This window comes from Piezobacter thermophilus (genome assembly GCF_055386745.1).
In genome coordinates this window covers 56262-111828 of sequence record NZ_AP042380.1, presented here as the reverse complement: position 1 = coordinate 111828, position 55567 = coordinate 56262, and the positions used below count along the sequence as shown (strand labels likewise).

The following is a 55567-nucleotide window of genomic DNA, read 5'->3' as shown; positions in this document are numbered from 1 at the left end:
GGACTTGTCCAGCCCGTAGAGCGCCTTGAGCCGGAGAATGTCCTCTTCCCCGGCACCGGGGGGCAGCATCATCGCGATCGGATTGCCCGGCACGACGCGGATCACCACGAACACGATGATGGCCACCCCGAACAGGGTGACGAAGGTGGTGACAAGACGCAGCAGCAGGCGTTTCAGGATCGGCATGGGCAGGGTCCTGGAAAGGAGGCCGCCGGAATGCGAACCGGTACCGGCCCGGGCGGCCGCCCCCGGCTCTGGTCGAGCGGGAGGCAGCCGCGGGCCTGGCGCACCGGCAAGGCTCAGGCCCGGGTCATCAGATGGGGCAGCAGCGCGCCCGACGCATGCGGCACCACCTTCACCCCCGGCGCGTGCAGGATCGGCTGCACATACTGGAACAGCGGCAGGACCAGTGCGTTCTCGGCGATGTAGCGGTCCACCGCCTTCCACCCGGCGATGCGTTTTTCTTCGTCGCGTTCGCCCCACAAGGGCGCGATCATGCCGATCAGGTCCTCACCATCCCAGACCGAATGCGGCGAGGGGCCGAACATGGCGAAGCCGGTCGAAGTGGTCGGGTCGCCGATCGAATTGCCCCAGTTGTAGAAGGCCGCCGGCGCCAGCTGATCGGCGGCGCGCAGTTCGAAATGCTTGGCAACCTCGTAGACCTCGATCTCGGCCTCGATCCCGACCCGGCGCCACAGACCGACGATGGCCTGGATGATCTCGTAATCCTTGGGCTTGTAGCCGCGGGTGGTCTGGACGGCGAAACGCACCGGGTTGTCCGGCCCGTATCCCGACGCGGCAAGAAGCTCCTTCGCCTTCTCCGGGTCGTGGGGCGTCCTGATCGACGGATCGTAAGCCATGTAGTCGGGCGCCTGCAACGTGTCGATGGGCACGCCATAGCCCGACAGAAGCCGGTCCACGATCGCCTGCTTGTTCACCGCCATCACCGCGGCCTTGCGCACGTTGGGATCGGTCATCGGTTCGATGTCGTTGAAAAAGATCATCGCGATGTCGGAAACCGGCCGCGCGACGCCTTCCAGCCGGCCGGCCTTCAGGCGGTCGAACTCCTCGTAGGGAACCTCCAGCGTGACGTGGGAGTTGCCCGATTCCACCTCGGCCACGCGGGCGGCGGCGTCGGTGACGAACTTGATCGTGACGGTCTTGAAGTCGGGCGCTCCGCCCCAGTAGTTTTCGTTCGCCTTCAGTCGGACATAGGCGTTGCGTTCGTATTTCTCGACCATGTAGGGGCCGGTGCCGATCGGCGCGGTCTCGAACCCGTCGGCGCCGACCTTTTCCACGTAATGCTTCGGCATCACGTAGCCGGTCAGGAACGACATCCACTTGAAGATGGTCGGTTCGAACCGCAGGACATCGCCGGTGATCCGGTTGCCGTCGATGCGGAAGTTGCCGATCGTGGACCAGATGAACTGGATCGGGTTGCCGCCGCCCTCGGAGGCGGCGCGTTCGAGCGACCAGACCACGTCCTCGGCGGTGAACGGGGCGCCGTCATGCCATGTGACCCCCTCGCGCACCGTCATGTAAACTTGGGTCTTGTCCTCGTTCCAACCCCAGTCGGTCAGAAGGCCGGGTTTCTGGCTCAGGTCGGTATCCTGGGCGATGAACTGGTCGAACACGGACTGGTAGAGCCCCTGCAGCGTGGGATTTACCGCCGAAGTGCCCACCGTTGGATCCCAGCTGGGCAGGTTGACGTTGTAGGCGATCACCAGTTCTTCGATCGGCTGGGCCAGTGTCGGCAGGCCGAATCCCGACAGCGTCAGGCTGGCGGCCGAAAGTTTCAGAAGGTTGCGGCGTGAAAGTTTCATGGATCTGTTCCCCTGTTGGTTCGGTTCTGATTGTTGTCGGTTCGTGAGTGGCGGGTTTGTCGGTTTGCCGGGTCCGGTCCTCCGTCAGTCCCCGGCCAGTTTCCGGCCGAGCATGTACCCCGGACCGGCCCCGGTTCCGGCGCCCGGCCAGACCGCGGCGCCGGTGTGATGGAGACCCCGGATCGGTGTGCTCCCGTCCGCGCGTCCCGGAACCGGGCGGAACAGGAAATGTTGCGACAGGTGGTGGCTGCCGCAGATCTGGTCGCCGCCGACAAGATTGGGGTTGTCGGCCTCAAGTTCGGCCGGCGTCACGATCCGTTGGCCGAGAATCCTGTCGCGGGTTCCCGGCGCGTATCGCTCCAGGATGTCCAGCGCCCGTTCGGCGAAGGGCGTGGCGGCCTCGTTCCAGTCGGTTGCGGAGATCTCGCCGGCCGCGTCCCCCCGGATCCTTCCGGGCACCATGCGCAGTTGCAGCCACAGCACATGGCGACCCTCGGGGGCGCGGGTCGGGTCCACCGCGGTCGGCTGGCCGCAGACGATCACCGGTTCTTCGGGCAGAAGGCCGGCGCGGGCCTGCTGGTACGTGCGCGCCATCTGGTCGAGCGAGGGCGCCAGGTGCACATAGGCGAACGCGCGCAGCTCTGCTCCCGCGGCCCAGGCGGGAAGATCCTCCATCGCAAGATGGATCATCATGGTGCCCGGGGCGTGACGGAACCCGCGCATCGCCCGGTCATAGCCGGCTTCGCCGCTGCCGCCGATCAACCGGACCAGGGCGGCGGGCGCGACATTGGCGATCACCGCCCGTTTCGCCCCGATCTGCCGCCCGTCGGCCAGTTCCACCCCCCTTGCGCGGCCCCGGTCGTGCAGGATGCGGGTAACGCGCGCGCCGCATTCGACCGTGCCGCCGCGGTCTTCGATCAGACGCCGCATGGCGGTCACGATCGTCTCGGCGCCGCCCTTGCCCAGCACCATGCCGAAGGCCTGCCCGGTCATCGCTTCGAGCCAGGGGAACACCGCCCCTCCGGCGATGTCGGGCGCAAAGTCCAGATGCATCCCCCAGGCGCCCAGCGTGGCCTTGACGTGATCCGACTCGAAGGTCCGGTCCAGCCAGTCGCGCGGCGAGCTCAGCAGGAACCCGGCCAGGTCCACGGTTTCGGCCGTTCCGTGTTTCCACGCCTGTTTCGCCATGAGTGTTGCAAATGCACGCATACCCATGGGGCTGCCCAGCACGGCGAAGACGCGTTCGGCCCGATCCGGGAACGCCGCCCGCAACGCATCCCATGCGCCGGCGTCGGCTTCGGAAAACGCCGCGATGCGGGCGCGGGTGGCCGTGGCATCGGTGCTGATGCCGCACCATTTCCCATCCGGGAAAACGCTGGCAAAGGGGTGGGAAACCGGCACGAACTCCAGGCCGAACCGACTGAGATCATTGCCGTATCTCTTGAAAAATCCAGATCCTGCGAAAAGCGAGAGATTCATCGCCCCCCAGTCGTGGCGATAGCCCGCCAGGGTCAGTTCGCAGGTCTTGACCGCGCCCCCCGGCCTGTCCGCCTGTTCCAGAACATGGACGCGCCAACCCTTGGCCGACAGGTGCACGGCGCAGGCCAGGCTGTTGTGGCCGGCCCCTATGATCACCGCGTCTGTCCGGGCGCCAGTCATGAATCTGCCTTTCGCGCCTTGCTAGATAATTGCAAATGCATTTAAATACGATCCGGAGGATTCGTCAAACACTGATTCAGGCCCCGCAAAAAGGGGGCAAACAGGGAGGAGATCACATGAGTTCCACGGATATCCTGAAGACGCTGGGCGGGATGCTTGCCTCGGGCGGTATCGAAGTGGTCGATTGCACGGGCGTTCTGGGGCCGGACACGCCGATCCTGAAGCTGCCCGAGGATTTCGCGAAGAACACGCCGAAGGTCGAGATTCACAAGATCTCCGAGTATGACGAGGACGGGCCGTTCTTCGCCTGGAACTGGATGGTTCTTGGCGAACATTCCGGCACCCATTTCGACGCTCCGCATCACTGGATCACGGGCAAGGACTATCCCGACGGCTACACCGACACGCTGGAGGTGCAGCGCCTGGTGGCGCCGGTGAATGTGATCGACTGTTCGAAGGAAACCGAGGAGAACCCGGATTTCCTGCTGACCGCGGATGGCGTCCGGGCCTGGGAGGCCGAGCATGGCGAGATCAATGCCGGAGAGTGGGTGGTCATGCGCACCGACTGGGACAAGCGCGCCCATGACGAGGACCTGTTCCTGAACGCCGACGAAAACGGCCCGCATTCGCCGGGGCCGACGCCGGACTGCATCGAATACCTGCTGTCCAAGAAGATCGTCGGCTGGGGCAGCCAGTGCATCGGCACCGATGCCGGTCAGGCCGGCGGGATGGAGCCGCCCTATCCCGCGCACAACCTTCTGCACAAGGAAAACTGCTTCGGGCTGGCCTCGCTTGCCAATCTGGACAGGCTGCCGCCCAAGGGCGCAATTCTGATCGCCGCGCCGCTCAAGATCCTGCACGGTACCGGCAGTCCGATCCGCGCGCTGGCGCTGGTTCCGAAGGGGTAGGGCGATGGCGCAGGCCGATCACGTCATCATCGGCACCGGCATCAACGGGCTCGTTGCCGGTGCGCTGCTTGCCCGCAAGGGCCGGCGGGTGATCCTGCTGGAACGCGAGGACCGCGCTGGCGGGTGCATGATGACCGACGAGGTGACGCTGCCGGGGTTCCATCACGACGTGATGGCCGCGACCTTCGTGCTGTTCCTGACCTCGCCGGCCCATGCCGAGCTGGGCGAAGACCTGGCGCGGCACGGGCTGGAATTCTGCCACACGCAGCACCCGACCGCGGTGCTGCGGTCGGATGGTTCGACGCTGGTCCTGAGCAGGGACCGGGCCGCCAATGTTGCCGCTTTCAACGCGCGCGCCGCCGGCGATGGCGACCGTTACGCCGCCGATGTGGGCGGAATCGAGGCCGACGCGCCGTTCCTGTTCGCGCTTCTGGGCGGCGAGTTGTGGACGCCGCGCACCGCGAAACTTCTGGCCGGACAGGCGTGGAGGCTCGGGCTGAGCGGTCTGAAGAGCTGGATCGGCCAGGCTCTGGTCCCGGCACGGGCCTGGCTTGAAACGACCTATGACAGCCCGGATGTCCGGGCGCTCTGGGCACCTTGGGTTCTTCATGCCGGGCTGACACCAGAAAGCACCTTTTCGGGCCAGATGGGCAAGGTGATCGCCTTTGCTCTCGAGGCCGCCGGCGCGCCGGTGGTCAGGGGCGGCGCGGCGCGGGCGGTGGATGCCTTCCGCGGTCTGATCGAAGAGCATGGCGGCGTGATCCGCACCAAGGTGGACGTGGCTCGCATTCTGACCGACGGCAACCGGGCGACCGGCGTCGAAACCGCGGACGGAGAGCGGATCACGGCCGGCCATGTGCTCGCTTCCGTCACGCCGTCCCAGCTTTACGGTCGGCTTCTGCCCGGCCGCGAGGAACAGCCGCAGGCGCGGGCCTATCGTCACGGGCGCGGCGACTTTCAGCTGCATTACGCGCTGGACCGGCAGCCGGAATGGCTGGGCGAAGGGCTGGACGACGTGGCGCTCATCCACCTGGCCGACGGCATCGACAGCGTGTCGAAATCCGCCAACGAAGCCGAACGCGGCATGTTGCCGGAAACGCCCACCATCTGCGTCGGCCAGCCGCATCGGCTGGACCCTTCACGCTGCCCGGAGGGCAAGGCGATCCTGTGGTTGCAGATCCCCGATGCGCCGCGCACGGTCAGGGGCGATGCCGCCGGCCGGATCGAGACCCGCGGCACCTGGGACGAGGCCACGCGCGAGGCCTTCGCCGACCGGATCGAGGCGATCCTTGCGCGCCACATTCGCGATTTCGACGGGATCAGGCTGGCCCGGCGGGCGTTTTCGCCGGCGGATCTGGAAGGGCTGAACATGAATCTCGTCGGCGGCGACCCCTATGGCGGGCAGTGTTCGATCGACCAGTTTTTTCTGTTCCGCCCCTTCCCCGGATCGCGTAACAACGCCACCGGGCTGAAAAATCTCTGGCATATCGGGGCCTCGACCCATCCCGGTCCCGGTCTGGGCGGCGGGTCGGGCTACAACACGGCAAAAAGGTTGGGCGGATGAGCGATTCCGGAAAGGATCTTCCGCGGCTGGGCGAAATCGGGCTGCAGAACTTTGCCCCCTATCTGATGAACCGGATCATGGGGCGCTACAATGCCAGCCTGCGCGACGAGCTGGCGAAAATGGGGCTGACCACGCCGAAGATGCGGTCGCTGGCGGTCCTGTCGGTCATCGACGGGCTGCTGATCAGCGAACTGGCCGTCTATGCGGTTGTCGAGAAGTCCACCCTCAGCCGCGCGCTGGACAAGCTGGAGGAAGAAGGACTGGTGCGCCGCCAGACCGATCCGAACGACAGCCGTGCCACGCGCATCTTCATCACCGAGGCCGGCCGGGCCGCATTCGACCGGCTGTGGCCGACGATGGCCGCAAGCTACGAGCGCATGTTCAGGGGCATCAGCCGCGAGGAACGCGCCGCCTTCATCGTGGTGCTGCAGAAGATCCTGCAGAACGTGCGCCAGCACCCGTTCTGAGAGACGACACATGGCGGAAAGATCGTTCAGGAATGAGGTCGAGCATCTGCGCAAGGGCGCCGGCGAGATCTTCACCGGCGAGGGCATCCTTGCCATCACCAAGGCGCTTCTGGAGAACGGGGTGGGTTATGTAGGCGGCTACCAGGGGGCGCCGATTTCGCACCTGATGGACGTGCTGGCCGATGCCGAGGAACTGCTGGCCGAACTCGGCGTGCGGTTCGAGGCCAATGCCTCCGAGGCCGCCGCCGCGGCGATGCTGGCGGCCAGCGTCCACTACCCGATCCGCGGGGCGGTGACCTTCAAGGGGTCGGTGGGGGTGAACGTGGCTTCGGACGCGCTGGCCAACCTGGCCTCGTCCGGTGTCACCGGCGGGGCGCTGATCATCGTCGGCGAAGATTACGGCGAGGGGTCGTCGATCATGCAGGAGCGTACCCACGCCTTTGCCATGAAATCGCAGTTCTGGCTGCTGGATCCGCGCCCCAACCTGCCCTCGATCGTGGATGCGGTCGGCAAGGGGTTCGAACTCAGCGAGGCGTCCAACACGCCGGTGATGCTGATGGTGCGGATCCGGTCGTGCCATGTGACGGGCAGTTTCGAATGTCGCGACAACCGTCCTCCGCCGCTGAGCGTGCGCGAGGCGCTGGCCGATCCGCGCCGCGACTTCAACCGTGTCGTCCTGCCCCCGATGTCCTTCCGGCACGAACAGGACAAGATCTCGAACCGCTGGCCGGCGGCCGAGAAATTCATCGTCGAGAACGGGCTGAACGAGATCTTCGGCCCCGAGCGGGCCAGGGTCGGCATCGTCTGCCAGGGCGGGATGTACAACGGGGTGATCCGCGCCCTGCAGCGGCTGGGCCTTGCCGACATCTACGGTGACACGCAGGTGCCGATCTATTGCCTGAACGTCACCTATCCGCTGGTCCGCGACGAATTCCTGTCCTTCTGCCGGGGCAAGGATGCGCTTCTGGTGGTCGAGGAAGGCCAGCCGGAATTCATCGAACAGGGCCTTTCGACGATGCTGCTGCGCGCGGGATCGCCGGTGGTTCTTCACGGCAAGGACATGCTGCCCATGGCCGGGGAATATACCGGCCAGGTTCTTCTCGACGGGTTGACGGCGCTGCTTGGGGAACACGCGCCAGAACTGCTGCCCGGCCGGGTGCGCGCACCCAACGAGGAGCGGCCCGAGATCCCCGACCTGTCGAAGACCGTGCCCATCCGCCCGCCGGGATTCTGCACCGGCTGCCCGGAACGGCCGATCTTCGCCGCCATGAAACTGGTCGAGCAGGAACTGGGCAAGCACCAGATCACCGGCGATATCGGCTGCCACCTGTTCGCCTGCCTGCCTCCGTTCGAGATCGGCGGTTCCACCATGGGATATGGCCTCGGCCCGGCCTCGAACGCGGCCTTCGACGGCGGCGGCGAAAAGCGCGCCATCTCGTTCATCGGCGACGGCGGGTTCTGGCACAACGGGCTGAGCTCTTCGATCGGGAACATGGTGTTCAATCGTTCTGACAGTGTCGCGGTGATCGTGGACAACTACTATTCCGCGGCCACCGGCGGGCAGGACATCCCCTCCAGCCGGGCCGAGAACCCGACCAAGTCCACCAACCACCCGATTGCCAGGGCGCTGGAAGGGGTGGGCGTGAAATGGATCCGCCAGATCGATCGCACCTACGACGTGGCCCGGATGCGCGACGTGATCCGAGAGGCACTGACGATCGATGCCGAGGGGCCGAAGGTGATCGTCGCCTCGTCGGAATGCATGCTCAACCGCCAGCGCCGCGAGAAACCTCTTCGCAACAAGGCCATCGCCGAGGGGCAGCGCGTCGTCGTGCCCCGCTTCGGGGTGGACGAGGACATCTGCACCGGCGATCACGCCTGCATCCGCCTGTCCGGCTGCCCGTCGCTGTCGCTCAAGCGGCTGGACGATCCGCTGCGCGACGACCCGGTGGCCGCGATCGACCAGAGCTGCGTCGGCTGCGGAAATTGCGGAGAAGTGGCCGACGCCGCCGTGCTCTGCCCCAGCTTCTATCGCGCCGACGTGGTGCATAACGACCTCGGCCCCGGTGCCTGGTGGGCGCGGGTTTCGGGGCGCGTCATCCGCTGGCTGCAGGACCGGCGCGCCGCGCGGCGGCTGCAGATTCAGGAGGCCACGCAATGAACGCCGGGATGAAGGCCGACACGGGGCTTGCCCGCCACCAACCCGACGAAAAGCTCGGCACCGTCATCAAGCTGGCGATCATGGCCGTGGGCGGTCAGGGCGGCGGCGTGCTGACCGGCTGGATCGAGGCGGTCGCGCGCAGCCGGGGTTACGCCTGCCAGGCAACCTCCGTCGCCGGCGTGGCACAGCGAACCGGCGCCACGATCTACTATATCGAAATGGCTCCGGCCTCAGACCGCACCCCGGTCTTTTCGCTGGCGCCGTCGCCGGGCGACGTGGACATTCTGATCGCGGCCGAAATGATGGAGGCCGGGCGCGCGATCATGCGCGGGTTCGTCACGCCGGACCGGACCACGCTGATCGCCTCGACCCACCGGGCGCTGGCGGTGTCGGAAAAGACGGTCCCGGGCGACGGCATCGCTTCGTCTGCGCAGGTTCGCGCGGCCGCCGAGATCGCCGCCGACCGGCTGGTCATGTTCGACATGGAGGGGCTGGCGGTGCGCAGCGGCTCGGTTATCTCGGCGGCGCTGTTCGGGGCGCTGGCCGGATCGGGCGCCTTGCCTTTTCCCAGGGCCGCCTTCGAGGATGCGATCCGTGCCTCCGGCAAGGGTGTCGAACCCTCGCTGCGCGCCTTCGATGCCGCCTTCGCCCGCGCCCGGGCGGGCGAGGTCGAGTCCCCCCCGCCGGCAGAAGCGCGCCGACCGGAGCCCGCCTTCGCGGTGTCCGGCCCGCAGGCCCTGCGGCGCGAGTGGGATTCTCTCGCCGCCCGTGCCGAGGCCCTGCCCGCGCCGGCCCGCCACATGGCGCTGCGGGGTCTGCGCAAGGTGGTGAATTTTCAGGATCCCGCCTACGGGCGCGAATATCTCGACCGGCTGGAGCCGTTCGCGGCGCTCGACGACCCGGCAAGGGGGCACGTGCTGACCACCGAAGCCGCGAAGTACATAGCCAATGCCATGGCCTATGACGACGTGATCCGGGTGGCCGATCTCAAGACCCGCCGCGCCCGTTTTGACCGGATCGCCGCCGAGATGGGGGCACGAGGCAGGACTCTGCACCTGACCGAGTTCATGCACCCCCGTGCCGAAGAGATCGTCGGCCTGCTGCCGGCGGGGCTGGGCGCGCGGATCCGTTCCCGCCCGGAATGGATGGCGCGCATCGACCGGATGTTCAATCGCGGGCGGCGCATCCGCACCCACCGGATCGGCCCGTTTCTGGCGCTCTATCTCCTGGGCGGATTGCGCCGCTGGCGCCGGCGCACCCTGCGCCACAGGGTAGAGCAGGCGCATCTCGAACGCTGGCTGGCCGCCTGCGCTGATGCCCGCACCGAAAGCTATGACCTGGCCGTGGAATTGCTGCGGTGTCGCCGGCTGATCAAGGGGTATTCCGATACCCACGGGCGCGGTCTGTCGAAATTCGACCGGGTCATGGAGGCCTCCGGGCGCCTGCGCGGTCGGGAAGATGCTGCCCGATGGGTCGCCCGCCTTCGCGAGGCCGCGCTTCAGGACGAAACCGGCGAGGCACTGGACGGCGCCCTGGCCACGATCCGCTCCTTCACCTGACCGCCTCTTCCTCTTGCCGGAAATACTCCGGGGGTTCGGGGGCAGAGCCCCCGGCGCCGCGCTCTCAGGCCGCGACCGGCGCCAGCCCCCGGAAGACGGACCGCTCGTAAAGCAACGGCCGGCCCTCACCAAGGCGGACAGAGCGGATCCGTCCGATAAAGATCATGTGACTCGAAGCCTCGATTCTCTCGGACACGTCACAGGACAGGCTGACCAGAGCATCGGCAAGGCAGGGCAGGCCGCGGTCATCCTGGGTCCAGTTGCCCCGGTCGAACTTTGCCGGACCGGTCGCGCCCCCGGCCCCGGCAAAGCGCAGAGCCAGATCGCAGGCCGGCTCGGTCAGCAGGTTCACGTTGAACCGCCCGGTTTCGGATATCACGGCACAGGTTCCGGTGCGCGTGTTCAGGCAGACCAGGATGCTGGGCGGTTCCGCCGTTACCGAGGACACAGCCGTTGCGGTCACGCCCAGCCGCTCCCCTTCGCGGGCGGTGGTCACGATCGTGACCACGCCCGGGAACCGCGCCATCGCGGCGCGGAATTCGTCCGGCGAGATGCTGGCCGGCATGGCTCAGGCCGCCTTGAGTTCGTTCATGTAGGACCGTGCCGCATCCGGGTCGGCAAACCACGGGAAGAAATCCCTCGGATCGTCGAACCCGTTGGCCATGCGGTGGGCCAGCTCGGGGACCGCGCCCGCCATGCCCATGAGCTCCAGCACGAAGGGCGGCGGCGGCATCAGCAGCATGTTGGTCCAGGTGACAACCCACTGGGCATCGTCCCAGAACCGGTCGAAGGTGCCCTGCATCCACTCGGCATCGAAGGGCCGGTCGCCATGGTCCAGAATGCGGCGCAAATAGATCGCGGCCGCCTTCGAGGCGTTGTTCGACCCCTGGCCGGTGATCGGGTCGTTGAGGCAGACGGCGTCGCCGATACCCAGAACCTTGCGCCCCGAGGGCAGGGTGGCGACAGGATGGCGGATGGTCGGCGGGAAGCGACCCGTGAGCCGGCCGTTCTCGTCCGTCAGCTCGATGTTCCGGCAGCGCTCGGCCTCCCACGGCAGGAAGGTATCAAGAATTTCCTTGGATTTCGCCAGATGCTGTTCCGGGGTCTTCACGTCCTGCCAGCAGTCCATCGGCCCGCCCGGGACGCCCTCGAACACCATGATCTCGCATGGACCCGTGGTGGTCAGGGCGGGAAACACGAAATATTCGCCGACGCCGGGGATCAGGTTGAAGCAGACCGCCGAATGCCCGGGGCGCGGCGTCATCCCGGTGACATAGGTCAGTGCCAATGCGCGCATCGGCTTGTCAAAGGTCGATTTTTCGGCGTCGCGTTCGAACAGCCGGCCGATTTCGCCCTTGCCCGAGGCGACGATCACCAGATCGTCCTGACGCGCATAGGTTTCCAGCTCGTCCAGCCCGGCCTCGGCAATGACCAGCTGGCCGCCAAGGCTGGTGAATTCCTCCATCCAGCGCGGGATCTTCACCCGCTGGTCCACCGAAAAGGCGGGGTTGTCGAGCCGCCCGGTCCAGTCGATCACCTTGGTACCTGACCCTTCCGGGTCGGGCACGGCAAAGCTGATCCCCTCGACCGGCGGGCAGCTGTCGGCCCAGAAGTCGATCCCCAGGTCGCGTTCGTTCTGAACCGCGGTGTGGAACATGCACTGGCTGGAGAGCACCCGGCCGGTTGCGATCTCGTCGGCTGTGCGGTTCTGAACGATGCGCACGTCGTGGCCGTTCTTCAACAGGCCGATTCCCAGTTGCAGACCGGACTGGCCGCCTCCGACAATGGTGATCTTTCGCATCCAATATTCCTCCCATGACATGTTGTTGTTGTGCCGTTGCCGGCCCGGCTTCTCATTCCATCAGCAGCGGGATCGCCGCCTCAGCCCGTTCCGGCCCCATCGCCGTATAGCCGCCATCGACCCGGATATCGGTGCCGGTGACGAAACCGGCCTCGTCCGAGCACAGGAACAGAACCGCCGCGGCCACCTCTTCGGGGTCGGCCACCCGCCCCATCAGGTGGAAGGGCGCGGCGACACGATCGGTCTTTTCCCGGTCGCCGCCGGTCAGTTCGTCCATGATGTTGGACCAGGTCCAGCCGGGGCTGACCGCGTTCACGCGGATGCCCTCGGGTGCCAGGTCCATCGCCTGATTCCGGGTCAGTTGCAGGATTGCCGCCTTCGATACCGGATACAGCCAGCGGCCGGTCTGGGCCACGCGAGACGAGATCGACCCGAAATTGACGATGGCGCCCCTGTTGCGGGCCAGTTCCGCACGCGCGGCCTGCATCAGCATGACCGATCCGACCACGTTCACGTCAAGGCTTTCCAGCCATTCGGCGCGGGTCGAATCAATCCCGTTGTCCAGATAGGAGCAGGCCACGTTGACCAGGAAGTCGATGCGGCCGAACTGCTCTTTCGTGGCCTCGACCAATGCCGCGATCGCGTCGTCGTCGCGCAGGTCGGTTTCGCGGAATGCCACTCCGTCGCCCGCCAGCGCCCGGCCCGCTTCGGCGTTGATGTCGGCGACCATGACCCGCGTGCCCGCGTCGCGAAACGCCTTGACGATCGCGGCGCCGATCCTGGTGGCGCCGCCGGGTACGATGGCCACCTTTCCATCCAGTCCGCGCATGTTCTCCTCCCCACAGATGTTTCAGGTTTCAGACAACGCTGCCTGAAAACCCGACCCGGCCACTATCCGCAAAATCCGCCCGCTATCCGGAAAGCGAAAAAATTCGCCCGGCAGAGGCGGGAATCGGTTATGCTCTGAAAATGTTGCATATGGACGGATATCGCGGAGATCCGGGATCGCCGAAGCCGCTGGCGAACCACGTCCTGTTCCGTACGGGCGATCTTGACGAAGCCCGCGAACAGGTCGCGCGGGTGTTCTGTCCACATCGTCTGGATGTCGTCGGCCGGGGCCGGATGCGGGCGCGCCATCATCACGTTCGCGGCGAACGGATGTCACTCAATTTCATCGCATATGGCGCCAAGACCCTTATTTCACCGGGCGAGCTGCGGTCGTTCTACCTGCTGCAGATCCCGCTGACCGGCGCTGCGGCAATCCGCAACGGCCCCTGCCAATACGGATCGACGCCCCTTGCCGCGGCGATGCTGAACCCCCATCACGAAACCACCATGATCTGGGAGGAAGGGACCGAACAGATCCTCGTCCAGATCGACCGGGATTCGTTGCAGACGCATCTGTCTGGCCTTCTTGGAGTTCGCGCGGACAAGCCCCTGACGTTTACGGGGCCGCTTGACCTGAGGCAGGGCGGCGGGCGGGCGCTGGCATGTCTGATCCTGCATCTGGTGAACGGGATCGATGCCGGACACGGGGCGTTCGGCGGGGGCGGGCTGATGAGCCGGCAGATCGAGAGCACCATCCTGACCGGGTTGATCGAGGCCCTGCCGAACAATTATTCCCACCTCCTGGGGCTGGGTGGCGGGGCCGCCAGACCGCGGCAGCTGCGCCGCGCCGAGGAATTTATCGAGGCCCATCTCGACCAGCCGATCACCCTGGACGACATAGCGGCCGCCGCCTGCACCACGCCTCGCAGCCTGCAGATCGCCTTTCGCAAGTTCCGCGATACCACGCCGATGCGCTACCTGCGCGACGCGCGGCTTGCCCGCGCGCATCAGGATCTGCTGACTGCCGGTCCCGGCTCGACGGTGACGGATATCGCGCTGCGTTGGGGTTTTTCCCATCTGGGACGGTTTTCGCAGGCCTACAGGGCGCGGTTCGGAGAAACGCCGCAAGCCACCCTGCGCGCCGCCCGCACCCCGGTCTGGAGCGGGTAGGGGGGCTGGTTCGGCCTGCGCGCTTGCGCTTCAGTCGATCTTGCGCGCCTCGTCCACCAGCATGACCGGGATCCCGTCACGGATCGGAAAGGCCAGACCCGCAGCACGCGAGATCAGCTCCTGCCGTTCGGCATCGTATTCCAGTGTGCCGTGGGTCAGCGGACAGACCAGCGCCTCGAGCATCCGCCTGTCGAAACCGGGTTCTTCGGCCGTCATTGCAATGTCTCCTCGTCCGGTCCGCCGCGCATCATGAATTCGATCAGCGTGACCAGGGTTTCGCGCCGGGTGGTGAGGCTGGGCGCCTCCAGCAGCGCCTGTTTCTCTTCCGGGTCGAAATCCAGAAGCATGGACAGCGAATTGATGAGCAGTTCGTCCTCGGCCTCTTTCAGCGTGTCCCAGTCGGTGGACAGCAGCTTGGCCGAGAAGAACCGCTCCAGCAGGCCCAGAAAGGCCGTCCGGTCGAGGCCGTCGTCGCGTTCGGTCTGGCCCAGGTCGCGTTCGAAGCCGTCCCATGACACGCCGAACCGGCGATAGGGGGTGAAACCTTCGACCTCGTCCCCCAGACGGAAGCGGGAAATGCCGGTCAGGGTGATCAGGTAGCGCCCGTCCTCGGTTTCCGAAAACTGCGTGATCCGCCCGGCGCAGCCGATCCGGTGCAACGCCGCCTCCTGCCCCGGCTGCGCCCGCGGCTGTACCATGCCGATCAGACGCTCGCGCGTTTTCAGCGTGTCTTCGAGCATCTGAAGGTATCGTGGCTCGAAAATATGCAGCGGCAGGCGCGACCGGGGCAGCAGCAGCGCCCCGGGAAGCGAGAAGATCGGGATCGTGTCGGGCAGGTCAGCGGCGTTCAGCATGATCGGGAATGTAAACCCGTTCCGCGCTCAGGCAAATATCATTGAACTGAGCCGACGCCGGCCGTTCAGAACGATCGGATCGTTGGGCTTGAGCGCGTCGAAGATGGTGAACAGCTGCTTCTTGGCCGCGCCGTCATTCCATTCCCGGTCCCGGCGGAACAGTTCCAGAAGCTGGTCCACCGCCTCCTGCACCTTGCCCTGCGCATAGAGGGCCTTGGCCAGGTCGAAGCGGGCCTGGTGGTTGTCCGGGTCGGCCTCGACCGCAGCGGTCAGTTCCGCAACCGGGCCGGCATCGGCTGCCTGCCGGGCAAGCTCCAGCTGCGCGTGGGCGGCTTCCAGTTCGGGGGCGCGGGAAATCTCCGCCGGGGCGCCGTTCAGGATCGCCTCGGCCTGGTCGAGGTCGTTCATGACGATATGCGCTCGCACCAGCCCGCCATAGGCGGCGGCATTGTCCGGCTCCTGCGCGAGGATGGCGGCGAAGGCCTGTGCGGCATCCACCGCCGCCCCCTGCGAGAGGAGTTCCTCGGCTGCGGCCAGCGCCTCGGCCATGGCTTCGCCCGGAGCTTCGCCGCCGGCGGCCTTGACCACGCGATCGACGAACGCCTTGACTTCGGAAGGCGGCAGCGCCCCCTGGAACCCGTCGATGGGTTGGCCGTTGTGGAAGGCATAGACCGTCGGGATCGACTGGATCCGCATCTGCGCGGCAATGGTCTGGTTCTCGTCCACGTTGATCTTGACCATCTTCACCGCGCCGCGGGCGGCCTTGACCGCCTCTTCCAGTGCCGGGCCCAGCGTCTTGCAGGGGCCGCACCAGGGCGCCCAGAAATCCACGATCACCGGGGTTTTCTTCGACGCCTCCACCACGTCATCCATGAAGGTGGCCTCGGTCGCGTCCTTCACCAGCTCGTCTGCCGGGCTGGCCCCGGCGCCTTTGAGAATGTCCATCATCGTTTCAACTCCGCTTGGGATTTGTTCCCTATATGAAATCTGCAGCCCCGGAAACCAAGGGGCGAATGTCGCCGGCGCGGCAAGGGGGCCGAGCCGTCACAGGTCGAAACTTGCAAAAACCGGGGCGTGGTCGCTGGGTTTCTCCCATCCGCGGACATCCCGGAGGATACGGCTGCCATGGGCCGCGCCGGCGATGTCCGGGGTCGCCCAGACGTGATCGAGCCGCCGCCCCCTGTCGGCCGCCGCCCAGTCGCGCGCGCGATAGCTCCACCAGCTGTATAGCCGCCCCTCGGGGATGTCCTTGCGGGTCACGTCGATCCAGCCGCCGGCGTCCTGCGTCTGGGCAAGGTGCTCGACCTCGACCGGCGTGTGGCTGACCACCTTCAGCAGCTGCTTGTGGTTCCACACGTCGTCCTCGCGCGGGGCGATGTTCAGATCTCCGACAAGGATCGACCGTTCGGGGCGCCGGGCCCGGAACCAGTCGCGCATCTCGGTGAGATAGTCGAGCTTCTGCCCGAACTTCTCGTTCGCCTCGCGGTCGGGCACGTCGCCGCCCGCCGGGACGTAGAAGTTGTGGATCACCACCCCGTTCTCCAGCCGCCCGGCCACGTGACGGGCCTGGCCGAGGCCGGCGAAATCCACCTCGCCCGCATCCTCGATCGGCAGTTTCGACAGGATGGCGACGCCGTTATAGCCCTTCTGCCCGCGCGCGATGAAATGGCGGTATCCCAGTTCCGCAAATCCGGCGGTCGGGATCTTTTCGACCGGCGACTTGGTTTCCTGAAGGCACAGGATGTCGGGGGCCTCCTCCTGCAGCAGCCTGCGCACGAGCGGCTCGCGCAGGCGGACGGAATTGATGTTCCAAGTGGCGATGGTAAAGGGCATGTCGGCAGGGATTCCCGGTTTGAAGTTGATCGGTTCCGTTTCAGGCGCAGCCTATCGGTTCGCGGCAATCAGCGCCACCGCGAGAGCCGGGGCCAGAAAAAAGGCCGGGCACCAAGCCCGGCCAAGTCCAACAGGGAGGTTGCATGTCGTAACCCGGACATGCGCGGGATACTCACACCTCGAACTTAAAGGTGTTTCCACGTTACTACTTTGATCTGCGTCAAAGGATTTCAACCCTTTCCCGAAAAATCGCCTGCGACGTGACGTCACGCCACAAGACGATACCCCCCGGATTCGGTCACAAGAAGGCGGGCGTTTGACGGATCCGGTTCGATTTTCTGGCGCAGACGGTAGATATGGGTTTCCAGCGTGTGGGTGGTGACGCCGGCATTGTAGCCCCAGACCTCGTGCAGCAGCACGTCGCGCGGCACCACGCCTTCGGCCGAGCGGTAGAGAAATTTCAGGATGTTCGTTTCCTTCTCGGTCAGGCGAATCTTGCGGTCGTCCTCGGTGATCAGCATCTTCATCGCCGGCTTGAAGGTGTAGGGGCCCAGCTGGAAAACCGCATCTTCGGACTGTTCGTGCTGGCGCAGCTGGGCGCGGATCCGGGCCAGCAGGACCGGGAACTTGAACGGCTTGGAGACATAGTCGTTTGCGCCCGCATCCAGCCCGAGGATGGTGTCGGCGTCGGTATCGTGCCCGGTGAGCATCAGGATCGGCGACTTTACCCCCTGCTTGCGCATCAGACGGCAAAGCTCGCGCCCGTCGGTGTCGGGCAGCCCGACGTCAAGGATGATGAGGTCGAAAAGGGCTTCCTTGACCCGTTCCAGCGCGCGATGGCCGTTTTCTGCTTCCATGACGTCGAAATCCTCGGTCATGACCAGCTGTTCGCTCAGCGCTTCGCGCAGGTCGTCGTCATCGTCCACGAGCAGGATCTTCTTCATTTGCGGCATGTTCGCGTCCTCCTGTCACATGTTCATCAGATGCGCAGAACCCGCCCCTGGGGCAAGATGTGCTGCAGGTTTTTCACGCCGTCGTGTGGCTGGGCGGGGAAATGTTTCACATTCTGCCGCTCAACGCTTAGGTAAGGCGCGACACAGTCCGGGATCGCCTGCATGAGCCTTGCTCCGCATATCGACGAACTTCTGGCCCGCGCCCGCGCGGACCTGCGCATGGGTTTGCCAGTGGTGATCGGCGACGGCGAAACAGCGGTTCTGGCCGCGGCTGCCGAGACATTGACGCAGGAACGTCTGACCGACATGCGAAGGGCGGGGGGGCAACCGGTCGTCGCCATTACCGCGCGCCGTGCCGAAACGCTCAAGGCGCGCGCCTATGACGGGGATCTGGCGCGAATCATCCTGCCGGGTGACGCCGGGCTTGGCTGGGTGCGTGCGGTTGCAGACCCGGCCGACGATCTCGATGCGCCGATGAAAGGGCCGCTGCGCTCGGAACGGGAGGGCGATGCCGCCCTGCACCGCCTCGCGGTGACGCTGGTGAAAACGGCGCGGCTGCTGCCGGCGGCGGTGGTCGTGTCGGTGACGGACGGCACCGCCATCGCCGCCGACAACGGGCTGACGCGGATCGAACGGCACCGGGCCGAGCCGCATCTGCGCGAGGCAAGCCCGCTCGCCGAAGTGGTCAGCGCCCGCCTGCCCATGGAGGTCAGCGAGGCCGGCCGCCTGCATGTGTTCCGCCCCGAGGACGGGGGCGAAGAGCACTACGCCATCGAAATCGGCCGCCCCGACCGGGCCCGGCCGGTCCTGGCCCGGCTGCACTCGGCCTGCTTCACCGGCGACCTGCTGGGCAGCCTCAAATGCGACTGCGGCCCGCAGCTGCGCGCCGCCCTGGCCCAGATGGGGGCCGAAGGGGCCGGCGTGCTGCTCTACCTCAACCAGGAGGGGCGGGGCATCGGGCTGGCCAACAAGATGCGCGCCTATTCGCTGCAGGACCAGGGCTTCGATACCGTCGAGGCCAACCACCGGCTGGGCTTCGAGGATGACGAACGCGACTTCCGCCTCGGCGCCCACATCCTGCGCGCCATGGGCTTTTCCGCCGTCCGGCTGCTGACCAACAACCCTGCCAAGATCGCGATGATGGAAAGGACCGGAATCGCCGTGACCGAGCGCGTGCCGCTGAAGGTCGGGCAGACCGCTCACAATCGCGGCTACCTCGCCACCAAGGCGAAGAAGTCGGGTCACCTGCTGTGACCGCTCCGCAGGACATGGTGCTGACGCCTGCGGGGCTGCGCTTTCGCGGGCGGCTTTTTCCCTGCTCGATCGGGCGTGGCGGAATTTCGAAGGACAAGCGCGAAGGCGACGGCGCCACCCCCGCCGGCATCCACCGCATCACCGGCCTGCTCTACCGCCCCGATCGCGTGGCCCCACCCGCCCCTTGGGCCGAACCCATCGGCCCGCGGGATCTGTGGTCGGACGACATCCGCGACCCCGACTACAACCGCCCGGTCCGCGCGCCCCACTCATTCGGCCATGAACGGCTGTGCCGGTCCGACCCGCTCTATGACCTCGTGCTGACGACCGACTGGAATCACGGCCCGGCAAGACCGGGCCACGGCTCGGCCATTTTCATCCACCAGTGGCGCCGGCCTGGCTTCCCGACCGAAGGCTGCATCGCTCTGCGCCGCGACCACCTGCGCTGGATCGCCGCCCGCGCCGCCCCCGGCACGCGGCTGATCGTCCGCGCCTGAACATCCGCGCCGCCACCCGGTCCTTTTTCTGGCCCCAAATATCCCCGCCGGAGGCACGGCGCGCCAGCGCCGTTCGCCCTCTCAACCCGGCTCGCGCGGGCCGAATATGGCCGAACCCACCCGAACATGGGTCGCGCCCAGCGCAATCGCGGTCTCGAAATCGGCGCTCATGCCCATGGACAGCCCCGCCAGCCCGTTGCGGGCCGCGATCTTCGCGAGAAGGGAGAAATGCAGCGCCGGCTCTTCCTCCACGGGGGGGATGCACATCAGCCCCCGCACCGGCAGGTCCATGCGGCGGCACTCGGCCACGAAGGCATCGGCCTCGGCCGGCAGAACTCCCGCCTTCTGCGCCTCTTCCCCGGTGTTCACCTGAATGAACAGATCCGGGCATTCGCCGCGCTCCTGTGCCAGACGCGCCAGCACGCGCGCCAGTTTGGGGCGGTCCATGGAATGAATCGTGTCGAACAGCTCCACCGCCGCGCGTGCCTTGTTGGTCTGAAGCGGGCCGATCAGGTGCAGTTCGATGCCGTCGAAACGCTCCATCAGCGCCGGCCACTTTCCCGCCGCCTCCTGCACGCGGTTCTCGCCGAAGATCCGGTGCCCCGCGTCAAGCACCGCCTCGACGCGTTCCAGCGGCTGCACCTTGCTGACCGCAATCAGCCGGACCGACCCCGGCGCGCGCCCGGCGGCGGCTTCGGCCCTGGCGATACGGGCCCTGATTTCTTCCAGCGACATGGCGTCCCCCAACTCGGTTTCGCCGCAGGAAAACACCAGTTGCGGGCAAAAGAAAAGGGCGGGCCCGAAGGACCCGCCCGATTCACGCAGGATGCGTCTTCAGATCAGAAGCTGAAGTAGACGCCAGCCTGGAAGGTGTCGTTGTCGTTCGACGCACGGCGATAGCCGGCTTCGAAGGACGCACCACCACCCAGGTCATAGCTGTAGTGGATGCCGTAGGAGGTGCCTTCCTGCTGGTTCGAACCGACAATCGCGTCACGGTTGTCGTTCCGGCCGGCGAGAACGTCGGCGGCGCTGACGGCTTCTTCGTCGGTCACCCAGAGCACCAGCTTCGAGGCGGCGCCGATGGGCATGTTGCCATACAGGCCCCACTTGCCAAGGCCGTCGTTGTCGGCATAGGCGAGGCGGACACCGAAGTCACCGACCTTGCCCTGCACGCTGACGACCACCTTGTCTTCCCACATGATGTCCGAGGACTGCGCTGCAACGGCGGCGGTCCAGTCACCGAAGTTGTAGGACAGACGGCCACCGATGCGATCCACGGCGGTGGCGCCGTTACGGGTCGAGTAGGACACATGCACGCCCAGGCCACCGGCCGAATACATCGCCTCGACGCCGTTCACGCCGGTACCGGCCGACGAATAGGCATCCCAGTTGAAGTATTCGCCGTTCACGTTGCTGACCAGCGAGACGAAGCCGGCGCCGTCGATGCCGGTGCCCGCGGTACGGGTTTCCAGATACAGCCCCGGCATGCCTTCGATGGCGCCGATGATGTTGCCCACATTCACGCGGAAGCCTTCATAGGACACGCCGAAACGGGCGCCGTTGAAGAACGCGCCGCCGGGGGTGTTGTCACGGCTTTCGGCCTGGGCGCGGAAGCGCGCGTCGAAGGCCACGCCGCTGTCGGTCTGGGCCGACATGTCGAACTGCAGGCGCAGACGGCTGGTGATGGTGGTCTTCGAGATGCCGTTCACGACACGCGAGTTGGCGTCGTTGTAGTCGATGCCGAAGCGGCCATAGCCGCCGATCTTCACTTCCGCGGCGGCCATGCTCGCGGTCGCGATCAGGGCGGTCGTTGCGAAGAGAACCTTTTTCATGGTTTTTCCCTCGGTTTCATTCCATACGCCCAGACCGGGGAATCCGGTGTGGGTATGGTCAGGGGTTTCACCTTTTCACCCCGGTTTTGGCAAGGCTTGGCGCCGGGCGCGCGGCAAAGGGGGCGCGTATGGTGCAGCTTTGCCACAGTCCTGATGTGCGGGCAGGGGCGGATGGCGGAAACCCGCCACCTTCTGGCCATATTTGCCTCGGCGATGCCGGGTCACTAAGGTCTTGCCCGCAACCCCGTGCCCGGTTAGGACAGGCTGGGCCAAAAGTTCCGGGGTTGCACCATGATATTCCACAAGACCATCGCTTCGGCTGTCGTTCTCGCGCTGGCCCTGGGGGTATCCGGGTGCAGCCGTTCGGGGCAGGGCGGGGCGGGGCGCACCGGCCCTTCGGATCCGCTCGAGAGCGGGTATTTCTTCGACGACCTGAAGCAGGCGCAAAGCGAGAAGTCCTCGATCTGGGACATATTCGGCCCGAACAAGACGGAAAACACCGTCCAGGTGAACCGCTATCTATGGGCCGCGGCGCTGGATGTGCTGAATTTTCTGCCCATCGAATCGGTCGATCCCTTCACCGGCGTGATCGTCACCGGATACGGTACGCCTCCGGGTGGCGGGCGGGCCTATCGCGCCACCGTTCACATCAAGGATCCGTCGCTGACCGCGCGGTCGCTGAACCTGTCGCTGCAGACCCGCGGCGGCCCGGTCAGCGCCGCCACCACCCGCGCGGTCGAGGATGCGATCCTGGCGCGGGCGCGGCAGTTGCGGGTGGCCGACGAGAACCTCTAGAAACCCGCCACGATACGCTCTATCACGGCGCCGGGCCCATGCCCGGCGTTTTCATGTCGAGGAACCGCACCATGTCGCGTTACGAAGCCGCCGAGATCGAATCGAAATGGCAAGAGGCCTGGGACAAGGCCGGGATCTTCACCGCCCGCCGCAGTGCCGACCGGCCGAAATACTACGTGCTCGAGATGTTCCCCTATCCTTCGGGGCGCATCCACATGGGGCATGTGCGCAACTACACCATGGGCGACGTGGTGGCGCGCTACAAACTTGCCAATGGATTCAACGTGCTGCACCCGATGGGCTGGGACGCCTTCGGGATGCCGGCCGAGAATGCCGCGATGGCCTCGGGCGGGCATCCGAAGGACTGGACCTACGCCAACATCGCCGACATGCGCGACCAGATGAGGCCGCTGGGCCTGTCCATCGACTGGAGCCGCGAATTCGCCACCTGCGACCCGGAATATTACGGCCAGCAGCAGGCGCTTTTCCTCGACATGCTCGCGGCCGGGCTGGTCTATCGCCGCAAGTCGGTGGTGAACTGGGATCCGGTGGACCGCACGGTTCTGGCCAACGAACAGGTGATCGACGGCAAGGGCTGGCGCTCGGGCGCCGAGGTGGAGCGGCGCGAGCTGACCCAGTGGTTCTTCCGCATCTCGGATTTCGCCGAGGATCTGCTGGAATCGCTTGAGCGGCTGGAGAACTGGCCGGCCAAGGTGCGACTGATGCAGGAGAACTGGATCGGCCGCTCGCGCGGGCTGGAATTCAGCTTCGAGCGCGTGGACGGCGGCGCGCCGATCACCGTCTATACCACGCGGCCCGACACGCTTCTGGGGGCCAGCTTCGTGGGCATCTCGCCCGATCACCCGCTGGCCCGGCAGCTGGAGGCCGAAAACCCGGAAGTGGCCGCCTTCGTGGCCCGGTGCCGCAAGGGTGCCACCACCGAAGAGGCCATCGAGAAGGCCGAGAAGCTGGGGCTGGACACCGGCATCCGGGTGCGCCACCCGCTGGACCCGAACTGGGAGCTGCCGGTCTGGATCGCCAACTTCATCCTGATGGATTACGGCACCGGCGCCATCTTTGCCTGTCCGGCGCATGATCAGCGCGACCTCGATTTCTGTCGAAAATATGACCTTCCGGTGATCGACACGTTTTTTTCGCTGGACGATCCGAAACCGGTCGCGGACGTCGCTTTCGTGCCGCCGAAAACCGAGAAGGTGCGCTGGGTGAACCACTTCACCGGCATCGACATCGCCACCGGCGAAGAGGCCGTCGAGGCCACCATTCGCCTGGCCGAGGAGCAGGGCTGGGGCCGGGGCGTCACCCGCTACCGGCTGCGCGACTGGGGCATCTCGCGCCAGCGCTACTGGGGCTGCCCGATCCCGGTGGTGCATTGCGACAGCTGCGGCGTGGTGCCCGAGAAGAAGGAGAACCTCCCCATCCGCCTGCCCGAGGATGTGAGCTTCGATCAGCCCGGCAACCCGCTGGAGCGGCACCCCACCTGGGTGAAGACGACCTGCCCGAAATGCGGCGCTTCGGCTCGGCGCGAAACCGACACCATGGACACCTTCGTCGATTCCTCGTGGTATTACGCCCGCTTCACCAGCCCGCGGGCCGAAACCCCGGTGGACCGCGACGAGGCCGACTACTGGATGAACGTGGACCAGTATATCGGCGGCATCGAACACGCGATCCTGCACCTGCTCTATTCCCGCTTCTTCGCGCGCGCCATGGTGCAGACCGGCCACCTGCCCGAGAAGTGCCGCGAACCCTTCGACGCGCTGTTCACCCAGGGCATGGTGACCCATGAAATCTATCAGACCCGGGACGAGGCCGGCCGCCCCGTCTATCACTTGCCCGAAGAGGTGGACCGCGAAAGGGTCATCCTGAAGGCCACCGGCGAGCCGGTGGAGATCATCCCCTCGGCCAAGATGTCGAAATCGAAGAAGAACGTGGTCGATCCGGTTCACATCGTCTCGACCTATGGCGCCGACACCGCGCGCTGGTTCGTGCTGTCCGACAGCCCGCCCGAGCGCGACGTGGAATGGACCGCCGCCGGGGCCGAGGCCGCGGCCCGTCACCTGGCCCGCGTCCACCGCATCGCATCCGAGGTCGCTGCGATGGCCGACGAAGGCGAAAGACCGGGCGACGAGGCGCTCTTGCGCGAGATGCACAAATGCATCCACGACGTGACCATGGCGATCGAAAGCTTCGGTTTCAACGCGGCGATCGCGCGGCTTTACGCCTTTACCAACACGCTTGCGAAATCGGATGCCGGCAGGGGGGCGAAGATGCAGGCGGTGCGCGCGCTGGCGCAGCTGATGTCGCCCATGACCCCGCATCTGGCCGAGGAAATCTGGTCCATGACTGGCGGCGAGGGGCTGGTCGCGGTGGCGCCGTGGCCCAGGGCCGACGAGGCCATGCGCATTGATGACACCATCACCCTGCCGATCCAGATCAACGGCAAGCGGCGCGCCGAGATCACCGTGCCCAGGGACATGGGCCGCGAGGAGGTTGAAAAATCCGCGCTGGCGGTAGAGGCTGTGCAGAAGGCGCTGAACGGGGGGGCGCCGAAGAAGGTGATCGTCGTCCCCGGCCGGATCGTCAATGTCGTGGTCTGATCGCAGAACCTTCCTGATGATGCTGCCGGCGGTGCTGGCCGGCTGCGGCTTTGCGCCGGTCTACGGGCCGGGGGGGACCGGGTCGGCCCTTCGGGGCAAGGTCGGGGTCGATGCGCCGGAAACCGACGACGCCTATGTTCTGGTGCGCGAACTCGAAGACCGCCTCGGCCGCGCGCCGATGCCGGAATACCGCCTGTCCTACAAGTTGCGCACGCATGTGCAGGGGCAGGCGGTCACCGCCGCCAACGAAACCACCCGCTATGCGGTCCTCGGCCGCGCCGACTACAGCCTGACCCGCATCTCCGACGGTCAAGTGGTGGCCAGCGGCAGCGCGGACAACTTCACCGGCTATTCCGCCACCGGAACCACGGTGGAAACGCTGGCTGCCGAACGCGACGCGCGCCGGCGGCTTATGGTGATGCTTGCCGACGGGATCGTCGCGGCGCTTCTTGCCACGGCGGACGTGGCGGCATGAAGCTGTCCGCGCGCGAGGCCGAGGCCTGCTTTGCCCGGCCCGACCCGGACAAGGCCGGCATCCTGATTTACGGCGCCGACCCCATGCGGGTAGCGCACCGGCGCCAGCAATACCTGGCCGCGCTTCTGGGCGAGAATGCGGAAGAGGAGATTCGCCTGACCCGGATGCAGGGGGCGGCACTGCGTTCCGACCGGGCGGCGCTGCTGGATGCGGTCAAGGCGGTGGGGTTCTTCCCAGGCCCGCGCGCGGTGTTCGTGGAAGAGGCCTCGGACGCGGCCGAACCGGCCATCCGCGCCGCGCTGGAGGACTGGGCGCGGGGCGATGCGCAGATCGTGGTGACGGCGGGCCAGTTGAACAAGGGATCCAAGCTGCGCAAGCTGTTCGAGGGCCACCCGAACGCTTGGGCCGTCGGCCTTTACGACGACCCGCCCTCGCGCGGCGAGGTGGCGCGCGCGCTGGCCGCGGCGGGGCTGCGCGAACCCCCGTCCGACAGCCTGGCCATGCTGGAGGCCCTTGCCGGAGAGCTCGGCCCCGGCGATTTCGCGCAGCTGGTCGAGAAGATCGCGCTTTACAAGCTGGGCGACGATGCGCCGCTGACCCCGGAAGAGATCACCGCCTGCGCCCCGCAATCGACCGAGGCCGCCCTGGACGGTCTTCTGCACGCGGTGGCCGAGGGGCGGGCGGGCGAGATCGGGCCGCTGCTGCGCAGGCTGCAGGCACAGGGGACGGGCGCGGTGACGTTGTGCATCGGCGCGACCCGGCATTTCCGCACGCTTTACGCCGCCGCCTCGGACCCCGGTGGCCCGGCGGCGGGGGTGGCGCGGCTGCGCCCGCCCGTCTTCGGCGCCCGCCGCGACCGGCTGCGGCGCCAGGTAGAGAACTGGGGTGCCGCCCGGCTGGAGCAGGCCCTGTCGATCCTCACCGATACCGATCTGGCCCTGCGTTCGGCCGGGCAGACCGCTCCGGCCATGGCGCTTGCCGAGCGGGCCCTGATCCGGCTGGCGATGCTGGGTCGGGCGCGCTGACGCAACGGCCGGCGCGGCGGGGCCCTTGACCCCGGCCCGGCCAGCGGTGAAGGCTGCCCCAAGGCGAAACCTGAACCGGGCAGGAGGACCCATGTACAAAGTCTATGGATCGGCGAAAAGCCGGGCGTTCCGCGTGCTGTGGATGCTGGAAGAGATCGGCGCGCCCTATGAACATGTGGATGCCGCCCCGCACAGCGCGGAAATCCTGGCCCGCAACCCCTCGGGCAAGGTGCCGGTGCTCGAGGTCGAGGGCACCGCGCTGACCGATTCGACGGCGATCCTGACCTGGCTTGCCGACCGTCACGGAAAGCTGACCCACCCCACCGGCACGCTGGAGCGCGCCCTCCAGGATGCCGCCCTGCACTGCGTCCTGGACGAGATCGACGCGGTGCTGTGGACCGCCGCCCGGCACAGCTTCGTCCTGCCGAAGGAGCGCCGCGTGCCCGAGGTCGCTGCCAGCCTGAAATGGGAATTTTCCCGCAATCTCGCCCGGCTGGACAAGGGCTTCGAAGGCCCCTTCCTGATGGGCGAGAAGATGACATTTGCCGATATCGTCCTCGTTCACTGTCTGAACTGGGCCCGGGCGGCGGGCTTTCCGGTCGAAGGCGAAAACCTGCCCGCCTATGGCAAGCGGCTGCGCGCGCGCGAGGCCTTCCGCCGGGTGGCGGCGCTGATCCCGCGGTAGGGGCGCGCCGCGCGGGCTCAGCCCCGCATCAGGGCGTGGCGTGCTGCCGCCCGGCCCGCCCAGCGCCCGGTGGCGAGGCAGGCGGTCAGCAGATAGCCGCCCGTGGGGGCCTCCCAGTCCAGCATCTCTCCGGCGCAGAACAGCCCCGGAGCGGCCGTCAGCATCAGCCCCCGGTCCAGCGCCGCGCGGGCAACGCCGCCGGCGGTCGAGATGGCCTCGTCCAGCGGGCGCAGGCCGGCATGGGTGACGCGCAGCGCCTTGAGCCGCGCCGCCAGCGCCACCGGATCGGCGGGCAGGGGGCGAGCGAACTCCATCACGAGCGCCATGCGCGCGGGGTCCAGCCTCACCGCCTTGCGCAGAAAGCTCGACCAGCTGGCCTTGCCGCGCGGGCGCGACAGGCGCGCGACGAGGCGCGATTCGGGCAGATCCGGGGCAAGGTCCAGCAGCAGGGGGTGGCCCTCGCGCACGCCGCGGCAGACCGAATAGATCCCGCCGCCCTCCAGCCCGCGCTGCGAGATGACCGCCTCGCCCCGCGATGCGTAGGGGCCGGCGCGGAACTGCACGCCCTTGATCGGGCGGCCGAAATGGCGGGCCATGTGCCCCGACCAGTCCACCGAGATCCCGGCATTGGCGGGCGCGAAGGGGGTCACCGCGATGCCGGCTTCGTGCAGGATCGGTGCCCAGGCCCCGTCCGAGCCCAGCCGCGACCAGCTTGCCCCGCCGAGCGCCAGCACCGCGGCGGCGGGGCGCAGGGTCCGGGGGCCCTCGGGGGTGTCGAAGCGCAGCGCCCCGCCCTCAAGCCCCACCCAGCGCCAGCGGGTCCGCAGGGTGACGCCAAGCCCGCCCAGCTCGGCCAGCCAGGCCCGCAGCAGCGGCGAGGCCTTCATCACCCGCGGAAACACCCGGCCGGTCGAGCCCGCGAACAACTCCTGCCCCAGCACCCGGGCCCATCCCTGCACCGCCTCGGGGCCGAATTCGGCGATCATCGGGCGCAGCCAGTCGGCGGCCTCTCCATAGGCCTGCATGAAGCGGTCGAAGGGTTCGGCCCGGGTCAGGTTCAGCCCCGACTTGCCCGCCATCAGCAGCTTGCGCGCGGGCGAGGGTTTTGCCTCGGCCACGAGCACGCGGCAGCCGGCGCGCGCCATCTCGGCCGCGGCCATCAGCCCCGCGGGCCCGGCCCCCACAACCACGGTCAGAGGCTTGTCAGTTCCGCGCCATTGCGTCACCCTGCCGGCATCCTTTCCGCCGCCGCCTTTTCGGTTTTGCCGCGCCATGACCGATCCCGTCTGCCCGCTTTGCAACCGGCCGATCCCGCCCGAGGCGGGGCGCAGCCTGCACCACCTGGTCCCCAGGCTCAAGGGTGGCAAGGGCGGGCCGGTGGTGCTGCTGCACGAGATCTGCCACAAGGAGATCCACGCCAGCCTGACCGAGGCAGAGCTCGCGCGCAGCTTTCACAGCATCGAGGCGCTGCAGGCGCATCCGCATCTGGCGAAGTTCATCGCCTGGGTGTGCAAGCGCCCGCCCGGATTCCGCTCGCGCGTGCCGGGGCCGCGGCGGCGGCGGCGCTAGATCATGTCGCCCGGAAGCGGGAACCCGTCCCGAGTTTCCCGGACATGCGGAACATGCGCAGGCAGGGTGGGCCACGGCGCATCCCGGCGGTGGCATTCCATCCGGGGCGCTTCAACTGCACAGCGCGCGGATCCCCGCCGCCACCTCGGGGCGGGCCGCAAGCGTGTCGGCCACCAGCGCACGGGCCGTGTCCATCAGCGCATCGGGCTCCACGATGCGCTCCACCAGCCCGAACTCGTAGGCCTCGCGGGCGGTGATCTTCTGCCCGCCCATCAGGATCAGCCGGGTTCGCGCCGGTCCGATCAGCGCTGCCATGCGCGCAGGATCCGAAGGCTGCGGCAGAAAGCCCAGCTTCATCACCGGGTAGAAGATCCGCGCCTCGGGCACCGCGATGCGCATATCGCAGGCCAGCACCATGCCCAGCGCGCCCCCCGCCGCCGTGCCGTTCAGCGCCGCCACCTTCAGTGCCGGCAGCGCCGCCAGCGCGCCCGAAAGGCGTTCCCACAGCGGCGAGGTCGCCAGCCCCGCCCGCGCCTCGTCCAGATCGGCTCCGGCGCTGAACACCCGCCCCCGGCCGGTCAGGATCAGCGCCCGCGCCGCGCCGGCGCCCTCGGCGATTTCGGCCAGCTCTTCGAGCATCGCGGCGGTCAGGGAATTGGCCTTGTCGGGCCGGTCGATGGTGACGGTCCACAGCCCGCCTTCCTTCTCCAGCCGGATCATGTCAGCCCGATCCGCCTGCGGATGCCTTCATCGCGCAGCGCGATTTCCGCGCCCAGGAATTCGTCGGCATCCGGCCCGCACATCCACAGCAGCGCGCGCGCCGGCCAGTCGGGGGGAATGTGGTCTTCCCACCGGATGCGGCTGACCGGGTTGATGCCCGAGGCGGCGATCTCGCGCTGCATCTGCGTGGCCACCGTGCCGGGCGACAGGCCGATGGCGCGGATGCCGCTGGCGCGCTCTTCCAGGTCAAGGCAACGGGTCAGCATCGCCGCCCCCGCCTTTGAGGCGCAGTAATGGCTCCAGGCCTCGACGGGGTTGTGTGCCGCGCCCGAGCTGACGGTCAGGATGGTGCCTCCGCCGGCCGCCTTCATCACCGGCAGAGCCGCCCTCATCCCGTGAAAGACGCCCTTGAGGTTGATGTCGATGGCCCGGCTCCAGCCTTCGGGGTCGGCGCGGCCCATGTGCGAGATCGGCTCGATCACGCCGGCATTGTTGATCAGCACGTCCAGCCCGCCGAAGCGCTCCACGGTCGCGGCAATGGCGGCCTCGACCTGGTCGTAACGGCTGACGTCACAGGCCAGCGCAATGGCGCCGTCGCCGATCTCCGCGGCCAGCGCTTCGAGGGCGGAACTGCTGCGCGCCGCCAGCGCCACATTCGCCCCGGCGGCGGCGAATACCCGTGCCGCATCCGTCCCGATGCCCCGGCTGGCGCCGGTGATCAGCACGGTCTTTCCCGTCATGTCCATGAAATCGCCTTTCTTCCCGGTTACCGGCAACAGTGGTACTGCCCGGGCGGCGGGCGGTCCAGATCTGCCGGCCCTTGACGCGTGGCCGGGCAGGGCCGACGATACGGGCGCAGTTCAACGGGAAGGGTTCTTTTCATGTCATATTCACTCATGCGCGGTTGCTCGGTTGCGCTGCTGGGCGCCTTCGCGGCCCGGGGCGCGCTGGCCGGGGTGACGGCCGAAGATGTCTGGTCGGAGTGGCGCGACTACCTGACGGGCATCGGATACGAGGTCTCGGGCACCGAAACCATGTCGGGCGGGACGCTCACGGTCAGCGACTTCGTCCTCTCGATGACCATGCCGGACGATGCCGGAGAGCTGTCGTTGACCGCGCCGAAGATCGCGTTTTCGGAAAATGGCGACGGGACGGTCAGTGTCATCCTCCCCGAGTCGCTGCCATTGCGGTTTCGCGTCACGGACGAGGAAGAGGTGGCAGGCGAGTTCCTGATTTGGCAGTCCCGGCCCGAAATGGTCGTGTCGGGCGATCCGGGCGACATGACCTACAGCTATGCCACCCCGAAAATGGACATGTCGCTGGCCTCTCTCTCGGTCGATGGCGCTCCGGTTCCGGAAGATGTCATGCGGTTCGAGATCTCGGTCGCGGACGTGAAGACCGAGTCGCGGGTCCTGATCGGCAAGGCGCGAACGTATTCGCAGACCATGTCGGCCGGGTCGGTCAGCTATGACCTGGCAGCCAGGGATCCTCAGTCCGAGGATGCCGGATCGTTCAAGGGCAACCTGAAGGGAGTGGTCTTCGAAGGAACGGGCAAGCTGCCGCTGACGATGGATTCGGACGATTTCCAGGCGTTTCTGGCCGCCGGATTCGGGTTCGACGGAACGTTTTCCTACGACGAAAGCAGCAGCCAGGTCGCAGCGCGCGGCGATGGCGAGGAATTCTCCTACGCGGGCAGCTCGAAGGGCGGATCGCTGCGGGTCGCGATGGATGCCGGGCGCGTTGCCTACGAGATGTTGCAGAAGGCGCCTTCGGTCAACATGCTGTCCAGCGAATTTCCCGTGCCGATCACGATTTCGCTGGCCGAACTCGGCTTTTCCATCGACATGCCGGTGGCGAAATCCGAAGCCGAACAGCCCTTTTCCTTCGGTGTCACGCTGGCCGAACTCACCTTGCCCGACGTGCTGTGGGGCATTTTCGACCCCGGCGGAATCCTGCCGCGCGACCCGGCGTCCCTGATTGTCGATATCGCCGGCAAGGTACAGCTGTTCGAGGATCTCATGGACCCCGAAGCGGCCATGATGATGGAAAAGACCGGAGCGCCTCCGGGGCAGGTCAACGCGGTGTCGATCCGCAAGCTGCTGATCTCGGCGGCCGGGGCGAAACTGTCTGGGACGGGCGACTTCACGCTGGACAACAGCGACCTGGAATCCTTCGGAGGAGTGCCCAGGCCCACCGGCGCGGTCAAGCTGCGCATGGAAGGCGCCAACGCGCTGATCGACCGGCTGATCCAGATGGGGATTGTTTCTGACGAGGACGCGATGGGCGCGCGCATGATGCTGGGGATGCTCACGGTTCCCGGCGAGGCGCCCGACACCATGAACTCGACCATCGAGATCAACGAACAGGGCCAGATCTTTGCCAACGGGCAGCGGATCAAGTGACGGCCTGACGGGCAATGAACACCGCATCCAGGGGCCGCCGGGCGCGGCCCTTCGGCATTTTTCCCGCCGGCCCGGGTCTTGCGGGAGCAGAGGGACGTGGCTAACTCCCTGCTGGAACATCGAAAGGTAACCCTGGAATGACCTTCAGCCCCGAAGACCTGTGCCAGAGCCTTCTGCAGGCAGCCCGCCGGGCCGGCGCCGAGGCCGCCGATGCGCTGGTGGTGCGCGAAAGCGCAGTCTCGGTGCAGGTGCGCGGCGCGGCGCTGGAACATGCCGAACGCTCCGAGGCGACCGATCTGGGCCTGCGCGTTCTGATCGGGCGGCGCCAGGCGCTGGTTTCGACCTCGGATTTCAGTCCCGCGACGCTGGCCGAGATGGCCGGGCGCGCGGTTGCCATGGCACGCGAGGCCCCCGAGGATCCCCATGCCGGGCTGGCCGCCCCCGAACAGCTGGCCGAAGGCTGGGATCTTGCGGCGCTGGAGCTGAGCGACCCCGCACCCGAGCCGTCCCCGCATGAGCTGGAGCGCGACGCGCGGGCGACCGAGGCGGCGGCGCTGGCGGTGGCGGGGGTCGAGCAGGTATCCGAGGCCGATGCCGGTTATGGCGTCCATGACATCCACCTTGCGGCGACGAACGGCTTTTCCGGCGGCTACCGGCGTACCATCCGCTGGACCAGCTGCGTGGCCATTGCCGGGATCGGCACCGGGATGGAGCGCGACCATGACAGCGACAGCCGCACCTGGCAATCGGACCTGCGCCGCCCCGAAGAGATCGGCGCCACCGCCGGGCGCCGCGCGGTGGCGCGGCTGAACCCGCGCAAGCCGCCCACCGGAAGCTTTCCGGTGCTGTTCGACGAACGGGTGTCGTCGTCGCTGATCGGGCATCTTCTGGCCGCGGCCAACGGGGCGGCGGTGGCGCGCGGCTCGTCCTGGCTGCGTGACCGCCTGGGCAGGCCGGTCCTGCCCGAGGGCCTTTCGCTGATCGAGGACCCCCACCGCCCCCGCATCGGCGCATCGCGTCCCTTCGACGCCGAGGGGCTGCCGACGCGGCGGCGGGCGATTGTCGAAAACGGTGTTCTGACCGGCTGGACGCTGGATCTTGCCAGTGCGCGCAAGCTGGGGATGGCGCCGACCGGCAATGCTGTGCGCGGCACCTCTTCGCCGCCCTCTCCGGCCAACTGGAACGTCGAGCTGACCGAAGGCGCGCACAGCCGCGAGGATCTGATCCGCGACATGGGCACCGGGCTGCTGGTCACGTCGCTGATCGGCAGCACCATCAACCCCACCACCGGCGACTATTCGCGCGGCGCCTCGGGCTTCTGGGTCGAGAACGGGGAAATCGCCTTTCCCGTCAACGAATGCACCATCGCCGGCAACCTGCACGACATGCTGCGCCGGATCGTGCCGGCCAATGACGCCCGCAAATGGCTGTCGCGGGTGGTGCCGTCGCTGCTGATCGAAGGGATGACCCTTGCCGGCGCGTGACGATCTCGCCCTGCTGGTCGAGGCCGCCCGCGCGGCCGGGCGCATCGCCTGCCGCTATTGCGGCCCCGAGGCAAGGCGCTGGGACAAGCCGGACGGCGCCGGCCCGGTGACCGAGGCCGATATCGCCGTCAACGACATGCTGGAACAGCGCCTGCGCACAGCGCGGCCCGATTATGGCTGGCTGTCCGAGGAAAGCGAGGACGATGCCGACCGGCTTGGCCGGGAGCGGGTGTTCATCGTCGATCCCATCGACGGCACCCGCAGCTTTGCCGAAGGCTCGTCCGCCTGGGCACATGCGCTGGCGGTGGCCAGGCGCGGCATCGTCACGGCGGCGGTCATCTACCTGCCGCAGCGCGATCTGCTGTTTTCGGCCGCGGCCGGAGAGGGCGCGCGCCTCAACGGGACTCCGATCCGCGCGACGCAGAAGGTGCAGCTGGATCAGGCGCAGATCCTTGCCGCGCGGCCGAACCTCGACGCGCTGCACTGGCGGGGCGGGCAGGTGCCGCGGTTTTCGCGCGCCTACCGGCCGTCGCTGGCCTACCGGCTGGCGCTGGTGGCGCAGGGGCGGTTCGACGGGATGCTGACCCTGCGGCCCAGCTGGGAATGGGACATCGCCGCCGGAGAGCTGATCCTGCGCGAAGCCGGGGCGCTGTGCACCGACCGCCACGGCGGCGCGCTGCGGTTCAACAACCCCCACCCCAAGGTCGATGGCGTGATCGCCGCCGGGGCCGAGCTTCACCGCGACCTGCTGGCGGCACTCGACCCGCAGGGGGCAGGCATCGGACCCGGCCCGTCATCCCGCACGCCTTGACCTGCGGGGCCATTGGCGTAGGTTGCGGCCGATCCGGGAACGTCCCGTCGGACAGACGAAAAGGGGAAGACACCATGGCACAGCGGCTGTCGGCTCCGGACCCGCAGGCCTTGCCCCCGGGGCGAGGCGCGGAACGGATCGGAAAACCGGGTTGACGCCTTGGCCCGCTCGCTCAGCCTTGCGGCCTATCGCGCCATTTCCCGGCGGCTTTCCTCGTCCGAGGGGATCGACTACCCCCCCCGCCCGGACGGAGAGCTGCTCTGGCTCCATGCGACGTCCCCCGGGCGGGTCCTGGCCCTGTGCAATCTCGGGGCCCGCATCCAGGCCCTGCGGCCCGGCCTGAAGGTGCTGCTCACGACCTCTCCGGAGGCGGCGCGGGCCGGGCACTGGCCGACCGATGCGGTGATCCTCACGCTCGGTTCGGACCACCCGTCGCTGGCCCGGCGGCTGGTGGAGCACTGGCGGCCGGATATCTGCCTGTGGACCGGGGGCGAGATGATGCCCAACCACATCACCTGTGCCGCCGAGCGCCGGATTCCGCTGGTCCTGCTGGATATCGGGCGGGACGAACTGCCCCCGATCCGCAGCCGCTGGCTGCCCGACCTCGCCCGCGCGACCTTTGGCCTGTTCGGAACGATTCTGACCCGCGACGACGAAACCGCGCGGATCCTTCGGCGCAACGGCATCCGGGACGGGCGGGTGCAGGCCGCCGCCCCCCTGCGCACCACGGCAACGCCGCCCGACTGCCGCGAAGAAGACCTTGAAGATGTCGTGCAAAGCCTTGACGGCCGGCCGGCATGGCTTTCCGCCGGCACCCGGGGGGCCGAGATCATGCCGATCCTGTCGGCGCATCGCGGGGCGCTGCGGCTATTGCACCGGCTGCTGCTGGTGCTGTCCCTGGCCGATCCGGCCGACCGCCAGGTGGCCCGCCGCCAGGCCCGCGCGATGGGGCTGCGCTGTGCCGACTGGGACGATGGCGATATCATCCACGAAGAGGCTCAGGTTCTTCTTTCCACCGATCCGGACGATCTGGGGCTGTGGTATCGGCTGGCGCCGGTGACCTTCGTGGCCGGCACGTTTCATTCCGGCCCCGGCGGGCAGAACCCCCTGGCGGCGGCGGGGCTGGGTTCGGCCATCCTGCACGGGCCGGAGATTTCCGGGTTCGAGACCGCCTATGCCCGCCTTGCCGCCGCGAAGGCCTGCATCGAGGTCGCCGATCAGGACGCGCTGGCGGCCGAGGTCATCCGCCTTTCGGCGCCGGATCAGGCAGCGGAAATGGCGCTTGCCGCCTGGGCGGTGGCGACCGAAGGAGCAGAGTTGACGGACCGGGTGATCGAGCTGGTCCTCGATCTGCTGGACCGGAGGAGGGGACCAGATGCGGGCGCCTGAATTCTGGAATGAGCCGCCCGGTCGGTCCGGCTGGCGTGCGCGGCTGCTGGCGCCGCTGGGCTGGCTCTATGGTCGCGCCACCGCGCTGCGCCTTGCCCGCGGCCGGCCCGAACATCCGGGCGTTCCGGTGATCTGCATCGGCAACCTGAACGCAGGCGGCACCGGCAAGACGCCGACGGTGATCTGGACGGTCGAGCAACTGCGCGCCGCCGGCCATGACCCGCATGTGGTCACGCGTGGATACGGGGGATCGAGCAAGGGGCCGCTGCGGGTCGATCCCCGCCGGCACGGGGCGGCCGAGGTCGGGGACGAGCCGCTTCTGATCGCCGCCTTCTCGCCGGTCTGGGTGGCGCGCGACCGCGCTGCCGGGGCGCGGGCCGCCGCGGCTGCGGGGGCCTCGGTGATCGTGCTGGACGACGGGTTCCAGAATCCCGCCCTGGCCAAGGACTTTTCGCTTGTGGTGGTGGATGCGCGGATCGGCTTCGGCAACGGGCGCTGCCTGCCTGCCGGCCCGCTGCGCGAGCCGGTGGCGGCGGGGCTGGCGCGCGCCGATGCGCTGTTGTCGATCGGAGTTGCGCGCGCGCAGGCGGGTTTTGCCGCGCGCTGGGGCGGGGTCGTGCCGGTCCCGCACCTGACCGGAGAGTTGCGCCCCCTGCCCACGGGGATGGACTGGGCCGGGCTGCGGGTGCTGGCATTCGCCGGAATCGGCCACCCGGAGAAATTCTTTTCCACCCTGCGCGGCCTGGGCGTCGATCTGCTGCGGGCCGAGGCGCTGGAGGATCACCAGGCGCTGACGCCGGCGCTGATGACGCGGCTCGAGGCCGAGGCGAAGCTGCTGGACGCCCAGATGGTGACCACGGAAAAGGATGCCGTGCGCCTGCCCGACAGCTTCCGCAGCAAGGTCGTCACCCTGCCAGTGCGTCTGCACGTGGCCCAAGGCGACGCGCTGGGTGCGATGATGCTGCGGGCCGCGCCGCCGCCCGGCTGATCGGTTTCAGCGGCTCAGCTCGGCGTCGAGGATCGCCTTGAAGCGCTCCCAGGGCTGGTTCTCGACCAGCTTGCCGTTGATGACGAAGGTCGGTGTGGCCTCGATCCCGTCGGCCTGGGCGTTCTTCTGATACCAAGCCACCAGCGCCTGCGCCTTGGCTGCATCGCTGAGGCAGGCATCAAGCTTTTCGTCCGAAATCCCCGCAAGGCGGCCGATCTTGCGCAGGCTGGCGACGATTTCCTCGGGGCTGTTGCCGCGGGCCCATTCCGACTGCCCCTTGTAGATCAGATCGGCGACGCCGAAGAACTTGTCCCCCTCGCAGCGCGCGATCATCGATGCCCACAACCCGTAGCGGTCGAAATAGACGTCCCGATAGATGAACCGGACCTTGCCGGTGTCGATATACTCCGCCTTCAGCTTCCTGAACGGGCCTTCATGGAAGTTGCGGCAGTGCGGGCAGGTGAACGAGGCATATTCGATGACCGTGACCGGTGCATCCTCGGCGCCCAGCGTCATTTCCCGGATGGGTGCGGGATCCACCGAAGCCCGTTCGACATCGGCGGCTGCCGTGCCGGTGCCGTTTCCATCCGAAGCCGTCGGGGTCGAGGGGGCGGCAGCGGTCGCATCTTCCCCCCTGCCGAGCAGGAGATAGGCGCCTCCCGCAGCCAGCAGGACCAGCACCGCAATCGCGGAAATCAGTCGGGTCATTTCGTGCCCTTTCTCAAGACCTTCCCCTAGATAGAACGTTGCGAGCCAGACGTTCAAGGGCAGTTCGAAGGTCATGGTCCTCGATCTGCGCCGCGGTTTGCGCCGCCTTGCGCGCGATCTGCGGATCCGGGGAGGGATCACGGCCGGGAGGCATCTTCGGTTTCGGCCCTGCGAACACCGCCTGACCTTCGGAAAAGCCGGTCGGTGCCGTCTGGGTGATGCGCACGCGGCTTATGGCATTATAGCCGTAAATGGCATTGACCCTTTCGCGCAGGCGTTCCTTCTGCATCTCCACCATCGGGGCATGGGCGCCCGCCGCCAGAACCGTGAGCGTTGCGCCAAAGCCGCCGCGGGCGTAGCTGATCTTCACGGGGCGGCAAATGGCCGCAATCTCGGGACCGGCGATTTCGTCCCAATGGGTCAGCACGCGCGACACGGCGAAGCCGCGGCTTTCGCCGGCGCGGCGAATCCGTTCCCCCAGCACCGAGGCGGTGCGTTTGAAGCCGCGCGTTGTCGATGGTCTTGGCGTCATGGGTGGATTCCCTGCTCGTGCCGCCTATTGTAGCCACCGAACGGGCAGGTACCAGCGAAACCGGACGAAGAAGGCCAGAAGATTGCGCAACCCGACCACAAGCCGCGCCGCGATCATCCGGGATCTGCTTGGCTGGTATGATGCGAACGCCCGCGACCTGCCTTGGCGCGTCGGGCCGGCCGCGCGCGCCGCGGGGCAGCGCCCCGACCCCTACAGCGTGTGGCTGTCCGAGGTGATGCTGCAGCAGACCACCGTGGCGGCGGTGCGCGACTATTTCCTCCGCTTCACCCGCCTGTGGCCGACGGTCGGGGCACTGGCTGCGGCGCCCGAGGCGCGCGTGCTGGGCGAATGGGCCGGGCTTGGCTATTACGCGCGGGCGCGCAACCTGGTGAAATGCGCCCGTATCGTGGCCGGAGAGCTTGGCGGACGCTTTCCCGACACACGCGAGGGGCTGATCGCCCTGCCCGGCATCGGCCCCTATACGGCGGCGGCCATCGCGGCCATCGCCTTCGACCGCGCAGAGGCCGTGGTGGACGGCAATGCAGAGCGCGTTCTGGCGCGTCTGTGGGCCATCGACACCCCGCTTCCGGCGGCCAAGCCTGCGCTGCGCGCGCGGGCGCAGGAACTGACCCCGCGCCGCCGCCCCGGCGATTTCGCGCAGGCGATGATGGATCTGGGCGCCACCATCTGCACGCCGAAATCGCCTGCCTGCGGTTCCTGTCCGCTGCGCGCGCCCTGTCGGGCGCGCAGTGCCGGAACCGCCGCCGACCTGCCCCGGCGCGTGGCCAGACGCCCCCGGCCGGTGCGGCGCGGCATCGTCTGGATCGCCCGCAGCGAGGACGGCGCGCTATGGCTGGAACGCCGCCCCGAGAAGGGCCTTCTGGGCGGGATGCTGGGATGGCCCGGCAGCGCATGGCGCGAGTCCGAACCCGACGACACGCCCCCCTTTCCCGCTGACTGGCAGACCCTGCCCGGCGAGGTGCGCCATGTCTTTACCCATTTCCAGCTGATCCTGACCGTCCGGCACGCCGAACTGCCCGCCGGATTCCAGCCGCCAGGCGGGTTTCTTGTGCCGGTCGACAGCTTCCGCCCCTCGGACCTGCCCTCGGTGATGCGCAAGGCCCATGATCTGTGGCGCGGCCGGTGACAGGCTTGCTTTGCCGGCAGCACCGCTTCGGTTATGATCCGGCCAGAACCGAAGGATCGAGGCCCGACATGATCCCCGCCGAGCATCTGCGCCGCTGGCAAAGCGCGCTTCCCTTCTGGCTCTCGTACCTGCTGGTGCCGCTCTTGTGGATCGGCGCCGCATGGGGGGGGTGGTGGGTGCTCGTCGTGCCCGCGGTGACGTGGTACCTGTTTGCCGGGCTCGACGGGATTGCCGGGCTGAACACCGAAAACGCCGACCCCGAGACGCCCGAGGACGACCTGTTCTGGTATCGCATCCTCACCATGGTCTGGGTGCCGGTGCAATTCGTCACCCTGTTCGCGCTGATCGCCTGGACCACCCGCGCCGGCCACCTGTCGGTGATCGAGCGGATCGGCCTGTTCTTCGGCATGGGGGTCATCTCGGGCACCGTCGGCATCAACTATGCCCATGAGCTGATGCACCAGAAAAGCCGGCTCGAGCGATGGCTGGCCGACATCCTGCTGGCGATGGTGCTGTATTCGCATTTCCGGTCCGAGCACCTGCTGGTGCATCACCGTTACGTGGGCACGCCCCGCGACCCGGTGACCGCGCGCTACAACGAAGGTTTTTACCGCTTCTACCCGCGGGTGCTGCGCGACTGCCTGTTGTCATCCTTCCGGGCCGAGCGCGCGCGCCTGGCCCGCAAGGGCCTGCCGTGGACGCATCCCTCGAACCCGTTCTTCCGCTACTGGGCGCTGCAGGCGGCGATGCTGCTTCTGGCGCTGGGCTTTGGCGGCTGGGCCGGGCTGGGGCTGTTTCTGGTGCAGGCCGGCACCGCCGTGTGGCAGCTGGAGCTGGTGAACTATGTGGAACATTACGGGCTGACGCGCAAACATCTGGGGGACGGAAAATACGAACGCGTCCTGCCGCAGCATTCGTGGAACGCGGCGCACAGGGTGTCGAACTGGCTGCTGATCAACCTGCAGCGCCACTCGGACCACCACTACAGGCCCGACCGGCGCTTTCCGCTTCTGCAGACCTATTCCGAGGCGCAGGCGCCGCAACTTCCCTACGGCTATCCGGTGATGACCACCGTCGCGATGATCCCGTCGCTGTGGCGGCGGATGATGAACCCGCGGGTCAGGCGGTGGCGCGAAATGTATTACCCCGAGGTCACCGACTGGAGCGCCTACGACAAGGCCCGCAACCCGATGCCGCGATAGAGCATGTCGCTCAAAAGTGTGCACCGGTTTTGAGCTTCTCGGACATGCGGCATACAAAGGTTTGCATGTCGCTCAAAAGTGGGCACCGGTTTCGAGCTTCCCGGACATGCGAAAACAAGGGGGTGGAGCATGTCGTGTGAATATGAATGAACGCGACATGCTCTGGAGGGGCTCACGCCGGCCCTTCGGCCCCGTCCGGCAGCTTCCAGATGGTGATCGGCGCGTCGATGCCTCGTATCCGCTGTGCCTCGAGCCGGATGAATCCGCGAAGGCCCGGGTGATCCTCGCCGGATTCGCGGATCACCTGGTTGCGCAGGTCGTCGCTCATCACCAGCCGGCAATCATGGTCGCGGGTCAGGGCTTCAAGCCGGCTGGAAATGTTGACCGTGTTGCCGATCACCGCGAATTCCAGCCGGTTGGCGCCGATATCGCCCAGAACCGCCGGGCCGTAGTGAATGCCGATACCGGCATAGATTTCCTCTTCGCCCTGCCGGCGGCGTTCGTCGTTCCATTCGTCCATGGCCTTGATCATCATCCGGGCGCAATCGAGCGCATCGGTGGCGTCATGCCTGCCGGCAAGCGGCGTGCCGAAGGTCGCCATCAGCCCGTCGCCCAGATACTTGTCGAGCGTGCCGTCATGGCGGAACACGGCCTCTTCCATGCGCGCGTGAAAGCCGCGCAGGACCTCGATCACGTCATGCGGGTCGCGCCCCGAGGCAAAGCGGGTGAAATCCACGATGTCCACGAACAGGACGGCGATGTCCTGTTTGCGCACCTGTTTCAGGGGATCGTCATTGTGCGAAAGCTCCTCGACCACGTTGGGCGAGAAATAGCGCGACAGGTTCGCGCGCTCGCGCTCCAGAGCGGCGTTGTTTATCAGCAGCCGGCTGAACCGGCGGGCCGAGAACGCCAGAGTGACCGCGACGATCACGAAGACCACGATTTCCTGCACCCGCAGGGGCACCTGGAAGCTGTTGGGATCGAGAAATTCCGCCAGCCGGGGCTGGTCGGCCAGGGCCGCGCTCACGGCTGCGGTCAGCGTCGGGTCGGGCTCGGACAACCACCAGGCCAGGCCGAGTGCCGCTGCCCACATCGCTCCGGTCCACAGGCCGATGGCGATCACCGTGCGCCACGAATAGGCCAGCGTTCCGGCCGCCAGGATGACGAAGAAGTAGAGGAAATTGTCCAGCCGGTACTGCATCGCCAGCGGCATGTGATCGGTGGCGAAAGGGTTGGGCACCACCATGCCCGTGGTCATGATGAGCAGATCGACGAAGATCAGCGCCAGCTCCCGGCGCGACTGTCCGACCCGCCCGACCTTGCGGATGAACCAGCCGTTCAGCGCCAGCAGGCCGAGGATCGCGTGGTAGAAGATCACCTCGGCGCCGGGGTTGAGGAAGATCAGGAACACGGCGATCAGCGCCAGGGCAATCCAGCGCGCCTTGATCGCCAGTTCCAGACCTTCCTTCTTGTGCCGCTCCAGTGCGGCGGCGGTATACCTGTTCGGCGCCACAGCTGCGGGATCGAGACCGGGCATGATCCTTCTCCGGTTCCGGGAGGTCACGGCAGGGGAATCCGTCATATTCTCATTTTCCTATATGTTGTCGCACGAGATAGGCGCAAAGCCGCGGGAATGCACCCCCTGCCGAGGGGCGCAATATGCCGCAATGGCGAAACGGAAAAAAGCCCCGCCGGCATGGCGGGGCAGTGTGGCGCCGCGTGACAGGCCACGGGCGCCGGGCGGAATTTTCGGATTTCGGGCTGCTTGCGGCGTCAGTTGCGCATCTCGGCCCGGATCTGCTGGCGCAGGACGTCGATGGGCACGGTCTTGCCATCGCGGCGGAAGCACCAGTAGGTCCAGCCGTTGCAGCTGGGTGCGCCTTCCAGATGGGCGCCGACCTGGTGGATCGATCCGGTCACGTCGGCGCCGACGAGGGTGCCATCGGCACGCACCTTGGCCTTGTGGCGGCCGTTCATGCTCAGCAGCTCTTCGCCCGGGCGCAGCAGGCCGCGTTCGACCAGCTGGCCGAAGGGTACGCGCGGCTCGGCCCGCCTGGAGGCGCTGACCTGAAGCGCCTCGCGGTCGAACTTGCGGACCCTGGCGATGCGCTTGCGCGCGACCTTGCGATAGGCGTCCTCGCGTTCGATCCCGATCCAGTCGCGGCCCAGCATCTTGGCCACCGCGCCGGTGGTGCCGGTGCCGAAGAACGGGTCCAGCACCACGTCGCCGGGATTGGTCGAACCGACCAGAATGCGGTGCAGCAATGCTTCGGGCTTCTGCGTGGGGTGCGCCTTGTCGCCGTTTTCATCCTTGAGCCGCTCATGTCCGGTGCAGATCGGCAGCACCCAGTCGCTGCGCATCTGGATGCCTTCGTTCAGCGCCTTGAGGGCCTCGTAGTTGAAGGTGTATTTCGCCCCTTCCGACTTCGAGGCCCAGATCATGGTTTCATGGGCGTTGGTGAAGCGCTTGCCGCGGAAATTCGGCATCGGGTTCGATTTGCGCCAGATCACGTCGTTGAGGATCCAGTAGCCCTGATCCTGCAGCGCCGCGCCCACGCGGAAGATGTTGTGATAGGATCCGATCACCCAGATCGCGCCATTGGGCTTGAGCAGCCGCCGTGCCGCCTTCAGCCAGTCGCGGGTGAACCGGTCATAGGCGGCGAAAGAGGAAAACCTGTCCCAGTCGTCATCCACCGCGTCCACGCGCGAATTGTCGGGGCGGTGAAGCTGGCCCTTGAGTTGCAGGTTGTAGGGCGGGTCCGCGAAGATCAGGTCGATGGACGCCTCGGGCAGGCTGTTCATCACCTCGATGCAGTCGCCTTCCAGAATGGAATTCAGCGGGAGCGCCGCGGCGTCCCTCGTCGTGGTCTTGGTCATTTCACTGCCTCTGTCGCGGCGCTTTGCGCGCTCGTTCATGTTCGTTCGAGGCAAGAATGATTCAAACGCGATTCCCCGTCAAATTCTTTTTTGAATCAGTCACTTACAGATTTTTCTTGATACAAGATGTTGTGTACCGGCCGGAACGATCGTCTATGATGTGGGGTGACACCAAGATTTTGAAGCGCTTCGCGGTGCCGTTTCGACGGATAGCCGGCATTGGTTTCCCAGCCATAGCCGGGAAAGTGTTGCGCCAGATCCACCATGATCCGGTCGCGGCAGGTTTTCGCCACGATCGAGGCCGCCGCGATCGACAGCGACCGGGCATCGCCCCTGACCACGGCCCGCGCCGGAACGGTCAGTTCGCGCGGGCAGATGGTGCCGTCGATCAGAACGAAATCGGGGGTCGGGTTCAGCGCTGCGACGGCGCGGGCCATGGCAAGATGACTGGCGCGAAGGATGTTGAACTCGTCGATCTCGGCCACGCTGGCATGGGCGATGGCCACTTCGGCGCGGGCGTGGATGATTTCGGCCAGGGACTCGCGCCGCCGCGCTGTCAGCTTCTTGGAATCGTTCAGCCCCTCGGGGATGTCGCCGGGGTTCAGGATCACCGCTGCCGCCGTGACCGGGCCTGCCAGCGGCCCGCGGCCCACCTCGTCCACGCCGGCGATCCGGCAATGGCCCTGCGCGATCAGGTCGGACTCCAGGCGAAAATCGGGCGTGCTCATGGGGCAAGGGAAAACCGCGAATCCGGCCCCGACACAAGGAAAAACCGAAGAGAGGGCACAAGACCCCCTCTCCGCGGGCATGCGGGCCGGTGTGATGCCTAGCGGCGGATCACGTAACCCTTGCCGCGCAGGCAGGTCGGGTCATAGCCGGTGCGCCACTTGCGTCCGTTCCAGAACGTGGCACGGCACTGGCCGGGAAGCTGCGCGGTGGAGCCGTAATAGCGGCGCAGGCAATTTTCGCCCACCAGCGTATCGTTGCCGCGATAACGGGGCGTTGGCAGAAGGCAGTATTGCGGAACCACGAAGCGGCTGACCTTCGGCTTCGGCGGCCGCCATGTGGGCCGGGTCGTGGTTGTCACCTGGACGGACGCTTCGCGGCTGCTGCGGATGGCGGCCCCGATCAGGGCAAGCGCGGCGATGCCTGCCAGGATGCGGGTGGTTTCGTCGGCGCGGGCCGGTTTCGCGACCAGCGAGATGCCGGTAACCGCGATGGCGGCGGAAACGATGAGGGCGATGAACTTGCGATGCATGACGGGGCTCCTTTCCCTGGCGCAACGGGGCGCGTTGTCCGGTTGATCCGATCTGCCCAGGGGCGGGCCGGATCGGCGATGACCCGAGGCTGGGCCCGGTCGCCCCGGACAGGCAATATCAGCCGCCCGTTATCCGATATCGGTCGTGGCAACGCCTTGTCGTTATTGAATAACGCCCGCTTTCCGCGCAGGATCGGGGGCATGAGACACGCCTTGCTTATCCTCGCCCTTGCGCTGGCTGCTGCGGTTCCTCCCGCCTCGGCCGGCGCCGCCAACTGCTTTGCCGACTACAAGGCCAAGCGCGACAACCCTCTGCGCCTGCATTACGGTGTGATGCAGCTGCAGGGCGAATGCACCCGCGCCGCGGCGCAGGCCGAGGTGGCCGCGCGGCTGGCGCGTGCCGGATGGACCTTGCTCAATGTGATATCCGTCTTTGGCCCCGAGGGCCTGAAAGGGAAGAAGGCGAATGCGGGAAAATTCTATCTCCGTTTCTGAGGCGCGCCGCTCGGGCACCCGCATCGTCGCCTTCGGCATCGCGGCAATCGTCCTGATCCTGGCCGCGACCGGGGCGCTGCTGCTGCTGACCCTGCCCGACGCCAACGCCTTCAACGCCCGGGTCGAGCGCCTGTTCGTCGAGAACGACCTGACCAGCCAGGCCGAGATCAGGCTGCTCGAAATCCTCGCCCAGTCCGGTACCGCCTTTTCCGACACGCTGGCCAGCTACCGGATGGTGATCTTCGTGCTGCTGGTGTTTGCCACCGCGATGATGATCGCGGCGCTGGTGTTTCTGGTCATGCTGGTGACGCTCAACCGGCGGATGGCGCAGATCGAACAAGCCGGCATCCAGGTCAATTCGCTGCTCATCAGCCGCGAGGAAAACACCGTCTATCTGAACAATCTCGACTTTCGCCTGACGCCCGCGGCGATGGAGACGCTGGCGGTTCTGGCCGAGGCGCGGATGGATGACGAGGTGCTCTCGGGGGCGCAGATCGAGGCGATGATTTCCGGGCGCGACCCGGCCGACTGCGACGAGGCGGCGGGCGCGACCCGGATCAAGCGGCTGCGCGACACGCTGGGCAACCAGATCGTCAGCCAGCTTCTGGTCCGGAACATCGCCAAGCGCGGCTACATGCTGTCCATCGACAAGGACGTGATCCGCATGGTCTGACCGTCGGCAGACGCCCTCGATGCTGCGGAAACCCGCGCGGGACGGGCAATACAGGACCGCGTTCGGGTGGTATTGTCACGATGGCCGCCGAGGAGCGCGGATGCGCCGAACATGTTTCATTCCGGTACCGAATCCGGGGAATTTCCTCCATTGTCCCCACGATTGATCAAATCCGGGTCATTGCCGGCCGATTTGCTTTGAAACCGGGCATTGCGAGGCCATCATTACCGGCAACACCCGTGTTCCCCGTGCATCGGAGGTGCCGACTGATGAATGTTCACCGCCCGACCGAATACTATTCCATCGAGACCGAACCGCTGAAGGGCAGGGTCATCGCGCGTCGCGGCGATCTGGTGCTGGCCGACAGCTCGCGGGCCCGGGTGATGTATGAGACCCGGCTCGATCCCGCGATCTATTTCCCGCCCGAGGATATCCGGGTGACGCTGGAAGGGCCGACCGGTCTGCAGACGTTCTGTCCCTTCAAGGGCACCGCCAACTATCGTGACATGATCCTGCCCGATGGCGAACGGATCACCAACGCGGTCTGGAGCTACGAGGACGCCCTGCCCGAATCCGGCGACATCCGCGGCTGCCTTGCCTTCATGCCCAGCGCCGGCGCCGAGATCGACCTGGGAGAGGCAAGTCTGCGCGAACCGGACAGGGGCAACCTTTGCGGCCCGCTGATCGACTGGCTGCTGCTGGATGCCGCGCGCGCCAGCACCCCCGAGGCGTTCACAAGGGCGCTGGCGGAAAAACTGGTCGAACAGGGGGTGTCGGTGATGCGGCTCAGCGTGATGATCTGGTCGCTGCATCCGCTGATCGTCGGCAAGAACTACGTCTGGACCAGGGACGAGGAAGAGGTGGCGACCTTCGCGCCGTCCTACGAGATGCACGATCATCCCGGCTTTCTGAACAGCCCCCTGCGGCACGTGGCCAACGGGCTGGGAGGCGTGCGCCAGAAGATCGGCACCGACTACCGCGAAAACAGCTTTCCGATCATCGAGGATCTGCGCGCGATGGGCGCCACCGACTATGTTGCCATGCCGCTGGTCTTTTCCGACGGGCGGCGCCATGTGCTGACCATGACCAGCGACCGCCCCGAAGGGTTCACCACCTCCAATCTCGGGCTGGTCTATGAATGCGCACCCAGCATCAGCCGGTACTACGAGGTCTTCCTGCAACGCGAGAATGCGCGCACGATTCTGGAAACCTATCTGGGCAAACGCGCCGGAGCACGGGTGCTGGGCGGTGAAATCCGCCGCGGTGACGGCGACGAGATCGACGCCGCGATCATGTTCTGCGACCTGCGCAATTCGACCGCGCTGGAAGAAACGCTCGACCGGGAAATGTTCCTTGCCCGGCTCAATGAGTTTTTCGAGGTCGCCACGGACGTGGTGCGGAAAAACGATGGCGAGGTGCTGAAATTCATCGGCGATGCGATCCTTGCCGTGTTCCCGGCGGGCGATGATGATGATTCGGATGCCGCCCGTGCCCGCGCGCGGCAGGCGGCGCGGGACATCACCATGCGTCTTGCGGGGGCGGGCGAATCGCCGTGCACCTATCCCTGCGACTGCGCCATTGGGCTGGCCTATGGCCGGGTGACCTATGGCAATGTGGGCTCGCGCGACCGGCTCGATTTCACCGTGATCGGCCAGGCGGCCAACATCGCCGCGCGCCTTGCCGACCAGGCCAAGAAGATCGGCCACCGCATCGTGGCGACCCGCAACATCGTGGGTGATGCGCCCGAGGGCAAGGCGCTGGGCGCGCTGCGGCTGCACAACGTTTCGCGCCTGGTCGAGGCATACACCCTGCCCTCCGGCGTCGACTCCGAAGCTGCCGTTCCGGCAAGGGTGTCCTGAAGGCGCGCTGCGGCCCTTGCGGCCGCGTCCGGTTGGATGCAAAACGCGGGCGCCCGCCTCGCGGGTGAAGGTGACATCGCGAGGAGCCCCGCCATGCAAGCGCAGCTGTTCGAACTTCCCCCGGCGCCGGCCATTCCCGTGCGCGGCGAATCGGCCGCCTACGCGCTGGGCCGCATCTTCTGCGTCGGTCGCAACTATGCCGCCCATGCCGCCGAAATGGGCAGCACGGTGGATCGCGAGGCGCCGTGGTATTTCACCACGACTCCCGCAAACGCGGTTCTGAGCGGCGCCGTCGTGCCGTATCCGCCGGGCACCTCGGACTACCACCACGAAGTCGAGCTGGCGCTTGCCATCGGCGCCCCGGTCTTTTGTGCCTCCCGCAAAGAGGCGATGGCCGCGATCTTCGCCTATGGCTGCGCGCTGGACATGACCCGGCGGGATCTTCAGCAGCTTGGCAAGGACAACCGCCGCCCGTGGTCACTGGGAAAGGACGTGGAGAACGGGGCCGTGTTCGCGCCTCTGACCAGGGCCGCCGATTTCGGGCCGGTCGCGGATCAGCGGATTCACCTCGAAGTCAACGGCGAAACCCGGCAGGACGCGACGCTTGCCGACATGGTCTGGAAGGTGGACGAGATCGTGCGCCACCTCTCGCAGTATTACCACCTGCGCCCCGGCGACGTGATCCTGACCGGCACGCCGGCCGGGGTCGGGCCGGTGGTTGCGGGCGACAGGATCACCGGCGGGATAGAGGGCCTCGACCCGGTCCGCCTGACCCTGACCGCCTCGGAACATGCCTCGCAGCATTCGCAGATACGGTGACGCTTCCGGCACGCGCAACGTCGCAGGGCTGTTCCGGCAGGCCCCGGGAAGTGTTAACAGTGAAGTGTTACCAATACGGGGCAATCACGCGGAAATCAGTTGCATTATGGTGCAGTCGATGCACTATGTTGCCAAAAAACTGGTCAACGGGAGGATACACATGACCACGCGCAGAACGATTCTCGGCCTTGCCGGCGCTGCCGCTTTCGCCGTCCTTTCTTCGGGGCTGACGGCCACGAGCGCACTGGCGCAGGAAGTCACGCTCAAGCTGCATCATTTCCTGCCGCCGCAGGCCAACGTGCCGCGGCTGGTGCTCGACCCCTGGGCGGACAAGATCGAAAAGGACTCCGGTGGCCGGATCAAGATCGAACGCTACCCGTCCATGCAGCTGGGCGGCAAGCCGCCCGAACTGATGGATCAGGCCATCGACGGCGTGGCCGATATCGTCTGGACCGTGGTCGGTTATACGCCGGGCCGTTTCCCCAGCACCGAGGTGTTCGAGCTGCCCTTCATGATGACGAACGCCCGCGCCGCCAGCCGCGCCTACTGGGAGATGTTCGAAAAGCACATGAAGGACACCGAGTTCAAGGACGTGAAGATCCTTGCCACCTGGGTGCACGGTCCGGGCCTGATCCACACGCGCGAGCCGGTCGAGAAGCCCTCGGACCTTCAGGGCATGAAGATCCGCGGCGGCTCGCGCTCGGTCAACTCGCTGCTGACCAAGCTGGGTGCAACCCCGGTGGGCATGCCGGTGCCGGCGGTGCCCGAGGCGCTTTCCAAGGGCGTGATCGACGGCACCACCATCCCGTGGGAGGTGACCACCGCGCTGAAGGTGCCCGAACTGGTCACCAACCACACCGAGTTCACCGGCAAGGCGCTTTATACGCTGACCTTCGTGCTGGCGATGAACAAGGAAAAGTATGAAAGCCTGCCGGACGATCTGAAGAAGGTGATCGACGACAATTCCGGGCTGGAGTTTTCGATCTTCGCCGGCGGTACGCAGGAAGACGCCGATGGCCCGGCGCGCGAGGTGGCGCTGGACCTGGGCAACAACATCATCACCATTGACGAGGCGGGCACCGAGGAGTGGCGCAAGCTGGCCCAGCCGATCTATGACGAATGGGTGGCCGACATGAAGGCCCGCGGCATCGACGGTCAGGCGCTGATCGACGAGGCGCGGATGCTGATCGACAAGTACACCCAGTAGAGGCGGCCGATTGCCACGGGCTGCGGCGGGCCGACCCGTCGCAGCCCCTTTCCTTGCCGGGGATGGATTCAGCGACATGCACCGATTCATGATGCGCCTGGCGCGGTTGATGGCCACCTTGGGCGGCCTCGTGCTGGTGCTTCTCATCCTGCTGACCGGCGTCTCGATCACCGGGCGCCTTCTGAACGGCGCCCTGCACAGCGACCTGGTGCAGGGCCTGGCGCCGGGTTTCGCGCAGTGGGCGCTGGATATCGGCATCGGCCCGGTCAATGGCGACTTCGAGCTGGTCGAGGCCGGCGTCGCCTTTGCCATCTTCGCCTTTCTGCCGCTGTGCCAGATCACGGCGGGGCATGCCTCGGTGGACGTGTTCGTGGCGAAGTTTCCCAAATGGGCGCACCGGCTGTTGCGGATGGTCACAGAGATCGTGTTTGCCGCGGTCCTGATCCTGATCTCGGTGCAGCTGGCCCGGGGAATGGCGTCCAAGATGGAATATGGCGAAACCTCGTTCCTGCTGCAATTCCCGGTCTGGTGGGCCTATGCCGCCAGCCTTGCCGCGTCGGTGGTTGCGGCGGTGGTCGGCGTTTACATGGCCGCCGTGCGGGTGGCGGAATTCTTCACCCGGCGGATCATCGTGTCGGATGGTGTGGAGGCTGAACAGTGACCGCCCTTGAAATCGGCATCGCGTCCTTTCCCGCGCTTCTGGTCCTGATCTTCCTGCGTGTACCCATCGGGCTGGCCATGTTCGTGGTCGGGCTGGGCGGGCTGGTCCTGGTCACCGGCGGCACGCAGGTGGCCCTGGGGCGGCTGAAATACGAAACCTACACGACTTTTTCCTCCTACTCGCTGTCGATCGTGCCGATGTTCCTGCTGATGGGGCATTTCGCGACGCTGGGGGGCATGTCGAATGCGCTGTTCAAGGCGGCCGAGGGGTTCCTGGGCCATCGCCGCGGCGGTGTTGCCATGGCTGCCGTGGGCGCCTGCGCCGGGTTCGGGGCGATCTGCGGCTCGTCCCTGGCCACCGCCGCCACCATGGGCCGGGTGGCCCTGCCCGAGCTGAGGGCCTACGGCTATGCCGGCGGCTTTTCGGCCGCCACGCTGGCCGCCGGCGGCACGCTGGGCATCCTGATCCCGCCCTCGGTGGTGCTGGTGATCTATGCCATCCTGACCGAACAGAACATCGCCAAGCTGTTCCTCGCCGCCGTCGTTCCCGGTGTTCTGGCGGCGCTGGGATATGTGGTGGCGATCTCGATCTATGTCCGCCTCTTCCCCGATTCCGCAGGCGTGCGCCCGCCGGTGCCCATGCGCGAGCGCTTCCGCGCCCTGGCCGCGGTGTGGCCGGTGCTGCTGGTGTTCGGGCTGGTGGTGGGCGGCATCTATCTGGGCTGGTTCACCCCCACCGAGGGCGCCGCAGTCGGGGCGCTGGGCACCGGGGTCATCGCCTGGCTGAACGGGGGGCTGAACCGCGAAACCCTGATCGACAGCTTCCTGGTCACCGGGCGGTCAACCGCGATGATTTTCTTCATCGTTCTGGGGGCGGGGTTCTACAACGGGTTTCTCGCGCTCACGCAGGTGCCGCAGGAGTTGTCGAACTACGTGGTCAGCCAGGGCTTCAGCCCCTGGACCGTGCTGATCCTGATCCTTGCCTTCTACCTTGTCTTCGGCTGCCTGATGGACAGCCTCAGCATGATCCTGCTGACCATTCCGATCTTCTTCCCGGTCGTCTCGGCGATGGATTTCAACCTGCTCTCGCTGCCGGCCATGCAGGCCGAGGCCGCGATGGAGGTGCTTTCCCGCGGCATCCCCGACGGGATGGGGCAGGAGATGCTGGCCTCGATCCAGCAGGCCATCGCCAGCGGGGCAGAGCTGACCCGGGAACAGATGAAGGAGCTGGGAATCCGGGTCACCGCGGGCATGGTCAACCGCATGGAGGCCGAGCAGGTCGCGATCTGGTTCGGCATCCTTGTGCTGATCGTGGTCGAGGTCGGGCTGATTACCCCGCCGGTGGGGATGAACCTGTTTATCCTCAACGCCATGGACCGCAGGACGCCGATGGTGGAGACCTACAAGGCAGTGGTGTTCTTCGTGGCCTCGGACATCTTTCGCGTCGCCCTGCTGGTCGCCTTCCCGGCAATCACGCTGTTCCTGTTGTAGATTGTTCACCAACTGTCGGTTCGGTGTTGCCGCTGGCGGTATGGGGGCTCTGCCCCCGCCGCCCTCGCGGGCGGCCCCCCCCGGAGTATTTGCGGCAAGAGGAAGGGCTGTCCGGCCCGGTTTTGTCATGCGTGTGCAAAATAATGCCAAAATATTGGCAATATGTTGCATATGCGGGCTTGCGGTGCATTATTGTGTCCGGGCGACTCGCGTTGTCCTGTCCCGGGCAGGGGCAAGGCGGCGCGAGGCGCTTGCGAGGGAGGAATGCAGATGACGGAATCGGGGAATGCCGCGCTCCACTTCGTGGACCGGCATGTGACGGAGGGCCGCGCGGACAAGACCGCCTTTCGTGAGGCGGCCGGCGCAAGGCGCAGCATGAGTTACGGCGAGCTGGCCACGGAAACCGGCCGGGTCGCGGCGGCGCTGGCGCGGGCCGGCGTTCCGCGCGAATCGCGGGCGGTGATGCTGGTTCTCGACCAGATCGAGTTTCCGCAGATCTTCTGGGGCTGTCTCAAGGCGCACGTGGTGCCGGTGCCTCTGAACACGCTGCTGGCCGCCCCGGTCTATGAGACCATCCTGAACGACAGCCGCGCCGAGACCTTGTTCGTGTCAGAACAGCTCTGGCCCGTGGTCGAACCCGCCGCGCGGACCTCGGGTCATCTGTCGCGGATCGTGGTCATCGGCGCCGAGGCGCCCGAGGGAACCACGGCCTTTTCGGATTTCGTCGCCGGATGCGATCCGGCCCCCGCGATCGAGACCGCGCCCGACGACATTGCCTTCTGGCTCTATTCCTCGGGGTCCACCGGCCAGCCCAAGGGCGTGCGCCATGTCCACGGCGCGCTGCGGGCCACGGCCGATACCTATGGCGCGCAGGTTCTGCGGATCAGGGAATCGGATACGATCTTTTCCGCCGCCAAGCTGTTCTTTGCCTATGGCCTTGGCAACGGCATGACCTTCCCGATGTCGGTGGGGGCCACCACGATCCTGTTCCATGCGCGCCCCACCCCTGAAGACGTCATCAAGGTGCTGGAGGCCGAACGGCCCACCATCTTCGGCGGGGTGCCGACGCTTTATGCCGCGATGGTGGCGGCCCTGGAAAAGACCGGGAAGCCGGATGCGCCGCTGCGCCGCTGCATCTCGGCCGGCGAGGCCCTGCCCGAAGAGATCGGCCGCAAGTGGCGCGAGATCTGGGGCGTGGACATCCTTGACGGCGTGGGCTCGACCGAGATGCTGCACATCTTCCTGTCGAACGCGCCCGGAGACGTGGTCTATGGCACCTCGGGGCGGGCGGTGCCGGGATATGAGCTGCGCCTCGTGGACGAGCAGGGCGCCGAGATCACCGCCCCCGGCACGGTGGGCGAGCTTCTGGTGCGCGGCGATTCGGCGGCCGACGGTTACTGGAACCAGCGTGCGAAAAGCCGCGCTACCTTCGAGGGCGAATGGACCCGCACCGGCGACAAGTACGAACTGGCCGAGGACGGGCGATTCATCTATTGCGGGCGCACCGACGACATGTTCAAGGTCTCCGGCATCTGGGTGTCGCCCTTCGAGGTGGAGCAGGCCCTGGTCGCGCATCCGGCGGTGCTGGAGGCGGCGGTGGTCGCCCATCGCGACGAGGCCGGTCTGGACAAGCCCAAGGCCTTCATCGTGCTCAATGACCGGGCCGACGACCCGGGCGCCCTGGCGGATGAACTCAAGGATTTCGTCAAGGAGCGCGTGGGCAAGTGGAAGTACCCGCGCTGGATCGAATTCGTGCCCGACCTGCCCAAGACGGCGACCGGCAAGATCCAGCGCTTCAAGCTGCGCGAGGGCTGCTGATGGCGGTTGCGTGGACGAAGCAGCCTCCGGCGCCGCTGAGGATCGACGGGGTGGCGCTGGAATATGCCTGCCACGGGCCGGCCCCCGCTACGGCGCCGACCATCGTCATGCTGCATGAAGGGCTGGGCTGCGTTGCCCTGTGGCGCGATTTTCCCGCCCGGCTGGCGGCGCGCACGGGCTGGGGCGTCTTCGTCTTTTCGCGGCAGGGATACGGGCAGTCCGATCCGGTGGCATTGCCGCGGCCACTGGATTTCATGACCCGCGAGGCCACCCGCGTCCTTCCCGGTCTTCTGGACGCGATTGGGTTGCGGCACGGCGTTCTGCTGGGTCACAGCGACGGGGCCACCATTGCCGCGATCCATGCCGGCAGTGTCCCGGATCACCGGGTGCGCGGGCTGATCCTGATGGCACCGCATTTCTTCACCGAAGAGATGGGCCTGAAGGAAATCGAACGCGCCCGCACCGCCTGGCGGTCGGGTGATCTGAAGCCGCGCCTTGCGCGCTATCACCGCGACCCCGAGGGCGCCTTTTGCGGCTGGAACGAGGTCTGGCTGGACCCCGGGTTCCGTGACTGGGATGTCTCCGACGTGATCGACTATATCCGCGTGCCCGTCCTTGCGATCCAGGGGCGCGAGGATCAGTATGGAACCCTCGCCCAGATCGAGGTGATCGAGGCGCGCGCAACCGCGCCGGTGGAGCGGCTTGTCCTTGACGGGTGCCGTCATGCCCCGCATCTGGACCGGCCCGAAGCCACGCTGGACGCGGTTGCCGATTTCCTCGCCCGGCTGCAGCGGATCGAATCTGCGCCCGGCGCCCCGGCATGAAGCCCCGAATCCGCAGCAAGGCGAGATATGCACTATCATGCATAAACCTTGCCTGTTTCCGCCGGATCAGGCCCGCTCCTGCAGGTTTTTTCTGAACATGTTGACCCCTTTGGCGGAAAAATAGGCAATATCATGCATATTCGGGTTTACCCGACAGTGCCAACCCATTATTGTGCATTCGAACGGAACCTTTCGTTGAGGCGCGCGACATGTCCAAGGTCATCGACTTTCAGACCGACCCTTCCCGCTATCGTCACTGGCGGGTGGAATATGACAGCGAGATCGCCAATCTCTACATGGATGTGGACGAAAAGGGCGGGCTGTTCGACGGCTACGAGCTGAAGCTGAATTCCTACGATCTGGGGGTGGACATCGAACTTGCCGACATCGTGCAGAGGATGCGATTCGAGCACCCCGAGGTCAAGGTGGTGGTGCTGCGCTCGGGCAAGGACCGGGTGTTCTGCGCCGGGGCCAACATCCGCATGTTGGGTGGCGCCAGCCACGCCCACAAGGTCAATTTCTGCAAGTTCACCAACGAAACCCGCAATGCCTTCGAGGCGGCCGAGGAAGAATCGGGCCAGAAATACATCGCCGCCGTGCGCGGCGCCTGCGCCGGCGGCGGCTACGAGCTGGCGCTTGCCTGCAACTGGATCATGCTGACCAATGACAGTTCGTCCTCGGTGGCGCTGCCCGAGGTGCCGCTGCTGGCGGTGCTGCCGGGCACCGGCGGGCTGACCCGCGTCACCGACAAGCGCAAGGTGCGCCGCGATCTGGCCGACGTGTTCTGCACCGTCGAGGAAGGGGTGAAGGGCCAGCGCGCGGTGGACTGGCGGCTGGTGGACGAGATCGTGCCCAATTCCCGCTTCGACGAGGTGGTGGCCGAACGCGCCCGCGAATTCGCTGCCCGCTCGAAGAAGCCCTCGGGGCTGAAGGGGATCGAACTGAAGCCGCTCGCGCGCAGCTTCGGCGAGGACGGCTCGGTCACCTATTCCACCGTCGAGGTGGCCATCGACCGCGAGGCCGGGCGCGCCACGATCACCATCAAGGGGCCGGACCGGGATGCCCCGTCATCGGTCGAGGAGCTTCATGCCCAGGGCGCGGACGGCTGGGCGCTGCGCTGCGCGCGGGAGCTGGACGACGCGATCCTGCACCTGCGGCTCAACGAACGCCGGATCGGACTGCTGACGTTCCACACCCAGGGCGACGGCGCCCGCGTGGCCGCGCACGAGGCTTTCCTGCTGGACAACCGCGACTTCTGGCTGGCCAACGAGATCCTGCTGCTGTGGAAACGGGTGCTCAAGCGGGTCGATCTGACCTCGCGCTCGATGGTGGCGCTGGTCGAGCATGGCTCGTGCTTTGCCGGCATGCTGGCCGAGCTGATCTGGGCCGCGGACCGCTCCTACATGATGCTGGACGAGTTCGAGGGCGACAACCGCCCGCTGGCCGCCATCCGGCTGACGGCGGGCAATTTCGGCGCCTACCCCATGAGCAACGACCTAACCCGCCTGCAGACCCGCTTTCTTGGCGAGCCCGAGGCGGTCGAGGCGGCCCAGGCGCGCATGGGCGAGGCGCTGGAGGCCGAAGCAGCCGAAAGCCTCGGCCTTGTCACCTACGCCTTCGACGACATCGACTGGGAGGACGAGGTGCGGATCTTCCTGGAAGAGCGCGCCTCGTTCAGCCCCGACGCGCTGACCGGGATGGAGGCGAACCTGCGCTTTGCCGGCCCCGAGACGATGGAGACGCGGATCTTCGGCCGCCTGACCGCGTGGCAGAACTGGATCTTCCAGCGCCCCAACGCGGTGGGCGAAACCGGTGCGCTGAAGCGCTATGGCAGCGGCATCCGCGGCGAATACGACATGGAGCGCGTCTGACG

General features: G+C 66.9%; 53 protein-coding genes (1 of these 53 running past the window's edge). 31 read left to right on the top strand and 22 right to left on the bottom strand.

The features are described 5' to 3' along the window. The 3 genes from ACZ5CM_RS00520 to ACZ5CM_RS00510 all read right to left on the bottom strand — a co-directional run. On the bottom strand, window positions 1-186 hold the start of the coding sequence (locus ACZ5CM_RS00520; RefSeq protein ID WP_464640306.1) for an ABC transporter permease. It extends 825 nt beyond the left edge of the window; the window shows 186 of its 1011 coding nt (coding positions 1-186); it begins with the start codon at window positions 184-186; the stop codon falls past the left edge of the window. A 113-nt stretch (window positions 187-299) separates the two neighbouring features. Continuing rightward, window positions 300-1823, bottom strand: a complete 1524-nt coding sequence (locus ACZ5CM_RS00515) for an ABC transporter substrate-binding protein (RefSeq protein ID WP_464640304.1) — start codon at window positions 1821-1823, stop codon at window positions 300-302. A gap of 84 nt (window positions 1824-1907) precedes the next feature. Further along, window positions 1908-3482 (bottom strand): phytoene desaturase family protein, encoded by a 1575-nt coding sequence (locus ACZ5CM_RS00510; RefSeq protein WP_464640303.1) that lies wholly within the window; start codon window positions 3480-3482, stop codon window positions 1908-1910. A gap of 116 nt (window positions 3483-3598) precedes the next feature. Between ACZ5CM_RS00510 and ACZ5CM_RS00505 the strand changes: the two genes are divergently transcribed. From ACZ5CM_RS00505 to ACZ5CM_RS00485, 5 genes are read left to right on the top strand one after another with little or no spacing between them, the layout of a single operon-like run. After that, window positions 3599-4390 carry a cyclase family protein gene (locus ACZ5CM_RS00505; RefSeq protein ID WP_464640301.1) on the top strand — a complete coding sequence of 264 codons (792 nt, stop codon included), beginning with the start codon at window positions 3599-3601 and terminating at the stop codon, window positions 4388-4390. Between the two features lie 4 nt (window positions 4391-4394). Next, entirely contained in the window at window positions 4395-5954 is a 1560-nt protein-coding gene (locus ACZ5CM_RS00500) for a phytoene desaturase family protein (protein ID WP_464640299.1), read from the top strand. Further along, on the top strand, window positions 5951-6421 hold the full coding sequence (locus ACZ5CM_RS00495) for a MarR family winged helix-turn-helix transcriptional regulator (protein WP_464640297.1): 471 nt from the start codon (window positions 5951-5953) through the stop codon (window positions 6419-6421). Before ACZ5CM_RS00500 ends, ACZ5CM_RS00495 begins: the two co-directional genes overlap by 4 nt. 10 nt (window positions 6422-6431) lie before the next feature. Further along, entirely contained in the window at window positions 6432-8582 is a 2151-nt protein-coding gene (locus ACZ5CM_RS00490) for a thiamine pyrophosphate-dependent enzyme (RefSeq protein WP_464640295.1), read from the top strand. After that, the gene (locus tag ACZ5CM_RS00485) at window positions 8579-10141 is read left to right on the top strand and encodes an indolepyruvate oxidoreductase subunit beta family protein (RefSeq protein WP_464640293.1); all 1563 of its coding nucleotides are present in this window, start codon (window positions 8579-8581) and stop codon (window positions 10139-10141) included. The genes ACZ5CM_RS00490 and ACZ5CM_RS00485 overlap by 4 nt, the downstream gene beginning before the upstream one ends. A gap of 64 nt (window positions 10142-10205) precedes the next feature. Here ACZ5CM_RS00485 and ACZ5CM_RS00480 read toward each other — a convergent pair whose 3' ends face one another. The 3 genes from ACZ5CM_RS00480 to ACZ5CM_RS00470 are packed head-to-tail and all read right to left on the bottom strand — an operon-like array spanning window position 10206 to window position 12771. Then, complete coding sequence (locus ACZ5CM_RS00480) at window positions 10206-10706, bottom strand: flavin reductase family protein (RefSeq protein WP_464640291.1); 501 nt, start codon at window positions 10704-10706, stop codon at window positions 10206-10208. A 3-nt stretch (window positions 10707-10709) separates the two neighbouring features. Then, window positions 10710-11942 carry a styrene monooxygenase/indole monooxygenase family protein gene (locus ACZ5CM_RS00475; RefSeq protein WP_464640289.1) on the bottom strand — a complete coding sequence of 411 codons (1233 nt, stop codon included), beginning with the start codon at window positions 11940-11942 and terminating at the stop codon, window positions 10710-10712. A 52-nt stretch (window positions 11943-11994) separates the two neighbouring features. Continuing rightward, complete coding sequence (locus tag ACZ5CM_RS00470) at window positions 11995-12771, bottom strand: SDR family oxidoreductase (RefSeq protein ID WP_464640287.1); 777 nt, start codon at window positions 12769-12771, stop codon at window positions 11995-11997. A gap of 149 nt (window positions 12772-12920) precedes the next feature. On the opposite strand from ACZ5CM_RS00470, the gene ACZ5CM_RS00465 reads away from it, so the two are divergent. Beyond that, window positions 12921-13940: an AraC family transcriptional regulator gene (locus ACZ5CM_RS00465; protein WP_464640285.1), complete on the top strand. Its 1020-nt coding sequence runs from the start codon at window positions 12921-12923 to the stop codon at window positions 13938-13940. A 30-nt stretch (window positions 13941-13970) separates the two neighbouring features. On the opposite strand, the gene ACZ5CM_RS00460 is transcribed toward ACZ5CM_RS00465, so the two are convergent. The 5 genes from ACZ5CM_RS00460 to ACZ5CM_RS00440 form a co-directional block, all read right to left on the bottom strand. Continuing rightward, the gene (locus ACZ5CM_RS00460) at window positions 13971-14156 is read right to left on the bottom strand and encodes a Trm112 family protein (protein ID WP_464640283.1); all 186 of its coding nucleotides are present in this window, start codon (window positions 14154-14156) and stop codon (window positions 13971-13973) included. After that, on the bottom strand, window positions 14153-14794 hold the full coding sequence (locus ACZ5CM_RS00455; protein WP_464640281.1) for an LON peptidase substrate-binding domain-containing protein: 642 nt from the start codon (window positions 14792-14794) through the stop codon (window positions 14153-14155). The genes ACZ5CM_RS00460 and ACZ5CM_RS00455 overlap by 4 nt, the downstream gene beginning before the upstream one ends. A 27-nt stretch (window positions 14795-14821) precedes the next feature. Then, the gene (trxA, locus tag ACZ5CM_RS00450) at window positions 14822-15742 is read right to left on the bottom strand and encodes a thioredoxin (protein WP_464640279.1); all 921 of its coding nucleotides are present in this window, start codon (window positions 15740-15742) and stop codon (window positions 14822-14824) included. A gap of 96 nt (window positions 15743-15838) precedes the next feature. After that, window positions 15839-16627 (bottom strand): exodeoxyribonuclease III, encoded by a 789-nt coding sequence (locus tag ACZ5CM_RS00445; RefSeq protein WP_464640277.1) that lies wholly within the window; start codon window positions 16625-16627, stop codon window positions 15839-15841. A 266-nt stretch (window positions 16628-16893) separates the two neighbouring features. After that, window positions 16894-17580: a response regulator transcription factor gene (locus ACZ5CM_RS00440; protein WP_464640275.1), complete on the bottom strand. Its 687-nt coding sequence runs from the start codon at window positions 17578-17580 to the stop codon at window positions 16894-16896. Between the two features lie 162 nt (window positions 17581-17742). On the opposite strand from ACZ5CM_RS00440, the gene ribA reads away from it, so the two are divergent. Together ribA and ACZ5CM_RS00430 are read left to right on the top strand one after the other, a co-directional pair. Further along, complete coding sequence (gene ribA, locus ACZ5CM_RS00435) at window positions 17743-18834, top strand: GTP cyclohydrolase II (protein ID WP_464640273.1); 1092 nt, start codon at window positions 17743-17745, stop codon at window positions 18832-18834. A 14-nt stretch (window positions 18835-18848) separates the two neighbouring features. Next, window positions 18849-19331: a L,D-transpeptidase family protein gene (locus ACZ5CM_RS00430; RefSeq protein ID WP_464642659.1), complete on the top strand. Its 483-nt coding sequence runs from the start codon at window positions 18849-18851 to the stop codon at window positions 19329-19331. Window positions 19332-19412: 81 nt separating this feature from the next. Here the strand turns inward: ACZ5CM_RS00430 and ACZ5CM_RS00425 are convergent, their stop codons facing one another. Then, the gene (locus tag ACZ5CM_RS00425; RefSeq protein ID WP_464640271.1) at window positions 19413-20066 is read right to left on the bottom strand and encodes a YggS family pyridoxal phosphate-dependent enzyme; all 654 of its coding nucleotides are present in this window, start codon (window positions 20064-20066) and stop codon (window positions 19413-19415) included. A gap of 104 nt (window positions 20067-20170) precedes the next feature. Further along, window positions 20171-21163: a porin gene (locus tag ACZ5CM_RS00420; RefSeq protein ID WP_464640270.1), complete on the bottom strand. Its 993-nt coding sequence runs from the start codon at window positions 21161-21163 to the stop codon at window positions 20171-20173. Window positions 21164-21454: 291 nt separating this feature from the next. Here ACZ5CM_RS00420 and ACZ5CM_RS00415 point away from each other — a divergent pair, with 291 nt between their 5' ends. From ACZ5CM_RS00415 to ACZ5CM_RS00395, 5 genes are all read left to right on the top strand, one after another. After that, entirely contained in the window at window positions 21455-21958 is a 504-nt protein-coding gene (locus ACZ5CM_RS00415) for a DUF3576 domain-containing protein (protein WP_464640269.1), read from the top strand. Between the two features lie 71 nt (window positions 21959-22029). Beyond that, window positions 22030-24576, top strand: coding sequence for a leucine--tRNA ligase (gene leuS / locus ACZ5CM_RS00410; RefSeq protein ID WP_464640267.1), 2547 nt, complete (start codon window positions 22030-22032; stop codon window positions 24574-24576). After that, window positions 24563-25051 carry an LPS assembly lipoprotein LptE gene (lptE, locus tag ACZ5CM_RS00405; protein WP_464640265.1) on the top strand — a complete coding sequence of 163 codons (489 nt, stop codon included), beginning with the start codon at window positions 24563-24565 and terminating at the stop codon, window positions 25049-25051. Before leuS ends, lptE begins: the two co-directional genes overlap by 14 nt. Further along, window positions 25048-26076, top strand: coding sequence for a DNA polymerase III subunit delta (holA, locus tag ACZ5CM_RS00400; RefSeq protein WP_464640263.1), 1029 nt, complete (start codon window positions 25048-25050; stop codon window positions 26074-26076). The genes lptE and holA overlap by 4 nt, the downstream gene beginning before the upstream one ends. A 91-nt stretch (window positions 26077-26167) precedes the next feature. Then, window positions 26168-26761, top strand: a complete 594-nt coding sequence (locus ACZ5CM_RS00395; protein ID WP_464640262.1) for a glutathione S-transferase family protein — start codon at window positions 26168-26170, stop codon at window positions 26759-26761. Between the two features lie 17 nt (window positions 26762-26778). On the opposite strand, the gene ACZ5CM_RS00390 is transcribed toward ACZ5CM_RS00395, so the two are convergent. Beyond that, window positions 26779-27987, bottom strand: a complete 1209-nt coding sequence (locus ACZ5CM_RS00390) for a TIGR03862 family flavoprotein (RefSeq protein ID WP_464640260.1) — start codon at window positions 27985-27987, stop codon at window positions 26779-26781. A gap of 46 nt (window positions 27988-28033) precedes the next feature. Between ACZ5CM_RS00390 and ACZ5CM_RS00385 the strand changes: the two genes are divergently transcribed. After that, the gene (locus ACZ5CM_RS00385) at window positions 28034-28330 is read left to right on the top strand and encodes an HNH endonuclease (RefSeq protein WP_464640259.1); all 297 of its coding nucleotides are present in this window, start codon (window positions 28034-28036) and stop codon (window positions 28328-28330) included. Window positions 28331-28441: 111 nt separating this feature from the next. Here the strand turns inward: ACZ5CM_RS00385 and ACZ5CM_RS00380 are convergent, their stop codons facing one another. Both ACZ5CM_RS00380 and ACZ5CM_RS00375 read right to left on the bottom strand, forming a co-directional pair. Further along, window positions 28442-29050: an enoyl-CoA hydratase/isomerase family protein gene (locus ACZ5CM_RS00380; RefSeq protein WP_464640257.1), complete on the bottom strand. Its 609-nt coding sequence runs from the start codon at window positions 29048-29050 to the stop codon at window positions 28442-28444. Continuing rightward, complete coding sequence (locus ACZ5CM_RS00375) at window positions 29047-29796, bottom strand: SDR family oxidoreductase (protein WP_464640256.1); 750 nt, start codon at window positions 29794-29796, stop codon at window positions 29047-29049. The genes ACZ5CM_RS00380 and ACZ5CM_RS00375 overlap by 4 nt, the downstream gene beginning before the upstream one ends. A gap of 135 nt (window positions 29797-29931) precedes the next feature. Here ACZ5CM_RS00375 and ACZ5CM_RS00370 point away from each other — a divergent pair, with 135 nt between their 5' ends. The 5 genes from ACZ5CM_RS00370 to lpxK all read left to right on the top strand — a co-directional run bounded on the left by ACZ5CM_RS00370 (window position 29932) and on the right by lpxK (window position 36124). Further along, a complete protein-coding gene (locus ACZ5CM_RS00370; protein ID WP_464640255.1) occupies window positions 29932-31452 on the top strand; it encodes a DUF2125 domain-containing protein in 1521 nt (506 codons plus the stop codon). A gap of 137 nt (window positions 31453-31589) precedes the next feature. Continuing rightward, window positions 31590-32936, top strand: coding sequence for a TldD/PmbA family protein (locus tag ACZ5CM_RS00365; protein ID WP_464640254.1), 1347 nt, complete (start codon window positions 31590-31592; stop codon window positions 32934-32936). Beyond that, entirely contained in the window at window positions 32923-33747 is an 825-nt protein-coding gene (locus ACZ5CM_RS00360) for an inositol monophosphatase family protein (protein ID WP_464640252.1), read from the top strand. Before ACZ5CM_RS00365 ends, ACZ5CM_RS00360 begins: the two co-directional genes overlap by 14 nt. Before the next feature lie 159 nt (window positions 33748-33906). Next, window positions 33907-35136: a 3-deoxy-D-manno-octulosonic acid transferase gene (locus ACZ5CM_RS00355; RefSeq protein WP_464640250.1), complete on the top strand. Its 1230-nt coding sequence runs from the start codon at window positions 33907-33909 to the stop codon at window positions 35134-35136. Next, window positions 35123-36124 (top strand): tetraacyldisaccharide 4'-kinase, encoded by a 1002-nt coding sequence (lpxK, locus tag ACZ5CM_RS00350; protein ID WP_464640249.1) that lies wholly within the window; start codon window positions 35123-35125, stop codon window positions 36122-36124. Before ACZ5CM_RS00355 ends, lpxK begins: the two co-directional genes overlap by 14 nt. A 6-nt stretch (window positions 36125-36130) precedes the next feature. Here the strand turns inward: lpxK and ACZ5CM_RS00345 are convergent, their stop codons facing one another. Both ACZ5CM_RS00345 and ACZ5CM_RS00340 read right to left on the bottom strand, forming a co-directional pair. Then, window positions 36131-36832, bottom strand: coding sequence for a DsbA family protein (locus ACZ5CM_RS00345; RefSeq protein WP_464640248.1), 702 nt, complete (start codon window positions 36830-36832; stop codon window positions 36131-36133). 13 nt (window positions 36833-36845) lie between these two features. Next, complete coding sequence (locus ACZ5CM_RS00340) at window positions 36846-37364, bottom strand: DUF721 domain-containing protein (protein ID WP_464640246.1); 519 nt, start codon at window positions 37362-37364, stop codon at window positions 36846-36848. A gap of 82 nt (window positions 37365-37446) precedes the next feature. Here ACZ5CM_RS00340 and mutY point away from each other — a divergent pair, with 82 nt between their 5' ends. Further along, a complete protein-coding gene (mutY, locus tag ACZ5CM_RS00335; protein WP_464640244.1) occupies window positions 37447-38511 on the top strand; it encodes an A/G-specific adenine glycosylase in 1065 nt (354 codons plus the stop codon). Between the two features lie 68 nt (window positions 38512-38579). After that, the gene (locus ACZ5CM_RS00330) at window positions 38580-39713 is read left to right on the top strand and encodes an alkane 1-monooxygenase (protein ID WP_464640242.1); all 1134 of its coding nucleotides are present in this window, start codon (window positions 38580-38582) and stop codon (window positions 39711-39713) included. 172 nt (window positions 39714-39885) lie between these two features. On the opposite strand, the gene ACZ5CM_RS00325 is transcribed toward ACZ5CM_RS00330, so the two are convergent. From ACZ5CM_RS00325 to ACZ5CM_RS00310, 4 genes are all read right to left on the bottom strand, one after another. Next, window positions 39886-41250 (bottom strand): adenylate/guanylate cyclase domain-containing protein, encoded by a 1365-nt coding sequence (locus ACZ5CM_RS00325; RefSeq protein WP_464640240.1) that lies wholly within the window; start codon window positions 41248-41250, stop codon window positions 39886-39888. 236 nt (window positions 41251-41486) lie between these two features. After that, on the bottom strand, window positions 41487-42590 hold the full coding sequence (locus tag ACZ5CM_RS00320) for a DNA methyltransferase (protein WP_464642657.1): 1104 nt from the start codon (window positions 42588-42590) through the stop codon (window positions 41487-41489). 95 nt (window positions 42591-42685) lie between these two features. Beyond that, entirely contained in the window at window positions 42686-43318 is a 633-nt protein-coding gene (locus ACZ5CM_RS00315; RefSeq protein ID WP_464640238.1) for a ribonuclease HII, read from the bottom strand. A 98-nt stretch (window positions 43319-43416) separates the two neighbouring features. Next, window positions 43417-43848 (bottom strand): hypothetical protein, encoded by a 432-nt coding sequence (locus ACZ5CM_RS00310; protein WP_464640236.1) that lies wholly within the window; start codon window positions 43846-43848, stop codon window positions 43417-43419. A gap of 201 nt (window positions 43849-44049) precedes the next feature. Here ACZ5CM_RS00310 and ACZ5CM_RS00305 point away from each other — a divergent pair, with 201 nt between their 5' ends. From ACZ5CM_RS00305 to boxC, 10 genes are all read left to right on the top strand, one after another. After that, window positions 44050-44343, top strand: coding sequence for a hypothetical protein (locus ACZ5CM_RS00305; RefSeq protein ID WP_464640234.1), 294 nt, complete (start codon window positions 44050-44052; stop codon window positions 44341-44343). Continuing rightward, window positions 44315-45016 carry a winged helix-turn-helix domain-containing protein gene (locus tag ACZ5CM_RS00300; protein WP_464640233.1) on the top strand — a complete coding sequence of 234 codons (702 nt, stop codon included), beginning with the start codon at window positions 44315-44317 and terminating at the stop codon, window positions 45014-45016. Before ACZ5CM_RS00305 ends, ACZ5CM_RS00300 begins: the two co-directional genes overlap by 29 nt. A gap of 269 nt (window positions 45017-45285) precedes the next feature. Further along, window positions 45286-46875, top strand: coding sequence for a DUF427 domain-containing protein (locus ACZ5CM_RS00295; RefSeq protein ID WP_464640231.1), 1590 nt, complete (start codon window positions 45286-45288; stop codon window positions 46873-46875). A gap of 93 nt (window positions 46876-46968) precedes the next feature. Further along, on the top strand, window positions 46969-47694 hold the full coding sequence (locus tag ACZ5CM_RS00290) for a fumarylacetoacetate hydrolase family protein (RefSeq protein ID WP_464640229.1): 726 nt from the start codon (window positions 46969-46971) through the stop codon (window positions 47692-47694). Window positions 47695-47854: 160 nt separating this feature from the next. Beyond that, complete coding sequence (locus tag ACZ5CM_RS00285) at window positions 47855-48901, top strand: TRAP transporter substrate-binding protein (RefSeq protein ID WP_464640228.1); 1047 nt, start codon at window positions 47855-47857, stop codon at window positions 48899-48901. 76 nt (window positions 48902-48977) lie between these two features. Further along, window positions 48978-49562 carry a TRAP transporter small permease gene (locus tag ACZ5CM_RS00280; protein ID WP_464640226.1) on the top strand — a complete coding sequence of 195 codons (585 nt, stop codon included), beginning with the start codon at window positions 48978-48980 and terminating at the stop codon, window positions 49560-49562. Beyond that, window positions 49559-51052, top strand: a complete 1494-nt coding sequence (locus ACZ5CM_RS00275) for a TRAP transporter large permease (protein WP_464640224.1) — start codon at window positions 49559-49561, stop codon at window positions 51050-51052. Before ACZ5CM_RS00280 ends, ACZ5CM_RS00275 begins: the two co-directional genes overlap by 4 nt. A gap of 270 nt (window positions 51053-51322) precedes the next feature. Then, window positions 51323-52870 (top strand): benzoate-CoA ligase family protein, encoded by a 1548-nt coding sequence (locus ACZ5CM_RS00270; RefSeq protein ID WP_464640222.1) that lies wholly within the window; start codon window positions 51323-51325, stop codon window positions 52868-52870. Continuing rightward, complete coding sequence (locus ACZ5CM_RS00265) at window positions 52870-53694, top strand: alpha/beta fold hydrolase (RefSeq protein ID WP_464640221.1); 825 nt, start codon at window positions 52870-52872, stop codon at window positions 53692-53694. Before ACZ5CM_RS00270 ends, ACZ5CM_RS00265 begins: the two co-directional genes overlap by 1 nt. Window positions 53695-53903: 209 nt before the next feature. Continuing rightward, window positions 53904-55565: a 2,3-epoxybenzoyl-CoA dihydrolase gene (gene boxC / locus ACZ5CM_RS00260; protein ID WP_464640219.1), complete on the top strand. Its 1662-nt coding sequence runs from the start codon at window positions 53904-53906 to the stop codon at window positions 55563-55565. The last annotated feature ends 2 nt before the right edge of the window (window positions 55566-55567 follow it).

Excerpts from the sequence above, each read along its gene's own strand:
- lpxK (WP_464640249.1), top strand. The coding sequence starts at position 35,123 with ATGCGGGCGCCTGAATTCTGGAATGAGCCGCCCGGTCGGTCCGGCTGG.
- ACZ5CM_RS00500 (WP_464640299.1), top strand. The coding sequence starts at position 4,395 with ATGGCGCAGGCCGATCACGTCATCATCGGCACCGGCATCAACGGGCTC.
- ACZ5CM_RS00475 (WP_464640289.1), bottom strand. The coding sequence starts at position 11,942 with ATGCGAAAGATCACCATTGTCGGAGGCGGCCAGTCCGGTCTGCAACTG.
- ACZ5CM_RS00495 (WP_464640297.1), top strand. The coding sequence starts at position 5,951 with ATGAGCGATTCCGGAAAGGATCTTCCGCGGCTGGGCGAAATCGGGCTG.
- ACZ5CM_RS00325 (WP_464640240.1), bottom strand. The coding sequence starts at position 41,250 with ATGCCCGGTCTCGATCCCGCAGCTGTGGCGCCGAACAGGTATACCGCC.
- lptE (WP_464640265.1), top strand. The coding sequence starts at position 24,563 with ATGTCGTGGTCTGATCGCAGAACCTTCCTGATGATGCTGCCGGCGGTG.
- ACZ5CM_RS00300 (WP_464640233.1), top strand. The coding sequence starts at position 44,315 with ATGCGGGAAAATTCTATCTCCGTTTCTGAGGCGCGCCGCTCGGGCACC.
- trxA (WP_464640279.1), bottom strand. The coding sequence starts at position 15,742 with ATGATGGACATTCTCAAAGGCGCCGGGGCCAGCCCGGCAGACGAGCTG.
- holA (WP_464640263.1), top strand. The coding sequence starts at position 25,048 with ATGAAGCTGTCCGCGCGCGAGGCCGAGGCCTGCTTTGCCCGGCCCGAC.
- ACZ5CM_RS00455 (WP_464640281.1), bottom strand. The coding sequence starts at position 14,794 with ATGCTGAACGCCGCTGACCTGCCCGACACGATCCCGATCTTCTCGCTT.
- ACZ5CM_RS00470 (WP_464640287.1), bottom strand. The coding sequence starts at position 12,771 with ATGCGCGGACTGGATGGAAAGGTGGCCATCGTACCCGGCGGCGCCACC.
- ACZ5CM_RS00280 (WP_464640226.1), top strand. The coding sequence starts at position 48,978 with ATGCACCGATTCATGATGCGCCTGGCGCGGTTGATGGCCACCTTGGGC.
- leuS (WP_464640267.1), top strand. The coding sequence starts at position 22,030 with ATGTCGCGTTACGAAGCCGCCGAGATCGAATCGAAATGGCAAGAGGCC.
- ACZ5CM_RS00315 (WP_464640238.1), bottom strand. The coding sequence starts at position 43,318 with ATGAGCACGCCCGATTTTCGCCTGGAGTCCGACCTGATCGCGCAGGGC.
- ACZ5CM_RS00425 (WP_464640271.1), bottom strand. The coding sequence starts at position 20,066 with ATGTCGCTGGAAGAAATCAGGGCCCGTATCGCCAGGGCCGAAGCCGCC.
- ACZ5CM_RS00380 (WP_464640257.1), bottom strand. The coding sequence starts at position 29,050 with ATGATCCGGCTGGAGAAGGAAGGCGGGCTGTGGACCGTCACCATCGAC.
- ACZ5CM_RS00515 (WP_464640304.1), bottom strand. The coding sequence starts at position 1,823 with ATGAAACTTTCACGCCGCAACCTTCTGAAACTTTCGGCCGCCAGCCTG.
- ACZ5CM_RS00505 (WP_464640301.1), top strand. The coding sequence starts at position 3,599 with ATGAGTTCCACGGATATCCTGAAGACGCTGGGCGGGATGCTTGCCTCG.
- ACZ5CM_RS00270 (WP_464640222.1), top strand. The coding sequence starts at position 51,323 with ATGACGGAATCGGGGAATGCCGCGCTCCACTTCGTGGACCGGCATGTG.
- ACZ5CM_RS00375 (WP_464640256.1), bottom strand. The coding sequence starts at position 29,796 with ATGGACATGACGGGAAAGACCGTGCTGATCACCGGCGCCAGCCGGGGC.
- ACZ5CM_RS00285 (WP_464640228.1), top strand. The coding sequence starts at position 47,855 with ATGACCACGCGCAGAACGATTCTCGGCCTTGCCGGCGCTGCCGCTTTC.
- ACZ5CM_RS00430 (WP_464642659.1), top strand. The coding sequence starts at position 18,849 with ATGGTGCTGACGCCTGCGGGGCTGCGCTTTCGCGGGCGGCTTTTTCCC.
- ACZ5CM_RS00385 (WP_464640259.1), top strand. The coding sequence starts at position 28,034 with ATGACCGATCCCGTCTGCCCGCTTTGCAACCGGCCGATCCCGCCCGAG.
- ribA (WP_464640273.1), top strand. The coding sequence starts at position 17,743 with ATGAGCCTTGCTCCGCATATCGACGAACTTCTGGCCCGCGCCCGCGCG.
- ACZ5CM_RS00420 (WP_464640270.1), bottom strand. The coding sequence starts at position 21,163 with ATGAAAAAGGTTCTCTTCGCAACGACCGCCCTGATCGCGACCGCGAGC.
- ACZ5CM_RS00480 (WP_464640291.1), bottom strand. The coding sequence starts at position 10,706 with ATGCCGGCCAGCATCTCGCCGGACGAATTCCGCGCCGCGATGGCGCGG.
- ACZ5CM_RS00365 (WP_464640254.1), top strand. The coding sequence starts at position 31,590 with ATGACCTTCAGCCCCGAAGACCTGTGCCAGAGCCTTCTGCAGGCAGCC.
- boxC (WP_464640219.1), top strand. The coding sequence starts at position 53,904 with ATGTCCAAGGTCATCGACTTTCAGACCGACCCTTCCCGCTATCGTCAC.
- ACZ5CM_RS00370 (WP_464640255.1), top strand. The coding sequence starts at position 29,932 with ATGTCATATTCACTCATGCGCGGTTGCTCGGTTGCGCTGCTGGGCGCC.
- ACZ5CM_RS00490 (WP_464640295.1), top strand. The coding sequence starts at position 6,432 with ATGGCGGAAAGATCGTTCAGGAATGAGGTCGAGCATCTGCGCAAGGGC.
- ACZ5CM_RS00320 (WP_464642657.1), bottom strand. The coding sequence starts at position 42,590 with ATGACCAAGACCACGACGAGGGACGCCGCGGCGCTCCCGCTGAATTCC.
- ACZ5CM_RS00445 (WP_464640277.1), bottom strand. The coding sequence starts at position 16,627 with ATGCCCTTTACCATCGCCACTTGGAACATCAATTCCGTCCGCCTGCGC.
- ACZ5CM_RS00485 (WP_464640293.1), top strand. The coding sequence starts at position 8,579 with ATGAACGCCGGGATGAAGGCCGACACGGGGCTTGCCCGCCACCAACCC.
- ACZ5CM_RS00345 (WP_464640248.1), bottom strand. The coding sequence starts at position 36,832 with ATGACCCGACTGATTTCCGCGATTGCGGTGCTGGTCCTGCTGGCTGCG.
- ACZ5CM_RS00330 (WP_464640242.1), top strand. The coding sequence starts at position 38,580 with ATGATCCCCGCCGAGCATCTGCGCCGCTGGCAAAGCGCGCTTCCCTTC.
- ACZ5CM_RS00265 (WP_464640221.1), top strand. The coding sequence starts at position 52,870 with ATGGCGGTTGCGTGGACGAAGCAGCCTCCGGCGCCGCTGAGGATCGAC.
- ACZ5CM_RS00415 (WP_464640269.1), top strand. The coding sequence starts at position 21,455 with ATGATATTCCACAAGACCATCGCTTCGGCTGTCGTTCTCGCGCTGGCC.
- ACZ5CM_RS00440 (WP_464640275.1), bottom strand. The coding sequence starts at position 17,580 with ATGCCGCAAATGAAGAAGATCCTGCTCGTGGACGATGACGACGACCTG.
- ACZ5CM_RS00310 (WP_464640236.1), bottom strand. The coding sequence starts at position 43,848 with ATGCATCGCAAGTTCATCGCCCTCATCGTTTCCGCCGCCATCGCGGTT.
- ACZ5CM_RS00340 (WP_464640246.1), bottom strand. The coding sequence starts at position 37,364 with ATGACGCCAAGACCATCGACAACGCGCGGCTTCAAACGCACCGCCTCG.
- ACZ5CM_RS00465 (WP_464640285.1), top strand. The coding sequence starts at position 12,921 with ATGGACGGATATCGCGGAGATCCGGGATCGCCGAAGCCGCTGGCGAAC.
- ACZ5CM_RS00460 (WP_464640283.1), bottom strand. The coding sequence starts at position 14,156 with ATGACGGCCGAAGAACCCGGTTTCGACAGGCGGATGCTCGAGGCGCTG.
- ACZ5CM_RS00290 (WP_464640229.1), top strand. The coding sequence starts at position 46,969 with ATGCAAGCGCAGCTGTTCGAACTTCCCCCGGCGCCGGCCATTCCCGTG.
- ACZ5CM_RS00510 (WP_464640303.1), bottom strand. The coding sequence starts at position 3,482 with ATGACTGGCGCCCGGACAGACGCGGTGATCATAGGGGCCGGCCACAAC.
- ACZ5CM_RS00395 (WP_464640262.1), top strand. The coding sequence starts at position 26,168 with ATGTACAAAGTCTATGGATCGGCGAAAAGCCGGGCGTTCCGCGTGCTG.
- ACZ5CM_RS00305 (WP_464640234.1), top strand. The coding sequence starts at position 44,050 with ATGAGACACGCCTTGCTTATCCTCGCCCTTGCGCTGGCTGCTGCGGTT.
- ACZ5CM_RS00295 (WP_464640231.1), top strand. The coding sequence starts at position 45,286 with ATGAATGTTCACCGCCCGACCGAATACTATTCCATCGAGACCGAACCG.